Here is a 56,265-nt window from a genome sequence, read left to right as displayed (position 1 = left end):
ATCAGCACGTACATCCAGGGCGCGTGCAGGTCGGGTTCGTTGTTCGGGTTGTAGCGGTACTGGTTGTAGTAGTTGTACGGGCCGACGACCCACTTCTCGCGGACCGTCCGCGCGGGATCGGCCACCAGGTCGTCGTAGGCGAAGAAGTCGTCCAGCCGGGCCGCCGCCTCCTCCCTGCCGCCCAACAACTCCACCAGCCCGGGGACGTCCTGCTGGACCAGCCACTGGTACTGCCACGCCGTGCCCTCGTGGAACCCGTCCTGCCCCTGCGGCGTGAACTCCGCCAGCCACCGGCCGTCGGCGGTCTTGGGCCGCGGGAACCCGGTGAAGCCGCGATCGGCGACCGTCCCGTCCCACAGCGTCCGGTAGTTCCGCCCGCGCCGGCGGAGGACCGCCGCGTCGTCCTCGTGCCCCAACGCCTCCGCCATGATCGACAGTGAGGCGTCGGCCAGCGCGTACTCGAACGTGGCGGACGCGCCGTGGTGCGGGTCCACGTCCTGGCCCTTCTTGCGGTAGCGGGGGTCGAACTGCACGAACCCGTTGGCCAGGTAGGACTCCACACCCGCACGGCCTTCGAACGGCGAGGAGGCGGGCGGCAACTGCGTGGCGTTTTGGAGCAACGCGCGGTAGGCCTGCTCCTCCAGCCCTTCCAGCGCGCCGAACCGCCACAGGTCCACCAGGAAGGGCGTGACCGGGTCGCCGGTCATCGTGTTCGTCTCCTGGTTCGCGTAGGCCCACCGGGGCAGCCAACCCCCTTGCTCGTGCACCGCGAGCAGTGACCGGGCGATGTCACGGGCACGCTCGGGACGCAGCAGGGCAAGGAGTTGGTTGTGGGCGCGATAGGTGTCCCACAGGGAGAAGTACTCGTAGTACGTCCAGCCGTCGGCGGTGTGGACCCGATCGTCGAACCCCCGGTACCGGCCGTCGATGTCGTTGCCCGTCAACGGTTGCAGCAACACGTGGTAGAGCGCCGTGTAGAAGACGGTCGCGTCGTCCGAAGACACGGTCTCGACCTCCACCGACGACAACTCGGCCCGCCACGCGTCCTGCGCGGCCCGCCGCAGCTCGTCGAACGACTTGCCCCGCGCCTCGACCAGGTTCCGGGCCGCGCCCTCCGCGTCGACGTGCGACAACGCGGTGGCAACGGTGACCGGCCCTTCCGCGAACGTCACCCACTGGCCCCGCAGCCCCGCGCCACCCGAGGCACCACCCCAGTTCCCGGTCTTGACGAACGGCCGGTCGAAGGTGGTCCTGAAGTACGTCGTGTAGGGCTTGCCGCCGCAGAACGCCTGGGACGTCACCGTTCCGGCCAGCGTCCGGTCGTCCACGACCTCGATGGAGCTGGCGAACACCGGTTCCTTGTCGTTGGCCTGCCCCACGTTGACCAACACGTGTGGCGTGACCCCGGCGGGGAAGGCGAACCGCTCGACCCCGGTCCGCAGGGTCGCGGTGCTCTCCACCGTGATCCCGCCGTCCAGCCGAACGCGGTAGTACCCGGCTTCGCCCACCTCGCCGTCGTGGCTGTACCGGGCCCCGTAACGACGGTGGTCGAACACCCGGGGCAACCCGGCGACCGGCAACACCGACACCAGCCCGCCCTGCTCCCAACACCCGGCCCCGGACAGGAAGAAGTGCCCGAACCCCCGGATGACGGCATCGTCGTACCGGTACCCGGCGTAGTGCGACCCGATGGGGCTCGACTGCGCCATGCCGAACGGCACAGCCGCCCCAGGAAAGGTGTTCCCGTCGTCCTTGGTCCCGATGAACGTGTTGACGGCCCGCACGACATCCCTGGTCACACTCCCACCCTAGGCCGACCTCGGCGCGAGTGCGCCTACCCTTGAGGTGGTGTCACCCGGATCGGATTTCCTCCTCCTCGACCCCGCCGACGCACCTCCGCGCGGCCTCGCGGACTGGTTGGCGGACCGGTTGCGGGTGGCGATCGCCGAGGGTCGGCTGCCGGTCGGTGGCACGCTGCCCGCGACCCGCACGTTGGCCACCGAACTCGGCGTCTCGCGCGGAGTGGTGACCGAGGCGTACCGGCGGCTCGCCGAAGAGGGCCACGTGACCGGCCGAGGACGGGTGGGGACGGTGGTCACCTCGGTGCCCGCCACCCCGACCACACGCACCGCTCACCAAACCACCGCACCGGTCTTCCCCACCACGCCCGGAGCCGACGTCTTCGACGTGGTGCGGGAAGCCCCCGCACGAATCGACCTCTCCCCCGGCGTGCCCGACCTCACCGCCTTCCCGCGCGCCGCCTGGCTCCGCGCCGAACGATCCGTGCTCTCCCACCTCTCCTCCGTCGAATTCGGCTACGGCGACCCCCACGGCACCCCCGCGCTCAGGGCAGCCGTCACCCGCTGGCTGGCCCGAACCCGCGGAATCGTCGCGGACCCCGACGAAGTGGTCGTCGTGACGGGAGTGGCGCAAGCGCTCGCCCTGCTCGCCGAAGCCCTGCTGGACGCCGGGATCGACCAACTGGCCGTCGAGGACCCTGGCTCCCTCGGCGTCCGCCAGCACCTCAACCACCACGGCCTGGCCACCCCGCCCGTGCCGGTCGACGACCAGGGCCTCGTCGTCGCCGATCTCCACACCCGAGCGGTCTTCGTGACCCCTGCCCACCAGTTCCCCACCGGCGTCGTGCTCTCCCCGGACCGCCGCCGAGAACTGGACAGGTGGGGTGGTCTGATCGTGGAGGACGACTACGACGCCGAACACCGCTACGACCGCTCACCGACCCCGGCCCTGAAAGCCGCGCTGCCCGACCGGGTCTGCTACGCGGGCAGCGTGTCCAAGCTGCTGGCACCGGCCCTGCGCACGGGCTGGCTGCTGGTGCCCGCCCGCCACCGGGACGCCATCGTGGCCGCCAAGCGGTTCGCCGACCTCGGCAGCACCGCCCTTCCCCAACTTGTGCTGGCCGAGCTGATGGACTCCGGCGAGCTGGAGAAGCACCTGCGCCTGTTGCGCCGCCGCCACGTCCGCCGCCGGGACGCGATGACCCGGGCCATCGCCGAGCACCTGCCCGGCGCGCGCGTGCACGGCGTGGCCGCCGGCCTCTACCTCACGATCACCCTCCCGGGCGACGTCTCGGACACCGACCTCGCCGCCGCCGCGCTGCACCTCGGCGTCAAGGCCCAACCCCTGTCCTGGCACGCCCAACGCCCCACCCGGCCCGGATTGGTCCTCGGCTACGCGGCCAACCCGGGCTCCGTCCTCACCGAGGGCATCGCGACGATCGCGGAAGCCCTACGCGAGCTCCGCTAGCCGCCGCAGCTCCTCGTGCGCCCCGAACGCCCCCGCCCGCGCGCGACCGGTCCGCAGGTCCACCAGGTGCCCCAACTCGGCCACGACCACGCTCAAGGGCGGCCCGCTGGCCGTGACGTCCTGGTCCTCCCCCGCCTGCGCCTCCAGGAACGGCTTCACCAAACGCCCGTGGTGCAGGGCATAGGCCGCGCCATGCGCTCGACACACCTCCAAGAACAACCCGGCGTGCCGGGGCTCCCGCAAGAACCGACCCATCAACGGCTCCGCGACCACCGCCCGCCGCAGCCGGACCTGGTGGTCCGGCGGCACGAAAGGCACCTTCTCCGCCACGACCCGCTGGTAGAACGGGTCGTCGGCCCGGCACAACCCCAGCAGCAGGTCGATCTCGTTCACCGCCGCGAAGTCCCCGGCGTTCACCCCCCGGTACACCTGCCCGCCCACCCGGTGCGGCCGGAAGTAGGGCCGTATCACCAGGTAGAACCGCCGCCGGTCGACGGTGTCGGCCAGGACCCGGTTGGCCGTCATCACGTCCTCCAGCGCCCGCCGGGCCTCCCGCAGCAACCCCTCCACCACGGGACCGTCGACGCCCATGTCCGCGACCAGCCGCAACGCGTGCGCCGCGCGTTCGTACCCGACCACCGCCACCCCGTTCTGCCGCACGAACACCTGCTCGTCCGGCAACGAGGTGAACGTCCGGAACCCGTGCAGGCTCTGGTGCGCGAACACGTACCGCGGCGCGACGCCGAGGGACGTGCCGAGCCGGGTCGCCAGCGCCCACGCCGGGGCCAGCACCTCCTCGTCCTCGACCTGGTGCCGCGCGCACGCCGCCAGGTACATCCCCACCGACCCCAGCAGCCGGTACGGGTCGCCGCCGATCCCGGGCAGCCGCTTGGCCCCCTCGTGCAGCACCTGCTCCTGCCCCAGGTCCGGCACGTGCTCCTGCCCGGCCGCGAAGTACGCCTCCTCGAACACCGTGTTGAGCCGCACGAACTCCTCGTCCAGCCACCGCTCGAACTCCGTCATGACCGCCATGCTGCGCGGCGGCCACGACGGGGTTCCAGGTCCATTCCCGGCGATCCGAACAGGTCCAAAAACCTGAACGGGTCCAAACCGTTCAGGCGAGCCCGATGGCGAACACGTGGAACGTGCCGCCGGTGACCGAGGCAGGCAGGGTCACCGACCGGATCGGCTTGTTCTCAACGGGGATCGGCGCGGTGGCGAACACGAACACCTTGAGCTGCTGCGCCTCGCCGCTGGTGTTGTTGCGGTACGGCGTGGTCACAACGATCCGGTTGTCGAACGACGGTGGCGTGGACGGGTTGCCACCTAACGCCCAGTCGGAGAACCCGACCTCGGCCGTCTGCGTGCTGCCGTCCGCGTAGGTGACGGTGAGCCGCCCCGACGACCGGCCGCCCGCGCCGCTGCCCAGCAGGCCCAGCTTGGTGCCGGTGCCGTTCACGGTCACGGTCTGGCCGGTGGCGTTGACGTTGTCCGGCTCCCCGACCGGCGAGGTCGGCCAGGTGTAGGTGATCCCATCGGATTGGAGGGCCGCTCCGGGCGTCACGCCCTGTTCCGCCAGCGCCTTGCGCGAGTAGCTCCACCCGCCGCCGTCGAAGTTGCCGATGGCCTGGTCGTCATCGGGTGAGGTGCCGACGTTGTTGAAGGCCGCCCGCAGGCTGCCCGGTTCGGCGACCAGCACCGAGATCGTGCTGCGCTGGCCGTTGCCGAACTGCACCGGCACGCGGTGGGTCTGCTCGGGGGCGTTCGCGGCCACCGCCACGGTCACGGCCTGCCCGGCCTTCTCCCCCGGCGGCACGGTCACCTCACCGCTCGACGGCGTGAGGGTGATCCCGGCCGGCGGCTGGGCGGTCCAGGTCACCTTGCCGCCACGGCCGGAGAAGTCCTGCGCGCCCACGGTCACCGTGCCGCTGCCGCCGGCGGGCAGCACCAGCCGACCGGGCTCGACGTAGGACTGCTGGGCGATCTCGCCGTCCCGGAACGACGGCGGCGCGTCCGAAGGCCCGGTACCCCACGACGTCGGGGTGGCGGACAGCCCGAACTCCAACGTGCCGCCGTTCGCCACGAACGACTCCGGCAGCCACGTCCGGGTCTGCGCACGCCCGTCGAGCGCCAAGCTCGACACGTACCTGCCCTCGCCGGAGGCCTTGATGACGATCGGCTTGCCACCCGGCCGGGTGATGGTGACCTGCGGGAACAGCGGGCTGTTGACAGCCAGTTCCGCGCGGCCCGGGATCACCGGGTACAGGCCCAGCGCCGCCCACACGTACCACGACGACATCTGGCCGAGGTCGTCGTTGCCCATCAACCCGTTCGGACCGGGACCGAACAGCTCGTCCACCGCCTTGCGCACCACCGCCTGCGTCTTGTCGGGCGCGCCGGCCCAGTTGTAGAGCCAGAGCGTGTGCATGATCGGTTCGTTGCCCAGGAACGCGTGCGGCTCGTGCGGGCCGGCGTTGAGCTTGGCGAAGAAGAAGTCCAGCCGCTCGCGGACCTTCGCGTCGCCGCCCATCGCAGTGAACAGACCGCGCGCGTTGTACGGGACCATCCACGTGTACTGGGCGGCGTTGCCCTCGACCCACGTGTCGGGGTTGCCCGGCGTGAACGGTTCGACGAACGAGCCGTCCCGGTTGCGCGCCTGGAGGTAGCCGGTGCCGGGGTTGTAGAGGTTCTGCCAGTACTGGGCGCGTTTCATGAACGTCTGCCAGGTCGCGCCGTCGCCGAGGCGGCGGGCCAGTTCGGCGATGGCGAAGTCGGCGGTCGTGTACTCCAGGGTCGTGGCGGGCGGACCCCAGACGTTGCGCGCGCCGATCGGGACGTAACCCAGGTCCATGTACTCGGTCAGGCCGGGGCGTTCCTCGTAGCCCTGGGTCGGTTGGGTGGCGCCGCGCAGCATCGAGAGGAGGGCTTTGGAGGCGTCGAAGTCCTTGGCGCCGAAGGCGTACGCGCTGGACACCATGACGTGGTACGGGTCGCCGACCATGACGCCGGTGTAGCCGTTGGCCACGGTCCAGCGGTCCCAACTGCCGCCCTGTTCGGCGAACAGCATCATGGACCGGACCATGTCCGAAGATTCTTTCGGTGCCAGCAAGGAGAGCAGTTGCATCTCCGAGCGGTAGACGTCCCAGCCGGAGAAGTTCGTGTAGACGGCATGGCCGCGTTCGGCGGTGTGGATGCGCCCGTCGAAGCCCGGGTAGCGGCCGTCCACGTCGGAGAACACGTTGGGCTGCAACAAGGAGTGGTAGAGCGCGGTGTAGAACGTGGTGCGCTGCGCGTCCGTGCCGCCGGTGACCTGGACCTGGCCGAGCCGCTCGTTCCAGGCCTTGCGGGCGGCGGAGTGGACCGCGTCGAAGGACTTGCCGACGTTCTCCGCACGCAGGTTCCGCTTGGCGCCGTCGATCGAGACGAACGACAGGCCGACGCGCATGGTCACGTCCGGGTCGTCGAAGGTGACGTACGCGCCGGAGCCGGGGCCGGACACCGTGGTGTCCTGGGCGGCGAGCGTGCGCTTCTGCTCGACGGTCTTCGGCGCGTCACCGGTGTCGCGGACGCCCGAGCCGCCGCGTTCGGCCGTCCGGCCGGGCGTCACCGCCCCGTTCTTCCACGTGCCGAGGGACCCGAATGGCTGGTCGAACTGGGCGTGGAAGTACACCCGGTAGCGGTGGTCCGCGCCGCAGAACCGGCCGCTGGTGGCCCAGCCGCTGATGGTGTTCGTGCCGATGGTGACCTCGGCGTCGTCGGTGCCCGAGATCGAGCCGGACGTGTTGACCAGCAACGTCGAGGTCGCCCCGCCGGGGTACGCCAGGCGGGCGACGCCGGTGCGCTGGGTGACGGTCAGCTCGACCTCCGCCCCGCTGTCGAGGGTCACGCCGTAGTAGCCCGGCGTGGCGGACTCGTTGGCGTGCGAGAACGTCGAGACGTACCGCGCGGGGTCGGTCGCCGGTGACGTGGTGACCTCGCCGACGAACGGCATGATCGGGATGTCCTGGTAGGTCGAGCAGCCCGCGCCGGACAGGTGCGTCAGGCTGAACCCCTTGATCCGGTTGTCCGGGTAGTGGTACCCGCCGTGCTGGCGGGTGACGGTGTCCGGGCTCCACTGCACCATCCCGAACGGCACGTCCGCGCCCGGGAAGTTGTTGCCCGCGCCGCCGCCGGTGCCGTGGTCGGGACCACCCGGCTGGGTGCCGACGAACGGGTTCACCCACCTCGCCGGGTCGTCCGACTGGGCTTGGGCGGCCACCGGATGGACCACCGCGAGTGCTACGGCCGCCACCGCGACCAGTGCCGTCTTCACGAGACCTCCTCGGTTGACAACGCTGTCCAGGGCATCCAGTAACCGGATCATCGCGGAGCGTGTCATAGGCGCGTCAAGGCTGCTCGCGGGTGTTGTCTCGTTCAAGACAGATTGGCTCATTGACATCAGCGGGGCGCGGGTGTGTGATTCGCGCACTATGACAACGTTGTCCGCAGCCACCGGCCGCAAGGTGCGCCGCGCCACGATGAACGACGTGGCGCGGCTGGCCGGCGTCAGCATCAAGACGGTCTCGCGCGTGGTGAACGACGAGGCCGGCGTGCACCCCACGACCGCGGAGCGGGTGCTCGCGGCGATCGACCAGCTGGGCTTCCGGCGCAACCTGAGCGCGCGCAACCTGCGTCGCGGCTCGTCGACCGGCACGGTCGGCCTGGTGCTGGAGGACGTGGGCAACCCGTTCTACTCGGGCGTGACGCGGGCGGTCGAGGAGGTCTCGCGGCTGCGCGGGCGGCAGGTCATCACCGGCTCGTCGGACGAGGACCCGGTGCGGGAGCGCGAGCTGGCGCTGGAGTTCTGCTCGCGCCGGGTGGACGGGCTGCTGATCGTGCCCGCCGGGTTGCAGCACGCGTACCTGGTCCCGGAGATGCACGCGGGGACGCCCGTGGTGTTCCTGGACCGACCGGCGGGCGACGTCGTGGCCGACACCGTGCTGGTGGACAACGTCGGCGGCACCACCGAGGCCGTGCGGCACCTGGCGTCCTTCGGGCACCGGCGGATCGCGTTCCTGGGTGACGCGCCGGACATCTTCACCGCCAACGAGCGCCTGCGCGGCTACCGCGAGGGGTGCCTCCAAGCGGGCATCGGGTTCCACGAGTCGCTGGTGGTGATGGGTCCGCACGACGAAGCGTCGGTGCGCAAGGCGTTGCACGGCTTGACTTCCAGCGCCGACCCGGCCACCGCCGTGGTCACCGGCAACAACCGGATCACCGTGCACGCGCTGCGGGCGCTCGCCGGGTCCGCGCACCGGCCCGCGCTGGTCGGCTTCGACGACTTCGAGCTCGCGGACCTGCTCTCCCCGCCCGTGAGCGTGATCGCGCACGACGCGAGCGCGCTGGGCAAGGCAGCGGCGGACCTGCTGTACGCGCGCCTGGACGGCGACGGGTCACCGCCCCGCCGCGTGGTGCTGCCGGTGCGGCTGGTGGCCCGAGGATCAGGGGAGGTGCGGGTGTGACACGACCTGTCGACCTGCCGGTCAACCAGCCCCGCCAGTTCTACCGGGGCGGTGCGGCGATCGCGGCGCTGCGCGGCGAGCCCGAGGCGGACTACGGCCCGGAGGACTGGGTGGCGTCCACGACCACCCTGTTCGGCCGCGACCCCGACGGCCTGACCCGGCTGCCCGACGGGCGGTGGCTGCGCGACGCCGTGCGCGCGGATCCCTTGTCGTGGCTGGGTCCCGTGCACGTGGCGGAGTTCGGCGCGGACACCGCGCTGCTGGTCAAGCTGCTCGACGCGGGGCAGCGGCTGCCGGTGCACTGCCACCCGTCCAACGCTTTCGCCGCGCGGCATCTGGACTGCCGGCACGGCAAGACCGAGGCGTGGATCGTGGTCGGCACGTCCAGTCCCGATCCCTTGGTGTACATCGGTTTCCGCGAGGACGTTCCCGCGGCTGTTGTGGACGGATGGGTGTCCACTCAGGACTCCTCTGCGATGCTCGATGCGCTGAACCCCGTCTCGGTGCAGCCCGGTGACACGGTGTTCGTGCCCGCCGGTGTGCCGCACGCGATTGGCGAAGGTGTGTTCATCGTCGAACTCCAGCAGCCGACGGACTTCTCGGTGACCTTGGAGTGGCGCGGTTTCCTGGACAACCCCGAGGCCTGGCACCTGGGGCTCGGGCAGGACACCGCGCTGGAGTGCGTGGAGCGGTCGGCGCAGCGCGTGGAGGACCTCGTGCTGCGGACGGGGACGTCTTCGTCGGCGAACCTGCTGGGCGCGCAGGCGGACCCGTTCTTCCGGGCCGACCGGCTGCACGTGTCCGGTCGGGCGGTGCTGGAGGAGTCGTTCGCCGTGCTCGTGGTGCTGGAGGGCGAGGGAGCGCTGGACGCCCTGCCACTGCGGCGCGGGAGCACGGTCGTCGTGCCGCACGCCGCCGGCGCGTGCGAGCTGTCCGGCGACCTGGTCGTCGTGCGGTGCCGGCCACCCCTGCTGTCGTGACCACCCTTCGGGAGGCGACATGGCCCAACCCCTGCTGGACGCCCGTGACCTGGTGAAGCACTACGGCAGCGTGGAGGCGCTGCGCGGTGCGTCGTTCACCGCGGACGCGGGCGAGGTCGTGGCCCTGATCGGGGACAACGGCGCCGGCAAGTCCACGCTGGTCAAGTGCCTGTCCGGGGTCGAGCAGCCGGACACGGGCACGATCACGTTCGACGGGCGGGCGATCGCGCTGCCCTCGCCGGTGGCCGCGCGGTCGCTGGGCATCGAGACGGTGTACCAGGACCTGGCCGTGGCCCCGGACCTCGACCCGGCCGCGAACCTGTACCTGGGTCGGGAACTGCTCAAACCCGGGCCGTTGGGGTGGTTCGGGGTGCTGGACAAGAAGGAGATGCGGCGGCGTGCCGGGGAGTCGTTCCGCGACCTGGGCGTGACGTTGCAGAGCGTGGACGTGCCGATCGGGGCGTTGTCCGGCGGGCAGCGGCAGAGCGTCGCCGTGGCGCGCAGCGTGGTGTGGGCGAGCCGGTTGGTGTTCATGGACGAGCCCACCGCCGCTTTGGGCGTCGTGCAGCGGGAACGCGTGCTGGACGTGGTGAAGCGGGTCCGGGACCAGGGCATGGCGGTCGTGCTGATCAGCCACAACATGCCCGAGGTGCTGGCCGTGGCCGACCGGGTCGAGGTGCTGCGCCTGGGCAGGCGGGTGGCCCGGTTCCGGGCGGCGGACACCACCGTGGAGGAGTTGGTCGGCGCGATGACCGGCGCCCTGTCACAGGAGGACGCATGACCGACCGCACCCTGAAGCAACGCTTGTTCGGCGCGAACACCCTGTGGATCGGGCTGGTGCTGCTGGGCCTGATCGCCGTCTTCGGCGCGCTGCGCCCCGACGCGGTCCTGACGACGTTCACGTTGCAGACCACCCTGGTGGAGACGTCCGTCCTCCTGGTTCTCAGCGTCGGCATGACCTACGTGATCATCACTGCGGGCATCGACCTGTCGGTCGGGTCGGTTCTGGTGTTCTCCGGGGTCACGTCCGCCATGACCATGAACGCCCTCAACGACGGCAACGCCACCAACGCCGGCTGGGGCACTGTCCTCATCGGACTCGTGGTGGCCCTGGTCTCCGGCGCGGCTTGGGGGTTGCTCAACGGCGTCCTGATCGCCAGGACCGGGATTCCCCCGCTGATCGTCACGCTGGGTTCGTTCGGCGCGGCCCTGGGGGCGGGGCAGTTGATCTCCAACGGCTCCAACGTGTCGGGCGTGCCGAACGTGCTCAGCAACAGCCTCGGCACCGGCACGTGGTTCGGGGTTCCGAACCTGGTCCTGCTGGCGGCCGTCGTGACGGCGATCGGCGCGCTGGCCCTGGCCACCACGCGGTTCGGCCGCTACACCTACGCGATCGGCTCCAACGAGGAGGCGGCGCGAAGGGTCGGCATCGGCGTCACCGGCCACTTGATCAAGGTGTACCTGCTCGCGGGCACCCTGGCGGGTCTGGCGGGTTTCATGGCGCTCGCGTACTTCCGGGTCGCGTCCATCACCGGGCACGACACGGACAACCTCAACGCCATCGCGGGTGTCGTGCTCGGCGGCACCAGCCTGTTCGGTGGCACCGGTTCGGTCGTCGGCACGGTGCTGGGCGTGTTCATCCCGGCCGTGCTGCGCAAGGGTTTCGTGATCGTCGGCGTGAACGTGTACTGGCAGCCCATCGCCGTGGCCCTGGTGCTGGTGGCAGCGGTGTGGTTCGACCAGTCACGACGAAGGGCGCGCAATCAACGCTAGGCGAAAGGTGCGGGAGAACATGTCAACGAGGACAGTTGCCCTGCTCGGGGCGGCCCTGCTGCTCACCGCGTGCGGCGGCGGTGGCCAGATCGGCGATACGGGGAACTCCGGGAACACCAAGAAGATGGTCCTGATCCCCGGCGTCGCCGCCGAACCCTTCTACATCTCGATGGAGTGCGGCTTCCGCGAGGCGGCCAAGGCCAAGGGCTACGAGGTCGACGTCCAGGCCCCGACCAAGTTCGACTCCACCCTGCAAACCCCGATCGTCACCGGCGTACTCGCGAACAAGCCGGGCGCGGTCCTCATCGCCCCCACGGACGACAAGGCGATGGCCGGCCCGATGAAGCAGCTGAAGGACGCCGGCATCAAGGTCGTCGAGGTGGACACCAAGCTGGAGGACACCTCCATCGCGGTCTCGACGGTGTCCTCGAACAACGAACAGGGCGGCCAACTGGCCGCACAGACCCTGGCCAAGCTGGTGGGTGGCAAGTCCGGCTCGGTGCTCGTCCTGAACACCAAGGCCGGCACGTCGACCACGGACGCACGGGCGAAGGGCTTCGAGGAAGAGATCAAGAAGTTCCCGAACCTGAAGTACGTGGGCCAGCAGTACACCGACAACGAACCCGACCAGGCCGCCTCAAAGGTAACCGCAACCCTTGCCGCCAACCCCGACCTGGTAGGCGTCTTCGCCACCAACCTGAACACCGGCGAGGGCGCGGCAACGGGGTTGCGCAACGCCGGCAAGACGGGCGCGGTGAACCTGGTGGGCTTCGACGCCAGCCCCAAGCAGGTGGAGGACTTGCGGGCGGGCGCGGTACAGGCGTTGATCGCTCAGGACCCGGCGACCATCGGGAAGACGGGTGTCGAGCAGGCGATCGCGGCCTTGGAGGGCGGAACCGTCAAGCGGGACATCGAGACCGACCTGGTCGCCCTGACCAAGGCCGACATGGACAGCAACCAGAAGTACTTCTACAAGCAAAAGTGCTGAACCCCGCGCTGTTTCCATCCTTGGCGGTCTGCCTGCCGGCGAGGCTCTTTTACGCTCTTCAAGATCTTTGAACGCGACGCTTCGCTCTCAAGCTGAACGCGCTTCGCGCTCTGAAGATGAAAAGAAGCGCTCGCCGCGCGGCAGGCCCCCGGGATGGGAAGGGCGTCGGTTTCTTTCCCCGTCCGGCCTGCCGGAGGCAACCACGCTTGGTCCGTTTGTGCAACCGGTAAAGCGTGGTTGCTCAAACGGACCAAGCGTGGTTGGGCTTCGCCCAGGCCGGACGGGGAAAGAAACCGAGGCCCTTCCCGTGGGCGCTAGCCGCTTCGGCTCGCGCCTTCGGCGCGGAGCATCCCGTGTTTGGGCGAGGAGGGCGCGGCCGGTTTTATAAGCGGTGCGGTCAGGCGTCGAGGTATTTGTTGGCCAGCTCGGAGTATTCCTTCTCCATGTCGTCGGCCAGGTAGGCCACGTACGACCAAGGCACGTCGTGCACGTGATCCCGCATGCCCAACAAGTGCTTCTTAGCCCGAGGCGCGTCGTCCGCCAACGCAAACGCCGCCGCGAACAAGTTGTGCGCCTGCAAAGACCGGGGATGGGCCTTGCCCGGCTTGGCCTCCCACTTGTCCGCCGCCTCGGCGATCTCGTCCCGCACCCGGCTGAAGTAGCGCATCTTCAGAGTCGCGATCTTGAAAGCGCTCCGCGCCTGCACCGCGTCCTCGAACTGCTCCAGGAAGATCTCGAAGTGTGCCAACGGCAGCATGGCGACGACCGGGTCGCCGGTCGGGGCCGCGTCGACGCTGCCCTGGGCGAAGGCCATCATCTCCTCCGCCGAGCCGCCCCACTTCGAGGCCAGGATCTGCAACCTCGTCCAGTGGGCGGGGTACAGGGACGGGCATCTGGCTGCGATCTCGCGCCACACCTCGTCCTTCTGGTCCCGGTCGACCTGCAAGCCCAGGCCCGCCGTTTGCAGTTGGGACCACGGCACGGCGTCGTGAGGCAGGAGCTTCGCCGCCTCGTGCAGGGGGCCCACAGCCTTGCGGAGGGTGCCGAAGAAGACCTTGAACCGGTCCTTTCCGACCGTGTCCGCCCGGCCTGAGCCGCGGATGGCCCAGGCCTCGCGGATGAACGCCGTGCCGGCCAGGAGCCACAGGTCCGGGTCCGTGTTCGACTTGGCCAGTTCCAGCAGCTCGTCCGCGTGGCCGATGGCGTGTTCGCCCAGTACCTCCGCGCGCAGTGCCCGGACCTCGGGCTCGTCGCGGCACTCGGCGAGGACGGTCGTGGCCGCCCTCAGGTGGCCCGCGTCCATCTCCTCGGCCGCGATGTCCAGGATCGCGTCGTCGTAGGTGTGGTCCCGCACCACCTCACGGGCCACCGCGGCGGGCCGCTTCCTCCGGAAAATCCCCACCCTGACGACCCTACTTTCCCTCGACGCCGACTGGCCTAAGTCTTTCGTAGACCCGAACGCGAGCCTTTCCGCCGTTGTTTCCCACCCCACCACACCGATGAGGTGGTTGGCACGAAACCCGGAGGGGGAACCATGCGAAGACTGGCAGTGACAGTGTCCGCCGTCCTGCTCGCGGCCGGCTCACCGGCTGTCGCGCAGGCGCAGGCGGACCCGTTGCGCGACCAGGCGATCACCTGGGGTGCGTGCACCGACCTGGACGTCCCGGTGCTGGAGTGCGCCACGTTCACCGCACCGCAGGACTGGCGGGCGCCCGGCAACGGCAAGACGATCACCATCGCGATCAGCCGGCTCAAGGCGCGCAGCGGCAACGCCAAGGGGAGCGTGCTGACCAACCCGGGTGGTCCGGGCGGGCCGGGGCGGACGTTGCCCGCGCTGTACCAGGACCGGGCGAAGCTCGTGCAGGACCTCGACGTGATCGGCATCGACCCGCGCGGCACCGGGGCCAGCACCAACGTCACCTGCGGCGGGTTCGACTTCCTGACGGTCACCGACCCCCGCGACCGCAGCCGCGCCAACGTCGAGCTGCTCTACGACGCCGCCGAGCTCCAGGCCACCGCGTGCCAGGCGAGGTCCGGCCAGTTCGGCACGCTGGTCAACACCGAGCAGACCGTCCGGGACCTGGACCTGCTGCGGCACCTGCTGGGCCGGGACAAGATCAGCTGGATCGGCTACTCCGGCGGCTCGTGGATGGGCGCGTACTACGCCACCTACTTCCCGAACCGGGTGGACAAGTTCGTGCTCGACTCGAACACCGAGTTCACCACCACGTTCCAGGACATCTTCGACGACTTCGCCCGCGGCTTCCAGCGCCGGTTCGAGGTCGACTTCCTGCCGTGGGTGGCCAAGTACGACAGCCTCTACCACCTGGGCACCACCCCCGACGCCGTCCGCGCCGCCTACGAGAAGACCCGGGCGCGACTGGCCGCCAACCCGATCCCGCTGCCCGACGGGCGGATGTTGGACGGGGTGCTGCTGGACCTGGTCCTGGTTCAGGCCCAGTACAGCAAGTGGGCGTTCCCGGACGCGGCGTCACTGCTGTCGCAGCTCGACCAGCAGACGCTGGCGGCGCTCGACGTCCGCTACCCGGACGCGGCCAACGCCACCCTGTACGCCATCACCTGCAACGACACCCGGTTCCGCGGCGGCCGTGAGTACCTGGACCGCGAGGCGCGGGAGCTGGGCGCGAAGTACCCGCTGGTCGGCTACTACCAGCTCCTGGCCCCCTGCGCCTTCTGGAACCGCCCGCCGCTCCAGCTCAAGACCCCGACCGGCAAGGGCGTGCCGCCGATCCTGATGGTCCAGTCGGTCCGCGACCCGGCCACACCACTGGAAGGCGCCCAACGAGCCCACGACCGCTTCGTCGGCTCCCGCATGATCACCGTGACCGACGAGGGCGACCACGGCATCTACGGCTTCGGCAACGCCTGCGTGAACGACCTGGTGGAGTCCTTCATCGTGGACGGCAAGGTCCCGCCGCGTGACGTCTCGTGCCCCGGCATGCCACTACCGGACCCGACGGCCACTCTTGCGACCCAGCCGTCCTTGACCCACGGCTGGCTGTAGCCGGTGGAGGGGTCGGGGGCCGGTGCCTCCGACCCCTCGCCCTAGTACCCCTGCGCCCCCGACTGGCGGCGCTTCGCCGCGTACACCCCCGCCTCGGTGCGCCGGTCGAACCCCAGTTTGTGCAGCAGCGACGAGACGTAGTTCTTGACCGTCTTCTCCGCCAGGTACAGCCGCTGCGCGATCTGCCGGTTGGTCAGGCCCTCGGCGATCAGGTCCAGGATGCGCCGCTCCTGCGGGCTCAGGGACGCGTACCGCGGGTCCTCCACCGGACCGCCGCGCAGCCGCTGCAACACGGTCGCGGTCACCCCCGAGTGCAGCAGCGACCCGCCTGCCGCGAGCGTCCGGATGGCCGACACCAGGTCGTTGCCGGACACCTGTTTGAGCATGTACCCCGCCGCACCCGCCATGATCGCCCCGAACAGGGCCTCGTCGTCGGAGTACGACGTCAGCATCAGGCACGCCGGCGGCGGCTGGACGGTCGACCGGATCTCCCGGCATACCGTCACCCCGTCGCCGTCGGGCAGCCGGACGTCGATGACGGCCACGTCGGGCCGGTGTTCGACGGCCGCCGCGATGGCCGCCGCCGCGCTCTCCGCCTCGCCGACGACCTCGATGTCGGACTCGACGTCCAGCAGTTGGTGCAGGCCGCGCCGGACGATCTCGTGGTCGTCCACGAGCAGGACCGAGATGGACATGGATCCCTCCCTACCCTGTTTCCAACGGCACCGACCACGTCACCGTTACGCCCTTTCCCACTTCCGACTGAACCTGGCACGCCCCGCCCCACCGCGCAGCGCGCGCCGCCATGTTCACCAGGCCGCCGGTGTGCCGGGCGCGGCCGTCGGGCAGGCCGTCGCCGTCGTCGCGCACGACCAGCACCAACTCGGTGCCGCCGCGGTCCAGGGTGACCTCCACGTCCACCTTGCCGGCCGACGCGTGGCGGGCCGCGTTGGCCAGGGCCTCGCGCAGGGTCGCCAGCAGGTCGGGTCGGACGTGGTCGGGCACGAGCGAGTCGACCGGGCCGTCGGTGGACAGCGTGGGTTCGAAGCCGAGCAGGCGGGTGGAGTCCTGCACCACGCGCATGAGCTGCATCCGCAGGCTGGCCTGGCCCGCGGGCGGCTCCTGGAGCGAGAAGATGGTCCGCCGGATCTCGCGGATGGTCTGGTCGACCTCGGTGACGAACTCCGACAGCCGCTGCGCCACCAGGGGCTGCTCGACCAGCCCGTTGAGGCCCTGCAACCCCAGGCCCAGGCCGAACAGCCGCTGCACGACCAGGTCGTGCAGGTCGCGGGCGATGCGGTCGCGGTCCTCCAGCACCGCCAGCCGCCGTCCCGCGCCGGTGGCCCGGGTGAACTCCAGGATCAGCGCCGCCTGCCGCGCGAACGACTCGACCAGGGCCACGTCGGAGGCGTCGAACGCCCGGTGGTCGCGGGCGCGGGCCACCATGAGCACGCCCAGCACGCGCGCGCCGGCGGCCAGCGGCACGACCACCACCGGGCCGATGCGGTCGAAGTGGCCGGGCAGGCCGTCGAGGACCTTGGTCTTGCCGGTGGCGTAGACCTCGCGGCTCGCGCTGCCCTCGCGGGAGACGGTGAAGCCGCGCAGCTCGCCGTCCATGACCCGCACGGCCAGCTCGCCGTGGGCGTCGGGCAGGGCCAGCGCCGCGACCACCGCGTCGGCGGCCAGCCGGGCGCGCACCGCGACCAGGCGCAGCGCGTCGCGGTCCGGGGTGCCGGTGAGCAGGGCGTTGGTCACCTCGTTGGACGCGCGCAGCCACACCTCGCGCTGCTTGGACTGCTCGAACAGGCGCGCGTTCTCGATGGTGATGCCGGCCGCCGCCGCGATGGCCTCCACGACCTCGTGGTCGGCGCGGGTGAAGTCCGCGCCGCCGACCTTGTCGGTGAGGTAGAGGTTGCCGAACACCTCGCCGCGCACGTGCACGGGCACGCCCAGGAACCGCGCCGAGGCGGGGTCGAACGCGGTGCCGTCGAAGTCGGCGTGGTGCGGCTCGTCGCCGTGGATGAACTCCAGCAGTTGCCGGTTGGGCCCGACGACGGCGAGCGCGCCGTAGCGGGCGTCGACCAGGCTGCACGAGGACTCGACGACCCGGCGCAGGACGTCGGGCAGCGACAGGTCGCTGGCCAGCGACACGACGGCGTCCAGGAGCCGGTGCATGCGCTCCTGGGAGACGATCACCTCGGCGGTCCGGTCGGTCAGCTGGCGCAGCAGGCCGTCCAGGCGCGCGGCGTTCGCGTCCGGGGATGAAGGCAAGGTGGACCCGCCCCTCAAGCAGGGAGGACTCCGAGGTTAGCCCTTCCGGTCAGGGGATGCGACGGCCCGACACGACCTCCAGCCGGACGGCCAGGTAGTGGTCCTGCCGGCCGTACCCGCGGGAGGCCAGGGGCAGCTGCCGGACCCGGGTCAGCCACGGTTCGTCGAGGACCTCGGTGAGGTGGCCGACCGCCATCACGGTCCAGCCCTTGGACAGGTCGGGCTCCACGTCGTCGATCTCGAAGGCCACGATGGTGTCGCGGGCCGCCAGGGTCGCGCTGCCCTCGGGCACGCGCAGCACGACCGACTCGCCGTCCAGCACGTAGACCACCGGGTGGACGACCGGCAGGGCCCGGTCGGTGTAGACCAGCCGCCCGATCGACGCGGTGCTCAACAAGCGCAGGCATTCCTCGCGGGGGAGCACCTGGAGCCCAGCGGAGTCGTACATCGCACCTCTTCATCCCCCGGTTGCCGCCACTAAATCGTTCTGCTCCGTGATCGTCGTTGCCTAGAGTCGGAAGTCCCGGCTTCGACTCCACACCCGGATGGGGGATTTCGCATGCGCTCGATCGACGTCTCCGCGCTGCTCCGCCGCATCGGCGCCCAGGCCGAGCCGCCGAGCCCAGCCGCGCTGACGCACCTGCACCAGGCGTTCGTGGAGCGGGTGCCCTACGAAGCGGTGGAGATCCAACTCGGCCGGGTGACATCGCTGGACCCCGCGGAGTCGCTGGAGCGCGTCCTGGCCGGCCGGGGCGGGTACTGCTTCCAGCTCAACGGCGTGTTCGGCGCGGCCCTGGAGGCCCTCGGGTACCGCGTGACCAGGCACCGGGCCGGCGTGCAGATGCGGCCGACCGATCAACCGGTGATCAACCGCAACCACGTGGGCCTGTTCGTGCACGACCTGGACGGCGGCCCGTGGCTGGTCGACGTGGGCCTGGGCGACGGCCTGCACGCACCCCTGCCGCTGCGCACCGGCTCCTACGGGCAGGGTCCGTTCACGATCGGGCTGCGGCCCTCCGAGCTGGCCCCGGGCGGCTGGCGGCTGGACCACGACCCGCGCGGCAGCCTGCACGGCGTGGACTTCGACCCGGAGCCGGTCGAGCTGGACTCGTTCACCGACCGGCACCTGCACCTGTCCACGTCGCCGGAGTCGGGTTTCGTGCGGACGTTCTGCGCGCAGCGCACCGACGGCTCGGGGTGGGACTCGATGCGGGCGCTGACCCTGTCCCGGGTCGAGGAGACGACGAAGAAGACCGTGCTGGAGACGCCCCGGGACTGGTTCGGGGCGCTGGCGGACGTGTTCGGGCTGGTGTTCACCGACGAGGAGCGGGACGTGCTGTGGCGCAAGGCGCTGGCCCAGCACGAGGAGCACCTCAGCTCAACCCGACCGTGAACCCCTGGTCCTGGGCTCTCCGGTAGGGCCGGCGCGCGACCGGAGTCACCCACCCACCCCCTCGACCAGCCGGTCGGCGGCGGCGTAGGGGTCCAGCTCACCCGCCACGACCCGTTTGGCCAAGGTGGTCAGGGCGCTGCCGCCGTGCAGGTCGCCGATCCGGGAGCGCAGGCGTTCCAGGGCGATGGCCTCGATCTCGCCGGCCGCGCGTTGCGCACGCCGTCGTTCCAGCTCGCCCTTCTCGTGCAGCCAGGCGCGGTGGGCGTCGATGGCGTCCACGACGTCCTGCACGCCCTCGCCGCGCGCGGCCACGGTCTTCACCACGGGTGGCCGCCACAGGGCCTCGGTGCGCTCGCGGCGGCCCAGGGAGATCATGTGCTTGAGGTCGCGGGCGGTCTGGTCGGCGCCGTCCCGGTCGGCCTTGTTCACCACGAACACGTCGGCGATCTCCAGGATGCCCGCCTTCGCGGCCTGGATGCCGTCGCCCATGCCGGGCGCGAGGAGCACCACCGTGGTGTCGGCCAGCGACACCACCTCGACCTCGGACTGGCCGACGCCGACGGTCTCGACGAGCACGACGTCGCAGCCGGCGGCGTCCAGGACGCGCAACGCCTGCGGGGTCGCCCAGGAGAGGCCGCCGAGGTGGCCGCGCGTGGCCATCGAGCGGATGAAGACACCCGGATCGGTGGCGTGTTCACCCATCCGAACCCGGTCGCCGAGGAGAGCGCCACCGGAGAACGGGGACGACGGGTCCACCGCCAGCACCCCGACCCGCTTGCCGCGCTCGCGGTAGGCCTTCACCAGCGCGGACGTGGAGGTCGACTTGCCCACGCCCGGCGCGCCGGTCAGGCCGATGACCTGGGCGTTCCCGGTGAACGGGGACAGCGCGGCGGCGACCTCGCGCAACTGCGGGCTGGCGTCCTCGACCAGCGAGATCAGCCTGGCGACCGCGCGCGGTTGGCCCTCACGCGCGCGGTCGACCAGCTCTGCCACGTCGACGGTGCGGGTCACACCCCTAGACCTTAGGCACGCGCACGATCAGGGCGTCACCCTGACCGCCGCCGCCGCACAGGGCCGCCGCGCCCACGCCGCCGCCGCGACGCTTGAGCTCCAGCGCGAGGTGCAGCGCGATCCGGGCGCCCGACATGCCGATCGGGTGGCCCAGCGCGATGGCGCCGCCGTTGACGTTGACCTTGTCCTCGGAGATCCCGAGCTGCCGGGTGGAGACGACGCCGACCGCGGCGAACGCCTCGTTGATCTCGACCAAGTCCAGGTCGGCCGGGTCGATGCCCTCCTTGGCGCACGCGGCCTTGATGGCGTTCGCGGGCTGCTCGTGCAGGCTCGCGTCGGGGCCCGCGACGACGCCGTGCGCGCCGATCTCGGCCAGCCAGGTCAGGCCCAGCTCCTCGGCCTTGGCCTTGCTCATCACGACCACGGCCGCCGCGCCGTCGGAGATCTGCGACGCCGAGCCCGCGGTGATGGTGCCGTCGGAGGCGAACGCCGGGCGCAGCTTGGCCAGGGTGTCCACGGTGGTGTCGCCGCGCACGCCCTCGTCGGTGCTGAACAGGACCGGGTCGCCCTTGCGCTGCGGGATCGCGACCGGGGCGATCTCCTCGGCGAACACGCCGTTCTCGGCGGCCTTGGCGGCCAGCTGGTGGGAGCGCGCGGAGAAGGCGTCCTGCTCCTCGCGGGTCAGGCCGTAGCGGGAGTTGTACTTCTCGGTCGAGGCGCCCATCGCGACCTGGTCGAACGCGCAGAACAGGCCGTCGTAGGCCATGTGGTCCTGCATGGTCACGTCGCCGTACTTGAAGCCGCCGCGGGACTTGGGCAGCAGGTGCGGGGCCTGGGTCATGGACTCCTGGCCGCCCGCCACCACGATGTCGAACTCGCCGGCGCGGATGAGCTGGTCGGCCAGGGCGATGGCGTCGATGCCGGACAGGCACACCTTGTTGATGGTGAGCGCGGGCACCGACATGGGGATGCCGGCGTGGACCGCGGCCTGGCGCGCGGGGATCTGGCCGGCGCCCGCGGTGAGGACCTGGCCCATGATCACGTACTGGACCTGCTCGGGCGCGACGCCGGCCCGCTCCAGCGCCGCCTTGATCGCGACGCCGCCGAGCTGGGCGCCGGAGAAGTCCTTCAACGATCCGAGCAGTCGCCCCATCGGGGTACGGGCCCCGGCGACGATGACGGAACCGGACACATCGGCCTCCACGAGCATGTGTAAGCGGTTGTTAACTCGCAACGATACCCAGGGTTACCCGAGGGTAAGTCTGTGAGACGAGGCACAACTCCCGCTGCACCGATTCCGCCCCTACCCTCCTTGTCATGCAAGAACAACTCCGCGGTTTCGTCACCGCCATCGACCACGTCGGGATCGCCGTGCCGGACCTCGACGCCGCGATCGCGTTCCACCGCGAGCACTTCGGGCTGGAGGTGGCGCACGAGGAGGTCAACGAGGAGCAGGGCGTGCGCGAGGCCATGCTCCGGGCGCCGGGCGACACCGGTTCCGGCACCGCGATCCAGCTCCTGGCGCCGCTCACGCCGGAGTCCACGATCGCGAAGTTCATCGGCCGTTCGGGCCCCGGCCTCCAGCAGCTGGCCTACCGGGTGTCCGATGTGGACGCCGCCGCCGAGGCGCTGCGGTCGGCGGGCCTGCGCCTGCTGTACGACGCGGCCAAGCGCGGGACGTCCAACTCACGGGTCAACTTCGTCCACCCGAAGGACGCCGGCGGCGTTCTGGTTGAGCTCGTAGAGCCGGCTGAGTCTCACTGAAGCGCGGTGGCCACGAAGGCGAGTTCCTGGTCCATGCGGTCGTCGTCCGGCGCGTGCCGGGCGACCGAGTGCCGGTAGCTGACGGCCAGCGCGACCAGGGCGGACGCGCTGTCCACGTCCTTCTTGGCCACCGCCGCCCCACCGGCGGCGAGGATCACCTGCCGGATCTGCGCGGCGACCAGCTGGTAGCGGGCGTGCAGGGCGTCCCGCACGGCGGTGTGCGTGTCGGCTTCCCGCCACAACAGGTGGCTGAGCAGCGGGGACGCGTTCAGGCGGGCATCCAGTGCGGCCACCAGCCGCCGCAGGCTCTCCGCGATGTCACCCACGACCACGATCCGCCGCTGGTCCACGGTGCCGTCGGGCAACCGGTCCACGAGCGCGGCCAACAGGTCCTGCTTGCGCCGGAAGTAGTAGTGCACGAGCCCTTTGGGCACCCCGGCCCGCTCGGCGATGCGCGAGGTGGGCGTGGCGTCGAACCCCGACTCGGCGAACAACTCCTCGGCCGCGTCCAAGATCCGTTCCTTGGCCGACGAGTCTTCTGCCAACGCTGTGCCGCCTTTCACGCGATCGAGCGTGCGAGGCCGTCCGTCCGGGCGGCCTCGCGCGTTTTCAACCTAGTGCGAACCCGCCAGACCCGAGTGGGCCGCGTTCGCCGCCGGCATCGCCATCGCGCCGGCAGCGATGGTCAGCACGCCGCCGACCCACGACACCCACGAGGCCGCCATCAGGTCGCTGTAGCCCATCACCCACGGGGAGATGAACAGCAGCGCACCCAGCAGCATCTGGAACCACTCGCCGTACACCATCGCGGGCATCGCGAGCGACGCGAGGCCGTCGATGGCGATGAGCGCGCCGAGCACGATCATCGTCCACATAGCCGCGTTGGACGTCTCCACCACGAGCGGCGACAGCAGCACGAGCGCACCGATGGCCACCTCGGCCCAGTCCTGCCACCTGGTCCACGCCTTGGTCATGACCTGCACCTCCGTCCTGGAAAGCGGACACCACGATGGTCCGCTTGGTTGGCCGCCCGGTCAAGATGGCCCGATCGGGTGCACCGCCAGTGCAATGCCTCACAGGCGAGGTTCTGAATCGGTTACCGATGGGTAACCTCCGGCAACCTGCGTGGACCTGCGTCCAACGCCACAATCCCGGAGCACCACCCATTGGGAGGCACACGCCGTGCAGAAGATCCTCGACGCGATCCTCGCCGACGAACTGGACGCGGTCGGATCGCTTGACGTACCGGAGACCTACCGCGGCGTCACCGTGCACGCCGACGAGGTCGACATGTTCCAGGGCCTGGCGACCAAGGACAAGGACCCGCGCAAGTCGCTCCACGTCGACGAGGTCCCCGTGCCGGAGCTGGGCCCCGGCGAAGCGCTCGTCGCCGTGATGGCCTCCGCCATCAACTACAACACCGTGTGGACCTCGATCTTCGAGCCGCTGTCGACGTTCGGGTTCCTCAAGCGCTACGGCAAGAGCTCGCCCGAGGCCGCCAAGCACGACCTGCCCTACCACGTGGTCGGCTCCGACCTGGCGGGCGTCGTGCTGCGCACCGGGCCGGGCGTCAACGCGTGGAAGCCGGGCGACCGGGTCGTCGCGCACTGCCTGGACGTCCAGCTGGAGCACCCCGACGGCCACAGCGACACCATGCTCGACCCGGAGCAGCGCATCTGGGGCTTCGAGACCAACTTCGGCGGCCTCGCCGAGATCGCCCTGGTCAAGGCCAACCAGCTGATGCCCATGCCCAACCACCTCACGTGGGAGGAGGCCGCGTCCCCGGGCCTGGTCAACTCCACCGCGTACCGGCAGCTGGTGTCGGTCAACGGCGCGAACATGAAGCAGGGCGACACCGTCCTGATCTGGGGCGCGTCCGGCGGCCTGGGCTCCTACGCCACCCAGTTCGCCCTCAACGGCGGCGCCACCCCGATCTGCGTGGTGTCCTCGCCGGAGAAGGCCGAGATCTGCCGCAAGATGGGCGCGGACCTGATCATCGACCGGTCGGCCGAGGGCTTCAAGTTCTGGAAGGACGAGCACGAGCAGGACCCGAAGGAGTGGAAGCGCCTCGGGGCCAAGATCCGCGAGCTGACCGGCGGCGAGGACCCGGACATCGTGTTCGAGCACCCCGGCCGGGAGACCTTCGGCGCGTCGGTGTTCGTGGCCAAGAAGGGCGGCACGATCGTCACCTGCGCGTCCACCAGCGGGTACATGCACCAGTACGACAACCGCTACCTGTGGATGAACCTCAAGCGGATCATCGGCTCGCACTTCGCGAACTACCGCGAGGCCTGGGAGGCCAACCGGTTGATCGCCAAGGGGAAGATCCACCCGACACTGTCCAAGGTGTACTCCTTGGGCGAGGTCGGCCAGGCCGCTTACGACGTCCACCGCAACGCTCACCAGGGCAAGGTCGGCGTGCTGACGCTGGCGCCCGAGGAGGGCCTGGGTGTGCGGGATCACGAGAAGCGCGCCCAGCACCTGGACGGGATCAACCGTTTCCGGGGCGTCTAAAGGGAAATGTCCGGCCGTGCGGGTGGCGGGGTGCCACTCGCACGGCCGGAACGGGTAGCGTGCACGTCATGGGCCTCGCCGACGACCGTGACCTCGTCCCCCTGGGCAGCGGCTTCGACATCGTCAAACGCGGCTACGACCGCGGGCAGGTCGAGGACCACCTGGAACGCCTCGACGCGGACCTGCGGCTGCTCGCGGCCGACCGGGACGCGGCGGTCTCGCAGACCAACGACCTGGCCCGCCAGCTGGAGGCGGCCCGCTCGGAGATCGCCGAGCTGCGCGGCCAGGTCGAACGCCTGTCCCTGCCGCCCACCACGCTGGAGGGCCTGAGCGAGCGCTTGCAGCGCATGCTGCGCCTCGCGCAGGACGAGGCCAACGAGATCAAGGCCCGCGCCGAGGCCGAGGGCGGGCACATCCGGGCCAAGGCCGAGGCCGACGCGGCGGTGCTGCGGACCCGGTACGAGAAGCTCATCGCCGAGCTGGACCAGCGGCGCACCGAGATGGAGGCCGAGCACCGGGGCGTCCTGGAGAAGGCGCGCGCCGAGGCCGAGCGGATCGTGGGCGAGGCGCGCGACGCGGCGGCGAAGCTGGACGAGGAGTCCCTCCAGCGGCGGACCACCGTCGAGGAGGACTTCGAGATCGCGATGGCGGCCCGCCGCGTCGAGTCGATGAAGCTGCTGGCCGAGCAGGAAGCGGCGTCGAAGGCCGAGGCCGACCGACGGGTCCGCGAGGCGGCCGAGGAAGCCGCGCGGGTGCGCGCCCAGATCGCGCAGGAGCAGGCCGCGTCCAACGCGGAGGCCCAGCGCCTGGTCCGGGAGGCCACCGAAGAGGCGAACCGGCGCAGGCACGACTCCATCAGCGAGGCGACCGCCCGCGTGCAGGAGGCGACCGACGAGGCCAACCGCCGGGTGCGGGAGGCGACGGAGGAGTCCAACCGCCGGGTCACGCAGGCCACGCAGAAGGTCGAGGCCCTGCGCCAACTGCGCAACCGGCTGTCGCAGCAGCTGCACTCCGTCCGCACGGCCCTGCACGAGGTGACCCCTCTGCTGGACCCGCTGGAGGAGGAGAAGCCGCAGCCCGAACAGCTCACCCAGCCCACTCCCCCCGCGGCCCTGCCCCCGGCCGACCAGCCCGCCCAGGCCGTCGCTCAGCCCGCACCGCCTGCCCAGCCCGCCGAGGCAGGACAGCGTTCCAGCCAGCCCGCCGGTCAGCCGCAGCCCACCCCGGCACCCGCCGGCCAGCTCGCGCCGCCCGCTCAGCCCGCGCCCCCTGCTCAGGCCGCGCCCCCTGCTCAGGCCGCGCCCCCTGCTCAGGCCGCTCAGCCCTCGCAGGCCGCCGGCCAGCCGCAACAGGCCCAGCCGGCTCCGGCGCCCGCCGTGGAGCAGCCCGCTCCTCAGCAGCCCGCCGGCCAGCCGTCCCAGCCCAAGCCCCAGCAGGGTCCGGACGGCCCGACCCAGAAGATCGCCCGCCCGACCCCGCCCAAGGCCCGCTCCGCCAAGCGCTAGGTCGGCTCCGCCAGCGCTAAGTCAGCTACACCCCGACCCGCTCCCGCCACGCGTCGACCGCCTCCGCAAACGCTTGCGGCACCTCGACCGGCGTCAGGTGCCCAGCCCCGGGCAGCTCGACGTACGACCCGCGCGGCAGCACGTCGGCCAACTCCCGGGCCGCGGTCGGCGGCGTGAGCGTGTCCTGCGCCCCCACCAGCACCAACGCCGGCACGGCCACCCCCGCCAGGACGTCCCGCGAGTCCGGCCGCGCCGCCATCGCCCGCTGCGCCCAGGCCACCTCAGCGGGGTCCTGGGCCAGGATCAGCTCCCGCACCCGCTCCGCCACGCCCTCCGGCGGCGCGGCCCCGAGCAACCCGCCCAGGACGGTGTCCGGCACCCACTCCAGGCCCTCCGCGACCACCCGGTCCGCCATCACCAGCCGGTTCGTGCGGGCCTCCTCGCCGTCCGCCGTGAACCGCGTGTCCGCGAGCACCAGCCCGGCCACCCGCGACGGATCCCGCCGCAGCACCGCCATCGCCACGTACCCGCCCATCGAGCACCCGCCGAGAACCACCCGATCGTGTCCACGGGCGTCCAATTCGGCCAGCACGTCGTCCGCCAACGCCCCGAGATCGGGCTCCCGATCACGTCCGCGCAGGTCAGGGGTGATGGGGTGGAGGGCGTCCCGCACCCCGTCCCACATCCGCGAGTCCAACGGGAAGGCGTGCAGCAGCACGAGCGGCAAGTGATCCATGCCCGGGATTGTCGTACCCCGTCGTTACCTTCGTGCCATGACCTCGAACCCGGAAGAGATGCGCACCGACCGCCTGGTCCACAGGCGCGTCGGTCCGGGTGACGACCCGCGTGCCGCAACCGTCCTGTCCGACCCGGGGAACGACCACACCCCACCAGGCCCGCCGTCCACCGCGGAGGCGGTCGGCCTGGTGGCGCGGTGGCAGGCCCACCGGGCGCACGACGGCGGCGGACACCGGGAGGTGGTGCTGCCGGGGACCGGCGAGGTCATCGGCTCCGGCGGGCCGCACCACCCCGAGCCGGACGGCGAGCGGACGCTCGACCCGTACGACAACTCCCGGCCCAGGGGCCGGGACTTCGCCCACGACACGGCACGCGCGGCCGTCGAGTGGGCGGAGCACGAGCGTCCGCACCGTCCGGCGGTGACCGCCACCGACCCCGGCGACGAGCCCTCCCAGCACGTCGCGGAGAAGCTGGGCTCCGCGCACGCGGGCGACAGCGTCACGGCCGGGGTTCCGGTGCCGGTCCCCCGACGTCAGGAGGTCGTGATGACGACCTGACGGCGCTCGCAGGGGCCGGACCAGGTGCGCGGCAGCGGTGTGGGCACCTCGGGCAGGGCCGCGGACACGATCGCGTCGAGCACCTCGTCGGTCTGCCCGACGAAGAGGTGCTTGGCGCCGGGGAAGTCGACGACGTCCGCGGTCGGGAGGTCCGCACCGAACCGCCGCCTGGCCTCGGCCGGGGGCAGGTAGTCGTCGTGCTCCGGCACGAGGCACACCACCCTCTTCCGCGCCCACACGGCCAAGTGTTCCGACGTGCTCCACCGCAGGGGAGGTGAGATCAGGATCGCTCCGACAACCCGCGGGTCACACCCGTGCATCAACGCGAGATCCGTGCCGAAGGACCACCCGACCAACCAGACGTCGGGCAGTCCGCGGTCGGCGACGAACGCCAGCGCGGCGGCGACATCCAGTCGCTCGCCCCTGGCGTTGTCGAAGCTGCCCTCGCTGCGGCCGGCCTCGCTGGCGGTGCCACGCGTGTTGAACCGCAACACAGCCGCGCCCGCGAGCGCCGGCAACCGCCACGCCGCCTTGCGCAGCAGGTGGGAGTCCATCATGCCGCCGTGCGTGGGCAACGGGTGCAGCATGACCAAGGTCGCCCGCGGCGCGCGGTCCTCCGGCAACGCCAGCTCGCCGACCAACCGCAGCCCGTCCTCGGTGACCAGCGTGACGGCCTCCCGACGAGCGGGCAGCACCGTGCTGCCCGTGATCCGCACGGCCTCACCCACCACCCACCACCTCCAGAACACTTCGGACTCGCGCAGTCGCGGAGCTCCGGCCGATCACCACCGGCGGGATGTGGGTCCGCGCCGCCCGCGCGAGGCCCAGCACCCCTGGTGCCAGTGCCGCCGGTCCTCGATCGAGCCGTAGTCGCCGGCAGGCCACGCCACGACGTGCGGCGTGCCGGGACGGATCTCGTGGTCGCACCCAGGACACCGGTAGGTCTTGGTCGTCGCCGCCCCGGACACGTTGCGCACCAGCCACTCGCCGTCCGACGCGCTCTCCGCACGCGGCCACGCGCCGCCGTTCGGCGGACTCGGCTCGGCGGGGCGCTGGGGACGGTTGCGGCGCGGCACGAGGACCCAGGGTAATAAAGGTGTTGACGGTGATCCCCTACGGTCCATCACGTGAACAAGTGGCAGCAGGGTGCCGTGACCGTCCTCCTCCTGGCCGAGATGGCGGTGTTGTCGATCCCCGCCGTCCGCGCGGGCACGGGGATGGGCACCGGTTCCGGTCACGGCCTCGTCATGGGCAACCGCCCCGGCATGCTGTTGGCCGCCGGCACGATCCTGCTGGTCACCTCGGGCTCCGCGCTGGTCACCGTGTGGCTGCGCCCGCACTCGCGCACCTGGCTGGCGACGTTCTCCGGCGCACACGCCGCCGCGGCGGGCTTGGGTTGGGCACACGGCCTGCCCCTGCTGACCGTGGTCTCGTTCCTGACCGTCGCCCTGGTGCCCGCAGTGGTGTTACTGCCCGGCCAGCGGTCACAATAGGGGCGTGCCGACCTATGAGTTCCGCTGCAAGGCGTGTGGTGCCACGTTCGACGTCAAGCGCTCGATGAGCGAGGCGTCCAACCCCGCCCCCTGCCCGCAGGGACACGACGACACCGTGAAGCTGCTGTCGATGGTGGGCCTGTCCGGCAAAGCCGCCCAGCCCGCTCCCCAGGGCGGCGGCGGTTGCTGCGGCGGCGGCTGCTGCGGCTGACCACACCACAAGCCGCCCACCACCCACTGCGCAGCACATCGGCCGCGCTCCCACCCACCACCCGAGGCACCCCGCGCGCCCGAGCCCGGCCTCTCCTCGCGCCGGCCGCAGGCACCGCAGCGGCGGAGGAGCGTCATCGCGCCCACCCGCGCCCGCTCCTCCTGCTGCCCGCCTGCGGGTCGGACCCCGGCTCAGCCCTTGGGTTCCTTGGCCAGCAGCACCTCCGCGACCTTCTTGCCCTGGTCGCAGATCGCGCCGAAGCGGGCCGAGCCGTCGATCACGATGATGCCGATGCCGCCGCCCGCGTAGTCCATCACCAGCACGCAGGACGGCTGCACCGTCGTGTCCGTGGTCCGGTCGAAGTAGGTCAGCTTCCGGCCGCCCACGTCGAACGAGCCGTTGCTGGTGTCCAGCGTGATCGGCCGTCCGCCGCGGAAGCGCAGGGTCACGCCGACGTCCAGGTGGTCGACGCTGGTCTGCCACTTGCACGACTGGTCGAAGGTCGTGTCGTAGCCGGTCTCCGTCGGCGGCGCGGACTTGTCCCGCACGTCGTAGGGCAAGTCGCGCCACGTCAACAGCTTGCAGATGTCGCCGACGTTCTTGTCCGGTTTCGGGGAACCCGACGAGGTGGACGTCGGCGTCGGAGGGGCGGACGAGAACGGCGGATCGACGTCCAGCACGCCGGCGACCGGCGTGCCGTTCACCTTGTAGGCGCAACCGGACACGCCAAGCGCCGCAACCAGGAGCGAGAGAACCAGACGCCGCATGGGCACCACGATGCCAAACGCCCGCAACGGCCCGTGACTCAGGTGTAGTCCCGGAACCCCTTGCCGGTCTTGCGACCCAGCCGGCCCGCCGTCACCAGGTGCTCCAGCAGCGGCGCGGGGGCGAAGCCGGCTTCGCGGAACTCCAGGTACAGCGTGCGCTCGATCGCCAAGGACACGTCCAGGCCCACCACGTCCAGCAGCTCGAACGGACCCATCGGCAGCGAGCAGCCGACCTTCATCGCGTTGTCGATGTCGTCGGCGTCCGCGTAGTGCGCCTCCAGCATCTTCACCGCGTCGTTGAGGTACGGGAACAGCAGCGCGTTCACGATGAACCCGGCCCGGTCGCCGCAGTGCACCGGCACCTTGCCCAGGTCCAGGCAGATGCGCCGCGCGGTGGCGACGACGTCGGCGGAGGTGGCGATGGTCTCCACGATCTCCACCAGCTTCATCACCTGCGCCGGGTTGAAGAAGTGCAGGCCGACCACGTCACCGGGGCGCGAGGTCGCCGCCGCGCACTCGATCACGGGCAGCGAGGACGTCGTGGTGGCGAGCACCGCGCCCGGCTTGCACACCTCGTCCAGCGCCTGGAAGACGGCCTTCTTGATCTCCAGCTCCTCCGCCACGGCCTCGACCACGAGGTCGCAGTCGGCGAGGTCGGCGAACTCGACGGCGGGTGTGATGCGGGCCAGCGTGGCGTCGCGGTCGGCCTCGGAGAGCTTGCCGCGCAACACGGCCTTCTCCAACGACTTGCGCACCTTGCCGACCGCGCCTTCGGCCTTGTCCTGCGACCGGGCGCGCAGCACGACGTCGTAGCCGCGCTTGGCGAAGACCTCGACGATGCCGGTGGCCATCGTGCCGGTGCCGATCACCCCGACCCGCTGGACCTCGCGCGTCGGGGTGTCCGCGGACGCGGCGGCGGGCGTGAGGGCGTCGGGGACGACGTTCGGCGAGTCCGGGCCGTCGTAGGTGTAGAAGCCGCGTCCGCTCTTGCGGCCCAGCAGACCTGCGGTGATCATCTGCTTGAGCAGCGGCGCCGGAGCGTGCAGGCGGTTGCGGGACTGGTGGTACATCGTGTCGAGGATCTCGTACGCGGTGTCCAGGCCGATCAGGTCGAGCAGCGCCAGCGGACCCATCGGGTAGCCGCAGCCGTAGCGCATCGCCGCGTCGAGGTCTTCCCTTGTGGCGTAACGGGATTCGTACATGCGCACGGCGTGGTTGAGGTAGCCGAACAGCAGCGCGTTGGCGATGAACCCGGCGCGGTCGCCGATGACGACCGGGGACTTGCCCAGGCCCTCGGCGAACGCGACGACGTCGGTGACCACGTCCGGCTCGGTGACGACCGTGCGCACCACCTCGACCAGCTTGAGCACCGGGGCCGGGTTGAAGAAGTGCATGCCGACGACCTTGCCGGGCCGTCCGGTGTGGACGCCGATCTCGGTGATCGACAGCGCCGACGTGTTGGACGCGAACACCACGTCCGGCCGGCAGATGCCGTCGAGCTCGGCGAACACCTGCGCCTTGAGCTCCATGCTCTCGGGGACGGCCTCGATGACGAGGTCGACGTCGGCGAGCGCGTCGAGCGAGGTGGAGTAGCTGATGCGGCCGAGGAGTTCGGCACGGGCGGCCTCGTCGAGCTTGCCCTTGGCGACCGCACGTCCGGTGGAGTGGTCGAGGTGACCGCGCCCGCGCGCCAGGCCCGCCTCGTCGACGTCCACGGCGACGACAGTGAGGCCGGTCCGGGCGAGTACTTCGGCGATGCCGGCGCCCATCGTGCCGAGGCCGACGATGCCCACCTTCGTGAACTGGCGCGTCACTGCGATACCTCCCACTCTGCGGAGTGGCTACCGGACGGTAACTTGGGGCCGACTATCCCACGCCCGTCACATGCGGTTCGCGTGAGCTTCACCATCGGTATCGAACAAGAAACCGGTCAAGACCCGCGCCACCAGCTCATTCATCAAACCCGCGAGCAGCCAACCCCTCCACCCGCCGCACCGCCTCAACCGCATCCACCCCGGCGGCAACCACCTCGACCAACGCCCCACCAGCCGCCCCAAGCCCCATCAACGCAAGCACGCTGGTGGCGTCGGCTTCTCGCCCGTCAAACCGCACAACCACCCGCGCATCAAGCCCAGCCACCGCCCGAGCAACCAACGCAGCAGGCCGAGCATGCAACCCAACCGAATTGGTCAACACAACCCGCGCCCGCACCTCGCCAACCTCGCCGGCCTCGCCGGCGCGGCCTCCGGCCCCCGTCTCCATGATCTCACCGAACACCGACAAACCGCCGCGCCCACTCTCAGCATCGCCCGCCGAAATTGTCGGTCCCCCCTGGGATGATGGAGACGGGGGCCGGAGGCCACGATCCGCGCCACCAGGCGAGTCGGCAGTGGTGGTCCAGCCGGATTCTTGGGCGGCTTGTCTGGCTGCTGCGGCTACGGCTTCGAGGTTTGCGCCGCCCTGGGCCGCGACTGCCGCGGCGACCGCGCCCTCTACCAACGGGGCGTCGACCACGCGGACCTCGATCGCTGCCTCCTCGGCCGCCATGTCGGCGACCATGCGGGCGCTGCCCAGGTCGTAGACAACCACGACGCCGTCCCCGCCCGCCTGCTCGATCGCCTCGGTCACCGCGACGTAGTCGGTTCCCAAGCCGCCATCACCGTCACCGCCCGCCGGCGCGATGGTCACGTCCGGTGCCATCTGGCCGGCCAGCTCGGCCACGCCCTCGGCCAACCGCCGGCTGTGCGACACCACCACCAGGCCGATCACCGGGGACTCCCGGAGCGGATCGCGCCCGCGAACGTTCGGAGCAGCAGGGCCGTCGAGCGTGCGCCCGGGTCGAGGTGTCCGGCGCTGCGTTCGCCCAGGTACGACGCCCGTCCCTTGCGCGCTACCAGCGGCACGGTGGATTCGGCTCCCTGTTCGGCCGCCTCTGCCGCTGCGGACAGGACCGAGGCCACGTCGCCGTCGGTCACGGCTACCGACTCCGCCGCAGCGACGGCTGGTGTGAGGGCGTCGACCATAGTCTTGTCGCCTACGGACGCCTTGCCGCGGGCGACGACACCCTCCAGAGCCGCCTGCAAAGCCTTTGCCACCAGAGGAGGGTCCAGCTCCGCAGCGTCACCTACGGCGGCTGCCGCGCGGAGGAAAGCCGTTCCATACAACGGTCCTGCCGCGCCGCCTACGGTGGAGATCAGGGTCGATGCGACCAACTTCAGGACAGCGCCTGGGGTTTCCGGTGAGGAAGAGTCCAATTTGGACACTACGGCCGTGAAACCCCGGTTCATGTTCTCGCCGTGGTCGCCGTCGCCGATTTCGCGGTCCAGGCGCACGAGTTCGTCGCGGTGTTCGGAGATCACGCGGGCCGCCGCGCGGAGGGCGTCGGCGAGGCTTTCCGCTGTGCAGACGAGAGCCGCCATCAGACGCCCCACCGCAGGGCGGCCGTGTGGACAGGGGCGTCCCACAGGTCGATCAGTTCGTCGTCCAGCTTCAGCAGAGTCAGGCTCATGCCCTGCATCTCCAGGCTGGTGATGTACGGCCCGACCAGCCGCCGCTCCACGACGATCCCCCGCGCGGCCAGCAGCTCCTCCGCGATGCCGTGCGCCAGGTACAGCTCGATCAGCGGCGTGCCGCCCATGCCGTTGGTGAACAGCAGGACCCGGTCGCCCTCGGCGAACGGCAGGTCCTCCAGGATCGGGTCCAGCAGCGCCGGGACCAGCTCCGACGCCGGGCCGACCGGCACGCGGTGCCGCCCCGGTTCGCCGTGGATGCCGATGCCCAGTTCCATCTCGTCGTCGGCCAGCGTGAAGCTCGGCTCCCCCGCGTGCGGCACGGTGCACGCCGACAGCGCCAGGCCCATCGACCGCACCTGGCCGATCACCTTGCGCGCCAACGCCTCGCAGCCGTCCAGGTCGACACCGCGCTCTGCCGCCGCGCCGACGATCTTCTCCAGCAGCACGGTCCCGCCGACGCCCCGACGACCCGCTGTGTACAGGGAGTCCTTCACGGCCACGTCGTCGTCGATCACGACCGACCGGACGTCCACGCCTTCCAGCGCGGCCAGCTCGGCGGCGGTCTCGAAGTTGAGGACGTCGCCGGTGTAGTTCTTCACGATCAGCAGCGCGCCCGCGCCGCCGTCCGTGCGCGTGATGGCCGCCTGCACCTGGTCGGGCGTGGGTGAGGTGAACACCGCGCCGGGACAGGCCGCGTCGAGCATGCCGCGCCCGACGAAACCGCCGTGCAGCGGCTCGTGGCCCGATCCGCCGCCGGAGATCACCGCGACCTTGCGCGGCACCGGCGCGTCCGCCCGCACGACGACGGCGGGGTCGTACTGGACGTCCAGCAGGTCCGGGTGCGCGGCGGCCATGCCGCGCAGCGCGTCCGCCACCACGGTCGCCGGATCGTTGATGATCTTCTTCATGGTGACCTCCTCGACGAACCGATGGTCACCACATTCCTACCCCACCCGAGGGGGAACGGCCCGGTCGGAAACCCTCAGCGGCCGTAGAGGACCCGTACCAGCCGCAGCACGTGCCGCATGGTGCGCGCGCCGCGCTCGTAGGTCATCGGGTTGAGCAGTCCGCCGAACTTCTTCCGGGTCACCGAGTGCGCGTAGGTGAACTCGCGCAGGCCGTCCTCGCCGTGGATGCGGCCGAACCCGGAGTCCCCGACCCCGCCGAACGGCAGCCCCGGCACGGAGGCGTACGCCAGCACCGAGTTGATCGACACCATGCCGCAGCGCAGCTTCGCCGCGATCTCCTCGCCCCGGTTGCGCGAGTACACGGTCGCGCCCAGGCCGTAGGCCAGCGAGTTCGCCTTGCGGACGGCCTCGTCGGCGTCGGCCACGCGGGTCACCACCAGCGTCGGCCCGAACGTCTCGTCGGTCACCGCCGTGGAGTCGTCCGGCACGTCCACCAGCACGATCGGCTCGACGTACGGCGGCCGGATCGACTCCAGCCCGCCCACGAGCGCCTTGCCGCCCTTGTCCAGCGCGTCGGCGACGTGCGACTGGATGACGTCCACCTGCTTGGGCATGGTGATCGGCCCGAAGTCCGCGCCCGGCTCGCCGCCGGGCCGCAGCTTCTTCGCCTTGTCCACCACGAGCTTCACGAACTCGTCGTACACGGCGTCGGCCACGTAGACCCGCTCGACGCCGGCGCACGTCTGCCCGGAGTTGAAGATCCCGCCCCACACCGCGCCCTCGGCGGCGGCGGGCACGTCCGCGTCCTCGGCGACGATCAGCGGGTCCTTGCCGCCGCACTCCACCAGCACCGGGGTCAGCGTCGCCGCGCAGGCAGCCATGACCTTCTTCCCGGTCGGCGTGGACCCGGTGAACGCCAGCTTGTCCACCCCGGCCGCGCACAGCGCCGCACCGGTCTCACCGAACCCGGTCACCACCTGCAACACCGGGTACTCGGGCACGACCTCGGCGAACGTGTCCTCCAGGAACACGCCGACACCGGGCGTGAACTCACTGGGCTTGAACACCACAGCGTTCCCGGCCGCCAACGCGTACGCGATCGACCCCATCGGCGTGAACGCCGGGTAGTTCCACGGCCCGATCACGCCCACCACACCCAGCGGCCGGTACTCCAGCGACGCCGAGTGGTTGTACATCAACATGCCCGGCGACACCCGCCGCTTGCCGAGCACCTTCGGGGCCTGTTTCGCCGCCCAGTGCAGGTGGTCGATCACCAGCGCCAACTCGGTGCGCGCGTCGTCGGCGGACTTGCCGGTCTCCGCACTGATCAGCGACTGGAACTCGTCCAGCCTCTTGACCAGCACCTTCCGCCAAGCGTCGAGCCGGGCCTTGCGTCCGTCGAACCCGAGCTCGTCCCAGAAGGCCGCGGCCGTCCGCGCGCGCTCGACGGCCGCCCGCACCTCCGTCTCGCCGTGCACGGGGTGGTGGGCGATCACCTCACCCGTGCGCGGGTCGAGCGAGGCGAAGCGCTTCTGCTCGTCCTCGGCCCGCAGCGGAGTCGTGGGAGCGGTCTGCGTCATGGAGGCCCTCCAAGGTGCGCGAAGGTGTTACTGGAGAGTAACGGGTATCAAGCGGTCCCGTCAGCCCCCGTTCAGCAGAGGTCACGCCTTGGGGAGCTTGGGCAGCACGCCCTTGGCGAAGCCCACCGCCGCCGCGCACCGGTCGAACTCGTACTTCTTCGCGCCCGCCGACTTGACCTCCACGACCTCGCCGTCGTCGCCCGAGTCCATCCGCTGGACCCACCGCACCGAGCACGACGGGAAGGCGCCGGTGCTGTTCACCTGGTAGGCCTTCACACCGCCGCCGAGGTCGACCTCGGTCTGGTTGTCGTCGAACTTCCGGTCCTTGGGGACGAAGGTCGAGCGCAGGTCGAAGGTCAGCTCCCGGTCGTTGGCCACCCACGAGCAGCTGTGCAGGCCGTACGGGTACTGGCGGCTCGACGCGGTCACCGCCGCGTCCACCACCGCCTTGTCCGGCAGCACGCACGGGTCCAGGGTGACCAGCGAGTCCTTCGCCGGGGAACGGACCGCGCCGCGCTCGCGGACGGTCTTCAGCGCCGCCTCCAGGACCTTGCGGCCCGGGGCGCACGCGTCGGCGTCCTTGTAGCCGATCTGCACGGTCATGCCGAGCGGCGGCTTCTCCTGCGTGATGGCCGACACGAAGCAGGCGTCGTTGTCGAGGGTCTGCTCGTGGCTCTTGAGGCCGCCGAGGGTCTTGTCCGCGTTCTTCAGCTCGGTGGTCATGGTCTGGCCGACCTCGATGGTGACCGCGAGGTCCTTGCCCGACCCGTCCTCCATGAAGTTGGAACAGCGGCTGAAGCCGGTCGCGGAGACCTGGCCGGGCTTGCCGAGCTGCTCCAGCACCTTCCGGTCCAGCAGCTCGCACGGGTCGACCAGGCGCAGCTTGTCCGGGGCGAAGGCCGCCTCGACCGGCCGGCCGTCGGCGGGGGTGGTGGGCTGGGTGCCCGACTCGGACACCGCCTCCGCGTTCGCCTTCACGGTCGAGCGCGGGTACGGCTTGTGCTTGGCGAGGTCGGTGCCGGCGCAGCCGGCGACGACGAGGAGCGCGCACAGGACGGCGACGAGTCGATGCACGTGGTGCACGGTAGCGATCGACTGCGCCATCCGTGGCGGGAACCCTAGTGTTCGGCTGTGCCGAACGGCCTCGCTGCGACGCGCTGGGTCACACCTGGTCACCCGGCTCGACGTCGCCGTCGACGTCGTCGGGGACGACCACCGGCCGCAGGAACCCCCAGAGGGCGAACACCGCGGCCAGCGCCACCATCCCGATGCCGCTCCACAGGTTGATGTTGAGCCCGTCCGCGCGGGACAGATCGGCGTCCTCGGTGAACCCGAGCCCGACCACGACGAGCACCACCCCGTAGACCGCGAACAGCATCGCGATCACCAGCCGCAGGTCGAACAGACCGGCCTTGCGCACCATGTCGATCCCTCCCGGTCAGCCGAAGACGATGTTGAGGACGACGGTCAGCACCAGCACCCCGACGCCCAGCAGCACCGGCGAGCGGTACCAGCCGGCGTCCTCGCCGGTCGTCGAGTGCCGGCGGTCCTCCTTGGGCGTCAGGCTCCAGACCAGCCCGACCAGCCTCTCCTCCGGCACCGGCCGCGTGGCCAGCGTGACCGCGACGCTGACCGCGATGTCCACCACGAACGCCGCGCCCGCGCCGACGAAGCTCGCGCCCTGGCCGGGCAGGTCCACCGCGCCGGTCTCGGCGAGCACGAACACGACGACGGCGGCGAACGTGCCCGCGACCAGGCCGGACCAGCCGGCGGCGGCGGACATGCGCTTCCAGAACATGCCCAGGATGAACGTGGCGAACAGCGGCGCGTTGAAGAACGAGAACAGCGCCTGGATGTAGTCCATGATGTTGCCGTAGCCGGCGGCCAGGAACGCGGTGCCGATGGCGACCACCGTGCCGCCGATGGTGGCCAGCCGGCCGACGCGCAGGTAGTACTCGTCGGGCCGGTCCTTGCGGACGTAGTCCTGCCACAGGTCGTAGGTGAAGACCGTGTTGAACGAGGACACGTTCGCCGCCACACCGGCCATGAACGACGCCAGCAGACCCGTGATCGCGATGCCGAGCATGCCGTTGGGCAGCAGTTCGCCGATCAGCGCGGGCAGGGCGTTGTTGTAGACGATGCCGGAGCTGCCGTCACCGGCCTTCAGCGCGGCCAGTTCCGGCACCACGACCGCCGCGATGATGCCCGGGATGATGATCACGAACGGGATCAGCGCCTTGGGGTAGGCGCCGATGATCGGCGTGCGCCGGGCGGCGGACATGCTCTTGGCCGACAGCGCGCGCTGCACCTCGGCGAAGTTGGTCGTCCAGTAGCCGAACGAGAGCACGAAACCCAGGCCGAACACGATGCCGATCACGCTGAGCACCGGGTTGGCGATGCCGGTCAGCTCGGTCGCGGGCCACGCCGAGAGCTGCTCGGCCCCGCCGGGTCCCGCGGTGACCTTGTCCACCAGGCCCTGCCAGCCGCCGACCTTGTGCAGGCCGACGATGGTCAGCGGCAGCAGCGCGGCGACGATGACGAAGAACTGGAGGACCTCGTTGTAGATCGCGGCGGACAGACCGCCGAGGGTCGTGTAGGTCAGCACGATGGCCGCCGCGATGACCACCGACAGCGGGATCGGCCAGCCCAGCATGAGGTTGAGCAGGAACGCCAGCGCGTACAGGTTGACGCCCGCGATGAGCACCTGGGCGGCGGCGAAGCTCAGCGCGTTGACCAGGTGCGCGCCCTTGCCGAAGCGGCGGCGCAGGAACTCCGGGACGCTGCGGACCTTCGAGCCGTAGTAGAAGGGCATCATCACCAGGCCGAGGAACACCATCGCCGGGATCGCGCCGATCCAGTAGTAGTGCACGGTCGCCATGCCGTACTGCGCGCCGTTGGCCGCCATGCCGAGCAGCTCGATCGCGCCGAGGTTGGCGGAGATGAAGGCCAGGCCGGTGACCCACGCGGGCAGGGAGCGGCCGGAGAGCAGGAAGTCCAGGCTGGAGGACACCGAGCGGCGGGCCAGGAAACCGATGCCCAGCACGAACGCGAAGTACACCGCGAGCAGCGCGTAGTCCAGCGGACCGGCGTCGAGCCGGAGGTCCGCCCCAGCGAGCACGGGCACCGTCGCCCACCTCCCCATTCAACAATCTCAAACAACATCGGACACTACCGCACACCCGATCAGCCGACCGTAGTGCACCGGAGTGGATCTCGCCGATCTGAACTACCCAGGCTCAAACCCCGTAGTCCCGGGCGTGACCCCAACAGGTGAAGCGACCGCGTACGGCGTCGACTACACGGCCCGCGAGCTCATGCCGTGGGAGTTGGCCCAGTACACCCGAGCCGGCGGCTACGACCTGCGGTTCCTGTTCCGGCCCGTCGGCTACCCGGCGAACCCCCGCTGCGTGACCCACCAGCCGGGCGCGCTCGCGCGGCACCGCGCGGCCGGGCGACTGGTGCTGCTCTACCACCGGCTCGGCGAGGCCGACGCGCGCGGCGGCCGGGACGCCGGATACGGCCACGCGCTGGCCGCCGTGACCGACGCCGCGTCCGAGGACTACCCCGACCACCTGCCGCTGGTGTTCGTGCTCTCGACCGTGCCGGGGGTGCCCGCGTCCCTGGCCGCAGAGTACCTGGAGGGCGCGGCGTCGGTGGCCGGTTTCGAGCGCACCTGGTGCGCCCCCCACCCGACCTGGTGCACCCGCTACTGGCCCGCGAGGCGGCAGCGGGCTACGTCCTGCACGGCCCGGCGTCGGCACTGCGCGACGGCATCGCGTTCCGCCAGTGGACCGACCGCCGCGTGTACCCGGGCCGCATCGACGCGGGTCTGGTCACCGCGCACGTGGACCTGGCCGAGTTCGAGCGTTACCGGGTGAGCACGAACGGTGTTTCCGCGTAGATCGGACCGGCGGTGGCGCCGATGAGGATTTGCGCGCCGGGCGTGGAATCACCGAATGATTCCGGCACCTTCACGGCGATGTCGACGAACCGCCCGGCGGCGTCGGTGGTGGCGTCCCCGACCCGCTGCCCGTGGAACGTGAAGACGACTCGCACGTGAGCGGGATACCCCTCACCACTGAGCCGCACCTCACCACCGGCCTTGCCGGACAACGGTAGCGCCGCGAGGTGGGCGGGCGAGACAACGGTGGAACTGGACCTCTGCACGAGCGGAGGAAGGGTGTCCTCGGCGACACAACCGGACCCGAGGAGAACGCCGAAGAAGATCAACGCAAACCAGCCGGATCTTCGTCTTCGTCTGCGCACAGCGGACGCTCCAGGGGTGATTTCCAGCGGGGCGTAAAGCGTATATCGCCGAATTCACCCTGCCACGCGCCCGAACGGCCGATGTCTACGGCAGCACTGCCGCGAGCGGCTCGCCCAACGCGCCGAAGGACCCGATCAATGCGGACAACGCCGACGCCAGGCCGCTCCCGGCGCCCGCCAGCGCGCCCGCCGACCGGAGCAGTCCGACGACCCGGCCCACGCGCCCGACCGCCTCGGCCGGGTCGGCACCCACGGCGTCGAGCTCCGCCCCCACCTCGGCGCGCACGGCGGGCGGCAGGGGCACGTTCCGCAGTTCCTCGCGCACCCGGTCGACGAGGGCGTTGTAGGTGGCGTTGCCGATGTTGACGGTCTGGTTCCCCTCGGCGTTGTTGATCACTCCGGCGTGCTGGCTGCCGATGTTGATGGCCATTGCGGCCTCCTCAGTGGTGGCGGACGGGGTAACGCTGGTCGACCTTGCGCTTGCGGGCGGTGGCGACGACGTGCAGCACGATCCCCGCGATCAGCAGCACGTTGCCGATGCCGCAGACCGCCCAGCCGACGAGCCCGACGGGGATGCCGCCGACCCGTGGTCCCATGAAGTCGAACTGGAAGTCCGGCATGGCGCCGGGCTCCTCCGGCAGGGTGGGGAGGCTCAGGTCGCTCATGAATCTGAGGACCATCGCCGCGAACACGCCACCCCCGACGACGATCAGCACCGCGCCGATCCAGATCAGCCGGGTGGCCCGGGTGCGGGTGGCGGCGATCTCGCGCAGGAACCCGTCCCGCTGGTGCAGGACGTACTGGTCGCGCCCGACGTTGTTGATCACGTCCGCCCGCTGCTCGGGGATCTCGAAGTGCGCGCCGTGCGGTGCGCGGACCGGCTCGTACAGCCCGGTGGCGGTGCCGTCGTAGGACTCCTCGAACCGCAGCTCGACGCCGCCGAACCCCACGACGTCGCCGTTGGCCAGCGGCCGGGCCGCGGACACGGTGGTCCCGTTGACGGCGGTCCCGTTGGTGGACCCGAGGTCCTCGACCACGACCCGCCCACCCCGCCGCACCAGCGCCGCGTGGCACGAGCTGACCGAGCGGTCGGGGATCCGGATGTCCACCGCACCCGACCGCCCCACGACGGCCCGCTCAGCGGCCACGACGAACGCCGCCCCCTTCAACGAGGCGGGCCTCACCACCACGAGCCGAGCCGCCATGACGCCCTCCGCCGGTCAGCACAATCCGCTGCACCAGAAGGGGCATCTCGAACCACCCGGATACGAGAAGGCGACGCCATCACCCGTTCGAGTGACGGGGGCGCTGCCTGGATCAAGGCATGAGCACGGCCACCAGCCGCTCCAGGTCGCCCGGTCTGGAGTAGTGGACGCGCTTGATCCCTTCGAGCACGGGGTGCAACTGCCGGGGGTCGAGGTCGTCGTCGACCACGAGCACGTGCATCGACCGCGGGAACTGCGACTTGACCTCCGGGTGGCTGAACATCTCCACCTCCAGTTTCGTCCACTTCGACTTCAGGAACGCCGGGCTGGCGAACGCCAGGAGGCAACGGCTGTTGCGCACGGCCTCGGCGATCGCGCTCATCGCCCGATCGCCGGGCAGCAGGTCGACGTCGTCGTACCAGCACCGGATGCCGCGCTCCTCCAGGAGTCGGCGCACCTCCAGCACGACCGGCTTGTCCGCGCTCGCATGGCACAGGAAGACGTCGTGGCTGTACCGCGACCTCTGCCGTCCGAGCGCCTTGGGGAACTCCCGGAACAGGGCGTCGTGCTGGCGGGGGCTCAGGTTGTCCACGCCCTTGGCGTCGATCCGCAGCACCTTCGCCGATCGGTCGAGGTTGGTGTAGGTGACCGGCTCGAACTCCAACTTCGGCAGGTCCGCCCACAGGACGGGGAAGTCCTTGCCGTACAGCTCGGTGTCGTCGGCGGCGCGCATCTCGCCGGAGACCAGGATGCAGATGCCCTTGGCCCCGCTGCCGGCCACCTCGATGCTGTCCAGCGAGACTTCGAAGGCGGTCAGGGGAACGACTTCGCAATACCGGCGCAGCGGTTGCAACGGGTCGTCGTCGGCGTCCGGTCCGATGCTCAACGGGCCGTCGTGCTCGGGTCCCAGCAGGTAGGTGACGTTGTCGCTGACGTGCTCCAGGATGCGCTCGGTGATGTAGGCCTGGAACTGCTCGACCGCGGACTTGTCGACGTCGTCGCCGAGCAGCCTGGACCGCAGGTCCTCGTTGTTGAACGACAGCATCGCGACGTCGGTGAGGGCCACGAGGTCGGCGGTGCGGTTGCGGGCGAGCGCGAACGCCAGCTCGCCGACGATCTCACCCGGGCCGTGGTGGTACCGGGGCGCCGCCTCGCCCTGGTAGCCCTTGCCCTCCGAGTTGTAGACGCCCACCTGGCCGCGGAGGATCACGAACAACGAGTCGCCGGGATCGTTGTACCGGCAGATCACCTCGCCCTCGCGCCGTTCGACCAGCTGCCCGAGGCGGACGACCGCCGCGAGCTCCTCGGGTTTCAGCCTGCTCAGCAAGGGGTTGGCCTTGCGGATCTGGTCGTTGGGGTCGCGGTACCAGAGGTTGCCCGCCACCGGGCGCAGCTTCGCGGTGAGGGTCTTGTCCGCCGAGTTCATCTGCCAGATCCGCTTGGCCAGGTACAGCAGCTCCCAGCTGTCGCCGTCGTCGACGGGAGTCGGCGAATGGTTCAGACGGGCCAATTCGCCGCGCATTTCCACCGGCCATTCGGCCTCGGTCCCGTCGAGGGTCATCAATGACAGGAGATAAGTGGGGAAATCGCGACTGGGCACCGCCCGCTCGTCGTGGAAGAGCACCGGCGGGACGGTCTCCACCGCGTCGAACCCGCGGCGGAACTCCTCGGACACGACCACGTGGTCCAGGCGCATCTGCTCCAGCAACCAACCCGCGTAGTTGATGCCCGCGCCGACGAGCTGGACCCGGCGGTCCGCCCCGACGATGTCGCACACCTCGCCCGCGTGGCACGTGATGTCCAGCGGCACCCCTTCCGCCCGGCTCCAGGCCAGCAGCTCCGCCACCAGGTCCACCACGGGTTGCTGCCAGTCGGCCTGCCGGAACACGACATGACCGCCGTCACCGCCGGACGACCACACCACCACGCCGGGCGGAGCCGCCTCGATCGCGTCCCGCACGATCTGGTTGATCTTGCGGACCCGGAGGACCTGGACGGGGCCGTCGCTCGCCGAATGCCGCCGGATGTCGCACGAGACGATCGCCACCCGGTAGTACTTGACATCGTCGTGCGACTGCATGGAGCGCCTCCGTACCGCACCCCGGACCAGGAGGCGCAATATTGCGGAAACACCGTTATGGGTGCTGTCGCCACACTAGCCGGTGAGGCGCGCGGACACTTCCGATGGCGCTCGAATCAGAAAAGCCGGAACTCGTCCGGTTCGATGCCGCGCAGTTCGTCGTAGTCCAACACCACGCACCGGATGCCGCGGTCCTCGGCCAGGGTGCGGGCCTGGGGCTTGATCTGCTGGGCCGCGAACACGCCGCGGACCGGGGCCAGGAGGGGGTCGCGGTTGAGGAGGTCGAGGTAGCGGGTCAGTTGTTCCACGCCGTCGATCTCGCCTCGGCGTTTGATCTCGACGGCCACCGACGCGCCGGTCTCGTCGCGGCACATCAGGTCTACCGGGCCGATCGCCGTGGGGTACTCGCGGCGGACCAGGGTCCAGCCCTCGCCGAGGGTGGTGACGTGTTCGGCCAGGAGTTTTTGCAGGTCCGCTTCCACCCCGTCCTTCACCAGACCCGGTTCGGGGCCCAGTTCGTGCTTCGAGTCGTGGAGGACCTCGGCCAGGGTGATGATGAGCTTTTCGCCCGCCTTGTTCTGCACGACCCACATGTCCGGGTCCTCGATGAGCCAGCACGGGGGGCTCATCCAGTTCAGCGGCTTGAACGCCCGGTCGTCGGAGTGGATGGACACCGAGCCGTCGGCCTTGATCAGCAGCAGGCGCTGGGCCATCGGCAGATGGGCCGTGAGGCGTCCGACGTAGTCGACCTGGCAGCGAGCGATGACGAGGCGCACGGTCGGACAGGCTACGGGGTGCGGGGGGCGCGGCACCGGCAGGTACCGTCGGGCGTCGTGTCACTGCTTCGCACCCAACCCGTGGAACGAACGGCCCCGACCGGTCTGCGGCGCACGATGGGGCTGGTCCCGCTGGTCGCCCTCTCCGTCGGCGCGACGCTGGGCACCGGGATCTTCGTGGTGCTCGGGCAGGCCGCGCCGGTCGCCGGGCCGGCGGTGGCGGTGTCGTTCGTCGTGGCGGCGTTGGCCGCGTTGTTCTCCGCCTTGTCCTATGCCGAGTTGGCGGGTGCGGTGCCGGTGTCGGGGTCCGCCTACTCCTACACCTACGCCACGCTGGGTGAGCTGGTGGCGTGGGTGTGCGGGTGGTGCCTGCTGCTGGAGTACGGGGTGTCCGTGGCGGCGGTCGCGGTGGGGTGGAGCGGGTACCTCAACGCGTTCCTGGACGCGACGGTCGGGGTGCAGTTGCCGGCCGCGTTGTCGGGGGACGTGGTGAACCTGCCGGCGGCTGTCGTGGTGCTGTTGGCCACGGCCGTGCTCTTGGGCGGGGCGAAGGAGAGTGCGCTGGTCACGACGGTGACCACGGTGCTGAAGGTCGCCGTGCTGCTGTTCTTCGTGGTGGTCGCGGTGTTCGGGTTCCAGCAGGAGAACCTCGCGCCGTTCGCGCCGGCCGGGGTCGCGGGCGTGACCGGGGCCGCCTCGCTGGTGTTCTTCTCGTTCATCGGGTTCGACGCCGCCTCGACGGCCGGGGAAGAGGCGCGCAACCCGCAGCGGGACCTGCCGCGGGCGATCATGATCTCGCTGGCGATCGTGACCGCGGTGTACGTGCTGGTGGCACTGACCGCCGTGGGCGCGGTCGGGGTCGGTGTGCTGGAGGGGTCGGACGCCTCGCTGGCCACCGTGCTCCAGCACGTGACCGGGGCGTCGTGGCCGTCGGTCGTGCTGTCGGCGGGTGCTGTGGTCGCCATCGCGTCCGTCGTGTTGACCGTCCTGTATGGACAGACGCGGGTGCTGGTGGCGATGTCCCGGGACGGGCTCGTGCCGCCGGTGTTCGCCCGGATCGGGGCGCGCCGGGTGCCCACCGCGAACACGCTCATCGTCGGCGTGGTGGTCGCGGTGCCGGCCGCCCTGGTGCCCCTCGGGCAGCTCGCGGAGGCCACGAGCATCGGCACGCTGGTGGCGTTCGGGCTGGTCAACGTGGGTGTCATCGTGCTGCGGCGGACCCGGCCGGACCTGCCGCGCGGCTTCCGCACGCCGTGGGTGCCGGTGGTGCCGCTGCTGGGCCTGGTGATGTGCGTGCTGCTGGTCGCGGGGCTCGCCCCGGTGACCTGGTTGGCGTTCGGGATCTGGTCCGTGGTGGGGTTGGTGGTGTACTTCGCCTACGGGCGCAGGCGCTCGCAGCTGGCACAGGGAGAGTGATCGTGGAGACCCTCGGATCACGCGAGGTGTACGCGAACCCGTGGATGACGGTCCGCGAGGACCCGATCCGGCGCGCCGACGGCACGACCGGCATCTACGGCGTGGTGGACAAGCCGGACTACGCGCTGGTCATCCCGCTGGACGGGGAACGGCTGCGGCTGGTCGAGCAGTACCGCTACCCGCTGGGCATGCGGCGGTGGGAGTTCCCGCAGGGCACCGCCCCGGAACGCGCCGACACCGACCCGCTCGCGCTGGCCGAGCGCGAGCTGCGCGAGGAGACCGGGCTGCGCGCCGGGAAGCTCGTGGAACTCGGGCTGCTGGACGTGGCGCCGGGCATGTCCAGCCAGCGCGGCCGGGTGTTCCTGGCCACCGAGCTGACCGAGGGCTTCCACGAGCGGGAGCCCGAGGAGCAGGACATGCGCTCGGCGTGGTTCCCGCGGGCGGAGTTCGAGGCGATGGTGGCGCGCGGTGACATCACCGACGCCCAGTCCATCGCCGCCTACACCCTGCTCCTGCTGCACGAGCACGCCCAGCCGTGACCGGCATCGCGGTCGAGGAGCTGCTGTCCGCCGACGTCCTGGCCTTCGCCGACGACCTGGCGGACGTGCTGGTGGACGCCGTCGACGGCGGCGCGTCGGTGGGCTTCCTGGCCCCGCTGCCGCACGCGCACGCCGTGGCGTGGTGGAAGTCGCGGGCGGCGGCCGTGGCCAACGGGGTGCTCGTGGTGTGGGTGGCCCGCGTGGACGGCCGGATCGCCGGCACCGTGCAGGTGGCGTCCACCACGATCCCCAACGGCAGGCACCGCGCCGAGGTGCTGAAACTGCTGGTGCACCGCGACTTCCGGGGCCGCAGGCTGGGCCGCGAGCTGCTGTCCACCGCCGAGAAGGGCGCGGCGGCGCTCGGGGCGTCCCTGCTGGTGCTGGACACCCAGACCGGGTCGCCGGCCGAGGCGCTGTACCGGTCGGCGGGGTGGGCGGAGGCGGGCGTGATCCCGGACTACGCCGCCGACCCGGGTGGCGTGCTGCGGCCGACGACGCTGTTCTACAAGAAGGTCTGACCAAGAATGGCGCCAAGGCCGGGTTCGCGGACACCGCGACCGAGCCCGATCAGTGCCTCGACGCCGTCGACACCCAGCCGATGAGCGGGTCGTGACCAGTGGCATCAGGCGGCGAAGTGCGCCTTCACGGTCGCGATCTCCTGGACGAAGAGGGCTTCCAGGTCGTCCAGGAAGCCCTCCGGCGCGTCGGGGACCACGCGGAACTCGCGCTCCCAGTCGATGAAGCTGCGGCCCGGTTCGTTCGTCACCGGCCGGATCCGGTAGGTGGCCACGTAGTCGACGATGAACAGCACCTGCTCGACCGAGCGGTAGGTGAGCGAGCGGTCGGTTTCCGAGCGGCCGGCTACTTCCTCGACGGCCAGGTCGTGGTTGGGCAGGAGGGTGAACTCGAAGGTCGACGGGACCTTCTTCGCCGAGCCGCCGTGGGTCCAGTGCGCGTTCTCGATGCCCTCGCCGAACACGATGTCGAGCAGCACCATCATGTCCCGGACCTTCGCCCACACCTCGTCGGCGTCGGCGTCGAGGACGGCTGAGTGGTAGACGGAGTACTTCGGCGACAGGGCCACGGTGGTCTCCTAGTGCGTGGCGAGCACTTCGGGGAAGCGCCGCACGGGCGGGCCGCGGGGTGCGTGCCCAGTTGACCAAGTCGTCGAACACCGACGTCGTGTTACCGGACGCCGCCGTGGTCGGTTCGGGCGGACACGCCGCTAGTCGGTCCAGTTCGCCGGGCGCTTCTCCAGGAACGACGACATGCCCTCCTTGGCCGCCGGGGTCTGGGAGGCCGCCGCCATCACCTCGACCGCGATCGCGTAGGCGTCGGACTCCGGCCGGTCGAGCTGGGCGTAGATGGTCTGCTTGCCCAGCGCCTTGCTCGCGCGGCTGCCCCGGGTTGCCCGGCGCATCAGGTCGTCGACCGCCGCGTCCAGCTCCGCCGAGGGGACCACGCGGTTCACCAGGCCCCACTGCTCGGCGGTGCGAGCGTCGACGACGTCGCCGGTCAGGGCCATCTCCATCAGGCGCTTGCGGCCGATCGCGCGGGCCACCGGGACGGCCGGGGTGTGGCAGAACCAGCCGCCCTTGCCGCCGGGCAGCGCGAAACCGGCCTCCTCGGCCGCCACGGCCAGGTCGCAGGACGCCACGAGCTGGCAGCCCGCCGCCGTCGCGAGGCCGTGCACGCGGGCGATCACCACCTGCGGGATGGACTCGATCGTGCGCATCAGGTCCGTGCACAGGGTCAGCAGGTCGCGCACGCCTTCGAGGTCGCGCGACGCCACGTCGGCGAAGTCGTGGCCGGCTGAGAACACCGGGCCTTCCGCGGCCAGCACCACGCCCACCGCGTCGGTGCCGGCGACCGCGCGGAACGCCGCCAGCAGCTCGGCGAGGTGGTCGTGGGACAGCGAGTTGCGCCTGTTCGCGCGGTCCATCGTGATCCGGACGACGTGGTCCGCCTCTTCGACGCGAATGTGCTGGTACTCGGCCATGTTCCGACCGTAGTCCGGCGTGCAACCGCCCGCTCGGCGCACTCCGTCCTGGAGTCATGAGACGACTGCTCGTGCTCGCCCTGGCCGCGTCGCTGGCGGCGGGGTGCGCCTCCTCCGACACCGGCTCCGGCACCGCCACCGGACCGGTCCTGCCGACCGAGGCCGCGCCGGTCGACTTCCCGGTGGACGCCAAGCCCCGGCCGATCGTGCTCCTCGGGTCGCGGGTGGAGGTGGTGGACGGGTACAAGTCGGGCGAGGAGAAGCTGGGCGCGACCGAAGGCGGGTTCGAGTTCGTCGGCACCCCTCCCGCCACACCGGAGGCCGCGCCCGTCGAACTGCCCGACGGCACGTCGAAACTGCCGTTCCTGCCGATGTCCGACGCCTTGCAGGCGGTGAGCGCGCCGCCACGCGGCAAGGGGCAGCAGAACGCTCCCGTGCGGCTGGTGAGCGCCGAGTTCGGCACGGCGGAGTTCAGCACCGACCGGGGGCGGTGGCCGCTGCCCGCGTGGCGGTTCACCACCGAGGCGGGCAGCGTGCTGGCGATGCCCGCGCTCGCGCCCGACTGGTTCTGGAGGCTCGGGGAGGTGCAGCCGGCGGTGACCACCAACGCGAGCGGCACCGGCGTGGACATCACCGTGTCGATGCCCAAGGCGCCCGAACCGTGCCCCGGCGACGAGCCCGCGCGCAACGAGCCCGTGGTGACCGAGTCGGCGACGTCGGTGACGGTCACCGTGCGGACCATCGGGACCGTGGGTCAGTGCCCGCGCACGCTCGCGCTGACCATGCAGCCCTACCCGGTGAAGCTGGCCAAGCCGCTGGGCAACCGACTGTTGGTGGACGGGCAGGGCGGGGTCGTCGCCGTCACGAAGCAGTAGTCAAGTCAACGAAGCAGTGGTCACGAAGCAGTGGTCAACGAAGCGGCAGGGACGCGGAACGTGCGGCGGTAGGCGTCGGGCGCGACCCCGAGTTCGGCCCGCAGCCGCCGCCGCAGGTTGGCCGCCGTGCCCAGCCCGGACCGCTCGGCGACCCGGTCCACCGGCAGGTCCGTGGTCTCCAGGAGCCGTTGCGCGAGCAGGACCCGCTGCTTCTGGAGCCACCGGCCGGGCGTGCTGCCGGTGGCGGCGAGGAACACGCGGTGGAACGTGCGCTCGCTCAGGCCCGCGTGGTCGGCGAGGTCGGTGACGCCGATCGGTTCGGTCAGCCGGTCCACCGCCCAGTCCACTGTGGACGCGATGCCCTCCCGGTTCGGCTGGTGCGGCAAGGGCGGGTCGACGTACTGGCGTTGACCGCCCTCCCGGGCCGGCGGCATGACCAGGCGGCGGGCGAGCGCGGCGGCGACGTCCGCGCCGTGCGCCCGGCGGACCAGGTGCAGGCACAGGTCCAGCCCGCCGACGACACCGGCCGACGTGAGCACGCGGCCCTCGTCGGTGAACAGGACGTCCCGCAGGACCGTGGCGGTCGGCGCGGCGTGTTCGAGGGCGTCCAGCAGGCGCCAGTGCGTGGTCGCCTCCCGTCCGTCGAGCAGGCCGGCGGCGGCGAGTGTGAACGCGCCCGAGCACAGCGCGGCGACCGTGCCGTCGAACGCCCGCAGCGCCCGGACCGCCGACCCCGGCACCTCCGCCAACGGGTCGACGCGCCCCGGGACCACCACCAGGTCGCAGTCCGCGAGCCCGGACAGCCCGTGCGTGGCCGGCACCAGCCCGACCGGGTGCAGGGGTGTCGCCACCCGTCCCGGCGCGCAGAACCGCACCTCGAACGGGCCGATCCCGGCGTCGGACCGGTCCACGCCCCACACCTCGCCGACCACCGAGATGTCGAACGTCCGGCTGCCGGGCAGCACCAGCACTCCCACCGTGCGCATGGCAGGAAAGTACCGGATCGCGCCGGATCTGCCACTCGTCCGGGCGGGCACCGCGGCGAAGACTGGCCGCCATGACGAACACCGCGCTCATCATCGTCGACGTGCAACGGGGATTCGACGACCCGGTGTGGGGCCGCCGCAACAACCCCGACGCCGAGGCCAACATCGCCGCGCTGCTGGACTCCTGGGACGGTCCCCTGGTCTACGTCCGGCACAACTCCACCAGGCCCGGCTCGACCCTGGCCCCCGGCGGCGAGGGCAACCGCTTCAAACCCGAACTCGACCGCGCCACCCCGGACCTGGTGTTCGGCAAGAAGGTCAACTCCGCGTTCCACGGCGAGGTGGACCTGCACGCGTGGCTGACCAACCGCGGCATCACGGACATCGTGCTGGCCGGCATCCAGACCAACATGTGCGTCGAGACCACCGCCCGCGTCGGCGGCAACCTGGGCTACCGGGTGAAGCTCGTCCTCGACGCCACCTTCACCTTCGACCTCGAAGGCCTGACGGCGGAGCAGCTCTACGAGACCACGGCGACCAACCTGCGCGGCGGCGGCTTCGCGGAGATCGTGTCCACCAAGGACATCACCGGCTGACGTGGACCGGCTCCGGCGGGGTCGCAGGACACCCGCCGGAGCCGGGAGTTCTACAGGCCGCGCGACTGGCGGACCACCGTGACGATCTCGTCCATGATCTGGGTCAGCTCGTAGTCCTTGGGCGTGAACACCCGGGCGATGCCGCGGTCGACCAGCTTCGCCGCGTCGTCCGGGGGCACGATGCCGCCGACGATCACCGGCACGTCACCCGCGCCGGCCGCGCGCAGGCCGTCGACCACCGCGGGCACGACCTCCAGGTGCGAGCCGGACAGGATGGACAGGCCGACCACGTGCACGTCCTCCTGCACGGCCGCCGCCACGATCTGCGCCGGGGTCAGGCGGATGCCCTGGTAGACCACCTCGAAGCCGACGTCCCGGGCGCGCACGGCCACCTGCTCCGCGCCGTTCGAGTGCCCGTCCAGGCCCGGCTTGCCGACCAGGATGCGCAGGCGCTCGCCCAGTTCCTCGCCGGTCGTGCGCACGCGCTCGCGGACGCGGGCGATCTCCGCCCCCGCCTCGCCGGACGCCGAAGCGGCGGAAACCCCGGTGGGAGCGCGGTATTCGCCGAACGTCTCGCGCAACGCCGACGCCCACTCACCCGTCGTCACACCGGCCTTGGCGCACGCGATGGTGGCCTCGACCAGGTTCGCGTCCGTCTTCGCCGCCGCCCGCAGAGCGTCCAAAGTGGACGAAACGGCGTCGTTGTCGCGGGCCGCCCGCCACGCCTTGATGGCCTCCACGGCGTGCTGCTCGACGATCGGGTCGATGGTCTCGATCGCGTTCGCGCCCTCGGCCTGCAACGGCGACGGCTCGGTGGTGGCGAACTTGTTCACGCCCACCACGACGTCCTCGCCGGCCTCGATCCGCCGCCGCCGCTCCGCCAGCGACGACACCAGCTGCGACTTCATGTACCCGGACTCGACGGCCGCCACCGCGCCGCCCATCGCCTGCACGCGGTCGATCTCCTCGCGCGCGCCGGCCACGATCTCCGCCACCTTGGCCTCGATGACGTGCGACCCGGCGAAGATGTCCTCGTACTCCAGCAGGTCGGTCTCGTAGGCCAGCACCTGCTGCATGCGCAGCGCCCACTGCTGGTCCCACGGCCGCGGCAGGCCCAGGGCCTCGTTCCACGCGGGCAGCTGGATCGCGCGGGCGCGGGCGTCGCGGGACAGGGTCACCGCGAGCATCTCCAGCACGATCCGCTGGACGTTGTTCTCCGGCTGCGCCTCGGTCAGCCCCAGCGAGTTGACCTGCACGCCGTAGCGGAACCGGCGGTGCTTGGGGTTCTCGATGCCGTACCGGTCGCGGGTGATCTCGTCCCACAGCTGGACGAACGCCCGCATCTTCGCCATCTCCTCGACGAACCGCACACCGGCGTTCACGAAGAAGGAGATGCGCGCGACGACCTCGCCGCGCCGCTCCTCGGGCACCTGCCCGGAGTCGAACACCGAGTCCAGCACGGCGATCGCGGTCGACATCGAGTACGCGATCTCCTGCGCCGGCGTCGCGCCGACCTCCTGGAGGTGGTACGAGCAGATGTTGATCGGGTTCCACTTCGGCACGTTCGCCACGGTCCAGGCCACCATGTCGGTGATCAGCCGCAGGCTGGGGCCGGGCGGGAACACGTACGTGCCGCGGGACAGGTACTCCTTGATGATGTCGTTCTGCGTCGTGCCGGCCAGGGCCGCGCGGTCCGCGCCCTGCTCCTCGGCGACGCTGACGTAGAGCGCGAGCAGCCACATGGCGGTCGCGTTGATGGTCATCGAGGTGTTGGCCTCGCCCAGCGGGATCTGGTCGAACAGCGCCCGCATGTCGCCGATGTGGCTCACCGGGACGCCGACCTTGCCGACCTCGCCCTTGGCGAGCTCGTCGTCGGGGTCGTACCCGGTCTGGGTGGGCAGGTCGAACGCCACGGACAGACCGGTCTGCCCCTTGGCCAGGTTGCGGCGGTAGAGCGCGTTGGACGCGGTCGCGCTGGAGTGCCCCGCGTAAGTCCGCATCACCCAGGGGCGGTCGCGCTCACGGTCGGCCGGATACGGCACGGCTGCCTCCTACGACGTTGTTCTCCGTAGCGTACTGACGAGTAACTCACGCCGCGCGTGGCGTTGCCCACTGAATCGAGCCCGGAGGAGCATGGGTGTCGTGACCGCGCTCACCCAAACCGCGCTGCTGCTCGTGGTGTTCGTGGGACTGGCCCTCGTGCTGCGGTGGGCGTTCGGCGACGACCGGCGCGCGGTGCCCGACCACACCGGCGAGGACTTCGGTCTCCTGGTCGAGGTGGCCGTGCTGCCGACCGCGGCGGCGGCGGAGGTGCTGGCCACCCGGTTGCGGGACGCGGGGATCAGGGTCACCGTGGTGCTCCGGGGCGCCGGGCACCGCCTGCTGGTCTTCCCCGCCGACGTGCCCGACGCGAAGCTCCTGCTGAAGGGGTCGCCATGACGATCGGTCTGTCCCGCGTCGCCGGTGCCGAGGAGGACATCTCCCTGGACGAGCTCCGGCTCGCCGCCCGCAACCACGGGCTGCCCCTGGAGGCGCTGCGCTACGACGTGACCCCGGAGGGCCTGCACTACCTGCTGGTCCACTACGACATCCCGCACGTCGACGCGGGCGCGTGGCGGCTGGACGTCCTGGGCCGGCGGTACTCCCTCGACGACCTGCGCGCCCTGCCCGCCGTGACCGCCCGCGTGACGCTGGAGTGCGCCGGCAACGGCCGCGCCAAGCTCTACCCGCGGCCGGTGAGCCAGCCGTGGCTGGACGAGGCCGTCGGGTGCGCGGAGTGGACCGGGACCCCGTTGGCCCCGCTGCTGGCCGACCTGCCGCCCGACACCGTGGACGTCGTGTTCACCGGCGCCGACCACGGCCTGGACCGGGGTGTCGAGCAGGACTACCAGCGGGCGCTGCCGGTGGCCGAGGCGCTGCGCGAGGACGTGCTGCTGGTGTACGCGATGAACGGCCGTCCGCTGCTGCCGCAGCACGGGTTCCCGCTGCGGCTGGTGGTGCCCGGCTGGTACGGCATGGCGCACGTGAAGTGGCTGCGCTCGGTGGCCGCGCTGAACCACCGGTTCGAGGGCTTCCAGCAGGCCGTGTCGTACCGGATCAAGCAGGACGCCGACGAGGACGGCGTGCCGGTGACGCGGATCCTGCCCAAGGCCCTGCTGGCCCCGCCCGGCTTCCCCGACTTCATGACCCGCCGCCGGTTCGTGACCGCGGGTCCTGTCCTGCTGGAGGGCCGCGCGTGGTGCGGGTTCGCGCCGATCGCCCGCGTCGAGGTCGGCGTCGACGGCGTGTGGCACGAGGCCGAGCTCGACCCGGCCGGCGACCCCTACGCGTGGCGGCGCTTCGAGCACGTGTGGGAGGCGACCCCGGGCGAGCACGAGCTGAGCGTGCGGGCCACCGACGCCGAGGGCCGCACCCAGCCCGTCGACCAGCCGTGGAACCGCCAGGGCATGGCCAACAACATGGCGCAGCGCCTGGCGGTCACCGTCAGGCCGTGACGCGCTCCACGGTCGCGCCGAGCTTGCGCAGGTTCTCCACGAAGCCCGGGTAGCCGCGCTCGATGTGGAAGATCTCGTACACCTCGGTCTTGCCGTCCGCGCACAGCCCGGCCAGCACCAGGCCGGCGCCCGCGCGGATGTCCGACGCCCACACCGGGGCGCTGGACAGCTTCTCCACGCCCCGCACCACGGCGTGGTGCCCGTCGGTGCGCGCGTCGGCCCCGAGCCGGACCATCTCCTCGATGAACCGGAACCGCGCCTCGAACAGGTTCTCGGTGATCATCGACGTGCCCTCGGACACGCTGGACAGCGCGATCGCGAACGGCTGGAGGTCGGTCGCGAACCCCGGGTAGGGCAGCGTCACGAAGTCCACCGACTGCGGCCGGCCGTCCTGGACGACGCGGAAGGAGTTGTCGTCGAAGGTCGTGACCTCCGCGCCCGCCATGCGCAGCTTCTCCAGCACCAGGTCCAGGTGGTGCGGGTTCACGCCGCGCACGGTGATGTCACCCCGCGTCATCGTGGCGGCGAACGCCCACGTGGCTCCGACGATCCGGTCGCCGATGACCCGGTGCTCGGTCGGCTGGAGCGACTCCACGCCGTGCACGGTCAACGTCGACGTGCCCGCGCCCTCGATCTTCGCGCCCATCTGCTGGAGCATCACGCAGATGTCGACGATCTCCGGCTCGCGCGCCGCGTTGTCGATGACCGTCGTGCCGTTGGCCAGCACCGCCGCCATCAGGATGTTCTCCGTCGCGCCGACACTGGGGAAGTCCAGCCAGATCTGCGCGCCGTGCAACCCCTCGGCCTCGGCGACCACGCACCCGTGCTCGATCTCGCTGTGCGCGCCGAGCTTGCGCAGCCCGTTCTGGTGCATGTCCAGCGGCCGGGACCCGATCGCGTCCCCACCGGGCAGCGCCACCACCGCGCGCTTGCAGCGGCCGACCAGCGGCCCCAGCACGCACACGGAGGCCCGCAGCTTGCCCATCGCCTCGGAGTCGGCGCGGTGGTTGAGCTCCTTGGGCGTGGTGATCGTGGCGACGTCCCCGGAGAGCGTGACCTCGCAGCCCAGGCTGCGCAGGACGTCGGCCATCAGCGGCACGTCCAGGATCTCGGGGCAGTTGGTGATGGTGGTCGTGCCCTCGGCCAGCAGTGCCGCCGCCATCAGCTTCAACACGCTGTTCTTGGCACCGACGACGTCGACCTCGCCGACCAGCCGCGCACCGCCCTGGACCCGGAAGTGTTCGCTCACCAAGGAAACTCCTCATCCGGTCGTTGCTTGCGGTCGTGCTCGTGTTCGTGCACGTGCACGTGCTCGCGTTGGTGCTTGCGTTGGTGCTTGCGTTGCTGTTTGCGCCGCAATCGTACGGATGCGCTGAATCAAGCCAGTGCCCGGAGCCCCTTACAGTGCACGGCATGGCGGTTCACCTCACCAGGATCTACACCCGCGTAGGCGACGACGGCACAACGGGCCTGGGCGACTTCAGCCGAGTCCCCAAGACCTCGCCCAGGATCACGGCGTACGCGGACTGCGACGAGACCAACGCGTCCCTGGGCGTGGCCCTGGCGCTGGGTGCGCTGGCCGAGGACGTGGCTTCTGTCGTGCGCAAGGTCCAGAACGACCTGTTCGACGTGGGCGCGGACCTGTGCACCCCGATCGTCGAGGATCCCCAGTACCCGCCGTTGCGCATCACGCAGCAGTACGTGGACCGGCTGGAGGCGTGGTGTGACGAGTACAACAGCAGGTTGGGCAAGCTGGAGTCGTTCATCCTCAACGGCGGTACGCCTGGAGCGGCTCTGCTGCACCAGGCTCGGACTATTGCTCGGCGGGCGGAGCGGTCTACTTGGGCGTTGATCGAGGCGGAGCCCGAGGCGACGAACGTGCTGGCGGCGAAGTACTTGAACCGCCTCTCGGATCTGCTGTTCATCCTCGCCCGGGTCGCCAACCCTGATGGTGACGTCCTGTGGCAGCCCGGCGGCAACGCTGACGCTGATGCTGACACCGACGCTGACGCTGACGCCGAGGGAAACGCGTAGCTCCGGCTCCGACTCCGACGCAGCTACAGGCTCCGGCAGCCGCAAGCCCACTTCACCACCTCACAAACCGGCCGCGCGCTTTTCGCGCCGCAGGCGCGGTTCACGGGGCTCCCAAGCCCAGGGGAAGGGCCTCGGTTTCTCCCCCGTACGGCCTGGGCGAAGCCCAACCACGCTTTCCCCGTTTTTGCAACCACGCTTCACCGGTTGCGAAAACGGGGAAAGCGTGGTTGCCTCCGGCAGG

Annotated in this window: 55 protein-coding genes and 1 pseudogene (1 of these 56 only partly in view); 23 read left to right on the top strand and 33 right to left on the bottom strand. The window is 71.0% G+C overall.

Translation table 11 applies throughout. The features are described 5' to 3' along the window. On the bottom strand, positions 1–1,799 hold the 5' portion of the coding sequence (locus WBN91_RS17095; protein ID WP_337725451.1) for a GH92 family glycosyl hydrolase. It extends 421 nt beyond the left edge of the window; only the first 1,799 of its 2,220 coding nucleotides appear in the window; its start codon is at positions 1,797–1,799; its stop codon lies beyond the left edge, outside the window. A 46-nt stretch (positions 1,800–1,845) separates the two neighbouring features. Between WBN91_RS17095 and pdxR the strand changes: the two genes are divergently transcribed. Next, complete coding sequence (gene pdxR / locus WBN91_RS17090) at positions 1,846–3,267, top strand: MocR-like pyridoxine biosynthesis transcription factor PdxR (protein WP_337725452.1); 1,422 nt, start codon at positions 1,846–1,848, stop codon at positions 3,265–3,267. On the opposite strand, the gene WBN91_RS17085 is transcribed toward pdxR, so the two are convergent. Continuing rightward, complete coding sequence (locus tag WBN91_RS17085; protein WP_337725453.1) at positions 3,250–4,290, bottom strand: monodechloroaminopyrrolnitrin synthase PrnB family protein; 1,041 nt, start codon at positions 4,288–4,290, stop codon at positions 3,250–3,252. The two genes, pdxR and WBN91_RS17085, sit on opposite strands and share 18 nt — an antisense overlap. Positions 4,291–4,381: 91 nt before the next feature. After that, positions 4,382–7,579 carry a GH92 family glycosyl hydrolase gene (locus WBN91_RS17080; RefSeq protein WP_337725454.1) on the bottom strand — a complete coding sequence of 1,066 codons (3,198 nt, stop codon included), beginning with the start codon at positions 7,577–7,579 and terminating at the stop codon, positions 4,382–4,384. Positions 7,580–7,784: 205 nt separating this feature from the next. On the opposite strand from WBN91_RS17080, the gene WBN91_RS17075 reads away from it, so the two are divergent. From WBN91_RS17075 to WBN91_RS17055, 5 genes are read left to right on the top strand one after another with little or no spacing between them, the layout of a single operon-like run. Then, complete coding sequence (locus WBN91_RS17075) at positions 7,785–8,768, top strand: LacI family DNA-binding transcriptional regulator (RefSeq protein WP_337725505.1); 984 nt, start codon at positions 7,785–7,787, stop codon at positions 8,766–8,768. Beyond that, entirely contained in the window at positions 8,765–9,748 is a 984-nt protein-coding gene (locus tag WBN91_RS17070) for a class I mannose-6-phosphate isomerase (protein ID WP_337725455.1), read from the top strand. The genes WBN91_RS17075 and WBN91_RS17070 overlap by 4 nt, the downstream gene beginning before the upstream one ends. A 19-nt stretch (positions 9,749–9,767) precedes the next feature. Next, on the top strand, positions 9,768–10,529 hold the full coding sequence (locus tag WBN91_RS17065; RefSeq protein WP_337725456.1) for an ATP-binding cassette domain-containing protein: 762 nt from the start codon (positions 9,768–9,770) through the stop codon (positions 10,527–10,529). Then, on the top strand, positions 10,526–11,521 hold the full coding sequence (locus WBN91_RS17060; protein ID WP_337725457.1) for an ABC transporter permease: 996 nt from the start codon (positions 10,526–10,528) through the stop codon (positions 11,519–11,521). Before WBN91_RS17065 ends, WBN91_RS17060 begins: the two co-directional genes overlap by 4 nt. Positions 11,522–11,540: 19 nt before the next feature. Beyond that, on the top strand, positions 11,541–12,509 hold the full coding sequence (locus tag WBN91_RS17055) for an ABC transporter substrate-binding protein (protein WP_337725458.1): 969 nt from the start codon (positions 11,541–11,543) through the stop codon (positions 12,507–12,509). 397 nt (positions 12,510–12,906) lie between these two features. On the opposite strand, the gene WBN91_RS17050 is transcribed toward WBN91_RS17055, so the two are convergent. Beyond that, positions 12,907–13,911, bottom strand: a complete 1,005-nt coding sequence (locus WBN91_RS17050) for a hypothetical protein (protein ID WP_337725459.1) — start codon at positions 13,909–13,911, stop codon at positions 12,907–12,909. Positions 13,912–14,043: 132 nt separating this feature from the next. Here WBN91_RS17050 and WBN91_RS17045 point away from each other — a divergent pair, with 132 nt between their 5' ends. Next, positions 14,044–15,534, top strand: coding sequence for an alpha/beta hydrolase (locus tag WBN91_RS17045; RefSeq protein ID WP_337725460.1), 1,491 nt, complete (start codon positions 14,044–14,046; stop codon positions 15,532–15,534). 41 nt (positions 15,535–15,575) lie between these two features. Here the strand turns inward: WBN91_RS17045 and WBN91_RS17040 are convergent, their stop codons facing one another. The 3 genes from WBN91_RS17040 to WBN91_RS17030 are packed head-to-tail and all read right to left on the bottom strand — an operon-like array spanning position 15,576 to position 18,253. Further along, positions 15,576–16,229: a response regulator transcription factor gene (locus tag WBN91_RS17040; protein WP_337725461.1), complete on the bottom strand. Its 654-nt coding sequence runs from the start codon at positions 16,227–16,229 to the stop codon at positions 15,576–15,578. A gap of 10 nt (positions 16,230–16,239) precedes the next feature. Further along, complete coding sequence (locus WBN91_RS17035; protein ID WP_337725462.1) at positions 16,240–17,805, bottom strand: sensor histidine kinase; 1,566 nt, start codon at positions 17,803–17,805, stop codon at positions 16,240–16,242. Between the two features lie 49 nt (positions 17,806–17,854). Next, the gene (locus tag WBN91_RS17030) at positions 17,855–18,253 is read right to left on the bottom strand and encodes a pyridoxamine 5'-phosphate oxidase family protein (RefSeq protein WP_337725463.1); all 399 of its coding nucleotides are present in this window, start codon (positions 18,251–18,253) and stop codon (positions 17,855–17,857) included. 111 nt (positions 18,254–18,364) lie between these two features. Between WBN91_RS17030 and WBN91_RS17025 the strand changes: the two genes are divergently transcribed. Beyond that, positions 18,365–19,198: an arylamine N-acetyltransferase family protein gene (locus WBN91_RS17025; RefSeq protein WP_337725464.1), complete on the top strand. Its 834-nt coding sequence runs from the start codon at positions 18,365–18,367 to the stop codon at positions 19,196–19,198. A 45-nt stretch (positions 19,199–19,243) separates the two neighbouring features. Here WBN91_RS17025 and meaB read toward each other — a convergent pair whose 3' ends face one another. Continuing rightward, positions 19,244–20,209, bottom strand: a complete 966-nt coding sequence (gene meaB, locus WBN91_RS17020; protein ID WP_337725465.1) for a methylmalonyl Co-A mutase-associated GTPase MeaB — start codon at positions 20,207–20,209, stop codon at positions 19,244–19,246. 4 nt (positions 20,210–20,213) lie between these two features. Further along, positions 20,214–21,401 (bottom strand): acetyl-CoA C-acetyltransferase, encoded by a 1,188-nt coding sequence (locus WBN91_RS17015; protein WP_337725466.1) that lies wholly within the window; start codon positions 21,399–21,401, stop codon positions 20,214–20,216. A 125-nt stretch (positions 21,402–21,526) separates the two neighbouring features. On the opposite strand from WBN91_RS17015, the gene mce reads away from it, so the two are divergent. After that, positions 21,527–21,973: a methylmalonyl-CoA epimerase gene (gene mce, locus WBN91_RS17010; RefSeq protein WP_337725467.1), complete on the top strand. Its 447-nt coding sequence runs from the start codon at positions 21,527–21,529 to the stop codon at positions 21,971–21,973. Here the strand turns inward: mce and WBN91_RS17005 are convergent. Both WBN91_RS17005 and WBN91_RS17000 read right to left on the bottom strand, forming a co-directional pair. Beyond that, positions 21,967–22,536 carry a TetR/AcrR family transcriptional regulator gene (locus WBN91_RS17005; RefSeq protein ID WP_337725468.1) on the bottom strand — a complete coding sequence of 190 codons (570 nt, stop codon included), beginning with the start codon at positions 22,534–22,536 and terminating at the stop codon, positions 21,967–21,969. The two genes, mce and WBN91_RS17005, sit on opposite strands and share 7 nt — an antisense overlap. Positions 22,537–22,587: 51 nt before the next feature. Continuing rightward, complete coding sequence (locus tag WBN91_RS17000; RefSeq protein ID WP_337725469.1) at positions 22,588–22,947, bottom strand: SPW repeat protein; 360 nt, start codon at positions 22,945–22,947, stop codon at positions 22,588–22,590. A gap of 208 nt (positions 22,948–23,155) precedes the next feature. Here WBN91_RS17000 and ccrA point away from each other — a divergent pair, with 208 nt between their 5' ends. Together ccrA and WBN91_RS16990 are read left to right on the top strand one after the other, a co-directional pair. After that, positions 23,156–24,487 carry a crotonyl-CoA carboxylase/reductase gene (gene ccrA, locus WBN91_RS16995; protein WP_337725470.1) on the top strand — a complete coding sequence of 444 codons (1,332 nt, stop codon included), beginning with the start codon at positions 23,156–23,158 and terminating at the stop codon, positions 24,485–24,487. A gap of 68 nt (positions 24,488–24,555) precedes the next feature. Next, positions 24,556–25,710 (top strand): annotated as a pseudogene (locus WBN91_RS16990) (chromosome segregation protein); the annotation flags it as partial. Between the two features lie 307 nt (positions 25,711–26,017). Here the strand turns inward: WBN91_RS16990 and WBN91_RS16985 are convergent. Then, positions 26,018–26,728 carry an alpha/beta fold hydrolase gene (locus WBN91_RS16985; protein WP_337725472.1) on the bottom strand — a complete coding sequence of 237 codons (711 nt, stop codon included), beginning with the start codon at positions 26,726–26,728 and terminating at the stop codon, positions 26,018–26,020. Positions 26,729–26,765: 37 nt separating this feature from the next. Here WBN91_RS16985 and WBN91_RS16980 point away from each other — a divergent pair, with 37 nt between their 5' ends. Beyond that, positions 26,766–27,287, top strand: a complete 522-nt coding sequence (locus tag WBN91_RS16980; RefSeq protein ID WP_337725473.1) for a GNAT family N-acetyltransferase — start codon at positions 26,766–26,768, stop codon at positions 27,285–27,287. Here WBN91_RS16980 and WBN91_RS16975 read toward each other — a convergent pair. Together WBN91_RS16975 and WBN91_RS16970 are read right to left on the bottom strand one after the other, a co-directional pair. Further along, positions 27,263–28,015 (bottom strand): alpha/beta hydrolase, encoded by a 753-nt coding sequence (locus tag WBN91_RS16975; protein WP_337725474.1) that lies wholly within the window; start codon positions 28,013–28,015, stop codon positions 27,263–27,265. The genes WBN91_RS16980 and WBN91_RS16975 overlap by 25 nt on opposite strands. Before the next feature lie 54 nt (positions 28,016–28,069). Continuing rightward, positions 28,070–28,363: a hypothetical protein gene (locus WBN91_RS16970; protein ID WP_337725475.1), complete on the bottom strand. Its 294-nt coding sequence runs from the start codon at positions 28,361–28,363 to the stop codon at positions 28,070–28,072. A 51-nt stretch (positions 28,364–28,414) separates the two neighbouring features. Here WBN91_RS16970 and WBN91_RS16965 point away from each other — a divergent pair, with 51 nt between their 5' ends. After that, positions 28,415–28,780 carry a hypothetical protein gene (locus tag WBN91_RS16965; protein ID WP_337725476.1) on the top strand — a complete coding sequence of 122 codons (366 nt, stop codon included), beginning with the start codon at positions 28,415–28,417 and terminating at the stop codon, positions 28,778–28,780. A gap of 4 nt (positions 28,781–28,784) precedes the next feature. Beyond that, positions 28,785–28,991 carry an FmdB family zinc ribbon protein gene (locus tag WBN91_RS16960; protein ID WP_337725477.1) on the top strand — a complete coding sequence of 69 codons (207 nt, stop codon included), beginning with the start codon at positions 28,785–28,787 and terminating at the stop codon, positions 28,989–28,991. Between the two features lie 191 nt (positions 28,992–29,182). Here the strand turns inward: WBN91_RS16960 and WBN91_RS16955 are convergent, their stop codons facing one another. From WBN91_RS16955 to WBN91_RS16915, 9 genes are all read right to left on the bottom strand, one after another. Beyond that, on the bottom strand, positions 29,183–29,758 hold the full coding sequence (locus WBN91_RS16955; protein ID WP_337725478.1) for a DUF3558 family protein: 576 nt from the start codon (positions 29,756–29,758) through the stop codon (positions 29,183–29,185). A 38-nt stretch (positions 29,759–29,796) separates the two neighbouring features. Continuing rightward, positions 29,797–31,572, bottom strand: a complete 1,776-nt coding sequence (locus tag WBN91_RS16950; RefSeq protein ID WP_337725479.1) for a 3-hydroxyacyl-CoA dehydrogenase family protein — start codon at positions 31,570–31,572, stop codon at positions 29,797–29,799. Positions 31,573–31,708: 136 nt separating this feature from the next. Further along, entirely contained in the window at positions 31,709–32,527 is an 819-nt protein-coding gene (dhaM, locus tag WBN91_RS16945) for a dihydroxyacetone kinase phosphoryl donor subunit DhaM (RefSeq protein ID WP_337725480.1), read from the bottom strand. After that, positions 32,524–33,177 (bottom strand): dihydroxyacetone kinase subunit DhaL, encoded by a 654-nt coding sequence (gene dhaL, locus WBN91_RS16940; RefSeq protein WP_337725481.1) that lies wholly within the window; start codon positions 33,175–33,177, stop codon positions 32,524–32,526. Before dhaL ends, dhaM begins: the two co-directional genes overlap by 4 nt. Beyond that, the gene (dhaK, locus tag WBN91_RS16935) at positions 33,177–34,178 is read right to left on the bottom strand and encodes a dihydroxyacetone kinase subunit DhaK (RefSeq protein ID WP_337725482.1); all 1,002 of its coding nucleotides are present in this window, start codon (positions 34,176–34,178) and stop codon (positions 33,177–33,179) included. The genes dhaL and dhaK overlap by 1 nt, the downstream gene beginning before the upstream one ends. Positions 34,179–34,252: 74 nt before the next feature. Further along, entirely contained in the window at positions 34,253–35,758 is a 1,506-nt protein-coding gene (locus tag WBN91_RS16930; RefSeq protein ID WP_337725483.1) for an aldehyde dehydrogenase family protein, read from the bottom strand. Positions 35,759–35,839: 81 nt separating this feature from the next. Further along, positions 35,840–36,832, bottom strand: coding sequence for a hypothetical protein (locus tag WBN91_RS16925; protein ID WP_337725484.1), 993 nt, complete (start codon positions 36,830–36,832; stop codon positions 35,840–35,842). Between the two features lie 88 nt (positions 36,833–36,920). Beyond that, on the bottom strand, positions 36,921–37,181 hold the full coding sequence (locus WBN91_RS16920) for a hypothetical protein (RefSeq protein ID WP_337725485.1): 261 nt from the start codon (positions 37,179–37,181) through the stop codon (positions 36,921–36,923). A gap of 15 nt (positions 37,182–37,196) precedes the next feature. Then, entirely contained in the window at positions 37,197–38,882 is a 1,686-nt protein-coding gene (locus tag WBN91_RS16915; protein WP_337725486.1) for a sodium:solute symporter family protein, read from the bottom strand. 133 nt (positions 38,883–39,015) lie between these two features. On the opposite strand from WBN91_RS16915, the gene WBN91_RS16910 reads away from it, so the two are divergent. Beyond that, positions 39,016–39,636 carry a hypothetical protein gene (locus tag WBN91_RS16910; protein ID WP_337725487.1) on the top strand — a complete coding sequence of 207 codons (621 nt, stop codon included), beginning with the start codon at positions 39,016–39,018 and terminating at the stop codon, positions 39,634–39,636. On the opposite strand, the gene WBN91_RS16905 is transcribed toward WBN91_RS16910, so the two are convergent. From WBN91_RS16905 to nucS, 5 genes are all read right to left on the bottom strand, one after another. Continuing rightward, the gene (locus tag WBN91_RS16905; RefSeq protein ID WP_337725488.1) at positions 39,626–39,814 is read right to left on the bottom strand and encodes a hypothetical protein; all 189 of its coding nucleotides are present in this window, start codon (positions 39,812–39,814) and stop codon (positions 39,626–39,628) included. The genes WBN91_RS16910 and WBN91_RS16905 overlap by 11 nt on opposite strands. Positions 39,815–40,109: 295 nt before the next feature. Continuing rightward, complete coding sequence (locus WBN91_RS16900; RefSeq protein WP_337725489.1) at positions 40,110–40,454, bottom strand: hypothetical protein; 345 nt, start codon at positions 40,452–40,454, stop codon at positions 40,110–40,112. 10 nt (positions 40,455–40,464) lie between these two features. Continuing rightward, positions 40,465–41,229, bottom strand: coding sequence for an FHA domain-containing protein (locus tag WBN91_RS16895; RefSeq protein WP_337725490.1), 765 nt, complete (start codon positions 41,227–41,229; stop codon positions 40,465–40,467). A 112-nt stretch (positions 41,230–41,341) separates the two neighbouring features. Further along, the gene (locus tag WBN91_RS16890; protein WP_337725491.1) at positions 41,342–43,309 is read right to left on the bottom strand and encodes a TIR domain-containing protein; all 1,968 of its coding nucleotides are present in this window, start codon (positions 43,307–43,309) and stop codon (positions 41,342–41,344) included. A 116-nt stretch (positions 43,310–43,425) separates the two neighbouring features. Further along, the gene (gene nucS / locus WBN91_RS16885; RefSeq protein WP_337725492.1) at positions 43,426–44,085 is read right to left on the bottom strand and encodes an endonuclease NucS; all 660 of its coding nucleotides are present in this window, start codon (positions 44,083–44,085) and stop codon (positions 43,426–43,428) included. A 117-nt stretch (positions 44,086–44,202) separates the two neighbouring features. Between nucS and WBN91_RS16880 the strand changes: the two genes are divergently transcribed. From WBN91_RS16880 to WBN91_RS16870, 3 genes are read left to right on the top strand one after another with little or no spacing between them, the layout of a single operon-like run. Beyond that, positions 44,203–45,501 carry an amino acid permease gene (locus WBN91_RS16880; RefSeq protein ID WP_443217739.1) on the top strand — a complete coding sequence of 433 codons (1,299 nt, stop codon included), beginning with the start codon at positions 44,203–44,205 and terminating at the stop codon, positions 45,499–45,501. Positions 45,502–45,503: 2 nt separating this feature from the next. Then, positions 45,504–46,040, top strand: a complete 537-nt coding sequence (locus WBN91_RS16875) for an NUDIX domain-containing protein (protein ID WP_170199741.1) — start codon at positions 45,504–45,506, stop codon at positions 46,038–46,040. Next, complete coding sequence (locus WBN91_RS16870) at positions 46,037–46,558, top strand: GNAT family N-acetyltransferase (RefSeq protein WP_337725494.1); 522 nt, start codon at positions 46,037–46,039, stop codon at positions 46,556–46,558. The genes WBN91_RS16875 and WBN91_RS16870 overlap by 4 nt, the downstream gene beginning before the upstream one ends. A gap of 104 nt (positions 46,559–46,662) precedes the next feature. On the opposite strand, the gene WBN91_RS16865 is transcribed toward WBN91_RS16870, so the two are convergent. After that, positions 46,663–47,124, bottom strand: a complete 462-nt coding sequence (locus tag WBN91_RS16865) for an SRPBCC family protein (protein WP_337725495.1) — start codon at positions 47,122–47,124, stop codon at positions 46,663–46,665. Positions 47,125–47,265: 141 nt separating this feature from the next. Beyond that, complete coding sequence (locus WBN91_RS16860) at positions 47,266–48,039, bottom strand: enoyl-CoA hydratase-related protein (RefSeq protein WP_337725496.1); 774 nt, start codon at positions 48,037–48,039, stop codon at positions 47,266–47,268. Between the two features lie 56 nt (positions 48,040–48,095). Between WBN91_RS16860 and WBN91_RS16855 the strand changes: the two genes are divergently transcribed. Continuing rightward, a complete protein-coding gene (locus WBN91_RS16855) occupies positions 48,096–48,914 on the top strand; it encodes a hypothetical protein (RefSeq protein ID WP_337725497.1) in 819 nt (272 codons plus the stop codon). 20 nt (positions 48,915–48,934) lie between these two features. Here WBN91_RS16855 and WBN91_RS16850 read toward each other — a convergent pair whose 3' ends face one another. After that, positions 48,935–49,900, bottom strand: coding sequence for a GlxA family transcriptional regulator (locus tag WBN91_RS16850; RefSeq protein WP_337725498.1), 966 nt, complete (start codon positions 49,898–49,900; stop codon positions 48,935–48,937). 71 nt (positions 49,901–49,971) lie between these two features. Between WBN91_RS16850 and WBN91_RS16845 the strand changes: the two genes are divergently transcribed. After that, the gene (locus tag WBN91_RS16845; protein WP_337725499.1) at positions 49,972–50,496 is read left to right on the top strand and encodes a cysteine hydrolase family protein; all 525 of its coding nucleotides are present in this window, start codon (positions 49,972–49,974) and stop codon (positions 50,494–50,496) included. Between the two features lie 50 nt (positions 50,497–50,546). Here the strand turns inward: WBN91_RS16845 and WBN91_RS16840 are convergent, their stop codons facing one another. Continuing rightward, positions 50,547–52,538, bottom strand: coding sequence for a protein meaA (locus WBN91_RS16840; RefSeq protein WP_337725500.1), 1,992 nt, complete (start codon positions 52,536–52,538; stop codon positions 50,547–50,549). A 91-nt stretch (positions 52,539–52,629) separates the two neighbouring features. Between WBN91_RS16840 and WBN91_RS16835 the strand changes: the two genes are divergently transcribed. Both WBN91_RS16835 and WBN91_RS16830 read left to right on the top strand, forming a co-directional pair. Then, complete coding sequence (locus WBN91_RS16835; protein WP_337725501.1) at positions 52,630–52,935, top strand: hypothetical protein; 306 nt, start codon at positions 52,630–52,632, stop codon at positions 52,933–52,935. Then, positions 52,932–53,990, top strand: coding sequence for a molybdopterin-dependent oxidoreductase (locus WBN91_RS16830; protein WP_337725502.1), 1,059 nt, complete (start codon positions 52,932–52,934; stop codon positions 53,988–53,990). Before WBN91_RS16835 ends, WBN91_RS16830 begins: the two co-directional genes overlap by 4 nt. Here the strand turns inward: WBN91_RS16830 and murA are convergent. Further along, the gene (murA, locus tag WBN91_RS16825) at positions 53,980–55,239 is read right to left on the bottom strand and encodes a UDP-N-acetylglucosamine 1-carboxyvinyltransferase (RefSeq protein ID WP_337725503.1); all 1,260 of its coding nucleotides are present in this window, start codon (positions 55,237–55,239) and stop codon (positions 53,980–53,982) included. The two genes, WBN91_RS16830 and murA, sit on opposite strands and share 11 nt — an antisense overlap. A 164-nt stretch (positions 55,240–55,403) precedes the next feature. On the opposite strand from murA, the gene WBN91_RS16820 reads away from it, so the two are divergent. Further along, the gene (locus tag WBN91_RS16820; protein ID WP_337725504.1) at positions 55,404–56,024 is read left to right on the top strand and encodes a cob(I)yrinic acid a,c-diamide adenosyltransferase; all 621 of its coding nucleotides are present in this window, start codon (positions 55,404–55,406) and stop codon (positions 56,022–56,024) included. Positions 56,025–56,265 lie beyond the last annotated feature (241 nt).

Source organism: Saccharothrix sp. CCNWYY140 (genome assembly GCF_037401995.1).
Lineage (GTDB): Bacteria > Actinomycetota > Actinomycetes > Mycobacteriales > Pseudonocardiaceae > Actinosynnema.
Note: the sequence above shows the minus strand (reverse complement) of the source record. Positions and strands in the feature narration are given on the sequence as shown.

Bases quoted from the DNA above. Each gene is read 5' to 3' on its own strand.
- WBN91_RS17085 (WP_337725453.1), bottom strand. From the start codon at position 4,290: ATGACGGAGTTCGAGCGGTGGCTGGACGAGGAGTTCGTGCGGCTCAAC.
- WBN91_RS17075 (WP_337725505.1), top strand. From the start codon at position 7,785: ATGAACGACGTGGCGCGGCTGGCCGGCGTCAGCATCAAGACGGTCTCG.
- WBN91_RS17065 (WP_337725456.1), top strand. From the start codon at position 9,768: ATGGCCCAACCCCTGCTGGACGCCCGTGACCTGGTGAAGCACTACGGC.
- WBN91_RS17060 (WP_337725457.1), top strand. From the start codon at position 10,526: ATGACCGACCGCACCCTGAAGCAACGCTTGTTCGGCGCGAACACCCTG.
- WBN91_RS17055 (WP_337725458.1), top strand. From the start codon at position 11,541: ATGTCAACGAGGACAGTTGCCCTGCTCGGGGCGGCCCTGCTGCTCACC.
- WBN91_RS17045 (WP_337725460.1), top strand. From the start codon at position 14,044: ATGCGAAGACTGGCAGTGACAGTGTCCGCCGTCCTGCTCGCGGCCGGC.
- WBN91_RS17040 (WP_337725461.1), bottom strand. From the start codon at position 16,229: ATGTCCATCTCGGTCCTGCTCGTGGACGACCACGAGATCGTCCGGCGC.
- WBN91_RS17030 (WP_337725463.1), bottom strand. From the start codon at position 18,253: ATGTACGACTCCGCTGGGCTCCAGGTGCTCCCCCGCGAGGAATGCCTG.
- WBN91_RS17025 (WP_337725464.1), top strand. From the start codon at position 18,365: ATGCGCTCGATCGACGTCTCCGCGCTGCTCCGCCGCATCGGCGCCCAG.
- mce (WP_337725467.1), top strand. From the start codon at position 21,527: ATGCAAGAACAACTCCGCGGTTTCGTCACCGCCATCGACCACGTCGGG.
- WBN91_RS17000 (WP_337725469.1), bottom strand. From the start codon at position 22,947: ATGACCAAGGCGTGGACCAGGTGGCAGGACTGGGCCGAGGTGGCCATC.
- WBN91_RS16985 (WP_337725472.1), bottom strand. From the start codon at position 26,728: ATGGATCACTTGCCGCTCGTGCTGCTGCACGCCTTCCCGTTGGACTCG.
- WBN91_RS16980 (WP_337725473.1), top strand. From the start codon at position 26,766: ATGACCTCGAACCCGGAAGAGATGCGCACCGACCGCCTGGTCCACAGG.
- WBN91_RS16955 (WP_337725478.1), bottom strand. From the start codon at position 29,758: ATGCGGCGTCTGGTTCTCTCGCTCCTGGTTGCGGCGCTTGGCGTGTCC.
- dhaL (WP_337725481.1), bottom strand. From the start codon at position 33,177: ATGGCGGCTCTCGTCTGCACAGCGGAAAGCCTCGCCGACGCCCTCCGC.
- dhaK (WP_337725482.1), bottom strand. From the start codon at position 34,178: ATGAAGAAGATCATCAACGATCCGGCGACCGTGGTGGCGGACGCGCTG.
- WBN91_RS16930 (WP_337725483.1), bottom strand. From the start codon at position 35,758: ATGACGCAGACCGCTCCCACGACTCCGCTGCGGGCCGAGGACGAGCAG.
- WBN91_RS16920 (WP_337725485.1), bottom strand. From the start codon at position 37,181: ATGGTGCGCAAGGCCGGTCTGTTCGACCTGCGGCTGGTGATCGCGATG.
- WBN91_RS16900 (WP_337725489.1), bottom strand. From the start codon at position 40,454: ATGGCCATCAACATCGGCAGCCAGCACGCCGGAGTGATCAACAACGCC.
- WBN91_RS16895 (WP_337725490.1), bottom strand. From the start codon at position 41,229: ATGGCGGCTCGGCTCGTGGTGGTGAGGCCCGCCTCGTTGAAGGGGGCG.
- WBN91_RS16890 (WP_337725491.1), bottom strand. From the start codon at position 43,309: ATGCAGTCGCACGACGATGTCAAGTACTACCGGGTGGCGATCGTCTCG.
- WBN91_RS16880 (WP_443217739.1), top strand. From the start codon at position 44,203: ATGGGGCTGGTCCCGCTGGTCGCCCTCTCCGTCGGCGCGACGCTGGGC.
- WBN91_RS16860 (WP_337725496.1), bottom strand. From the start codon at position 48,039: ATGGCCGAGTACCAGCACATTCGCGTCGAAGAGGCGGACCACGTCGTC.
- WBN91_RS16855 (WP_337725497.1), top strand. From the start codon at position 48,096: ATGAGACGACTGCTCGTGCTCGCCCTGGCCGCGTCGCTGGCGGCGGGG.
- WBN91_RS16850 (WP_337725498.1), bottom strand. From the start codon at position 49,900: ATGCGCACGGTGGGAGTGCTGGTGCTGCCCGGCAGCCGGACGTTCGAC.
- WBN91_RS16845 (WP_337725499.1), top strand. From the start codon at position 49,972: ATGACGAACACCGCGCTCATCATCGTCGACGTGCAACGGGGATTCGAC.
- WBN91_RS16835 (WP_337725501.1), top strand. From the start codon at position 52,630: ATGGGTGTCGTGACCGCGCTCACCCAAACCGCGCTGCTGCTCGTGGTG.
- WBN91_RS16830 (WP_337725502.1), top strand. From the start codon at position 52,932: ATGACGATCGGTCTGTCCCGCGTCGCCGGTGCCGAGGAGGACATCTCC.
- WBN91_RS16820 (WP_337725504.1), top strand. From the start codon at position 55,404: ATGGCGGTTCACCTCACCAGGATCTACACCCGCGTAGGCGACGACGGC.